Here is a 56,007-nt window from a genome sequence, read left to right on the forward strand (position 1 = left end):
GGCCTTCCGCCGAGCCCGCCACGCCGCCTCCTTATCGGAGCCGGCCTTGTGTCACACCGTCAGCGCCGCAGTGTCAGCAGACCCGGACGGTAGGGCCAGTGGCCGTACTCGCCGCCGGAGTTGGGGTTGCGTCCCTGGTAGAGGAACTGCAGGTTGCAGGGATCGACGGTGAAGGTCTGGTCGGCGCTGGTGCGGATCAGTTCGCCATGGCTGATGTCATTCGTCCAGGTGGCGCCGCTGTTGGCCTTTCCGGCGAAGGGATTGCTCTCGGTCGCGGCCTGGGGTGTCCATGAGCCGTTCAGACTGGTGGCCGTGAACGAGCGGAAGTAGCGGCCCTGCGAGCCCCTCGCCTCGACGATCATGAGGTAGCGGTTCTGGCCTTGCAGCTTGTAGACCTGCGGGGCTTCGAACAGGTTGTCCGCCGTGTCGCTCATGATCGTTGTGTAGTTCGAGCCGAAGCTGCTCGGGAAGTTCCCGATCGGCATGCTGGCCCGGTAGATCTTGCCGTTGTCACCGGCGAAGAACAGGTACATGTTCTGGCCGTCAGCGATGAGCGTCTGGTCGATGGGTCCTGTTCCGGAGCCGGAGATGCTTCCGGAGAAGAGCACCTGCTGTGCTGACCAGCCGTTGGGGTTGGTGGGGTCGCTCGACGTCCGGTAGGAGAAAGCGCTCCCGCCGCCCCACTGGTAGGCGAGCACCCAGATGTTCTTCGGCGCGAAGTAGAAGAGTGTGGGTGCGACGGTGGAAGCCGACATGGTGTTCTGGCCGGCCGAGGCCATCTCCGGCCAGTTGGTGAACAGGCCGAAGTTCATCGAACCCCAGCCCGCTCCCGTTCCCGCGGCGCCGTGCGTCGTCGCATAGACGAGATGCTTGCCGTTGTACGGGGCGACGGTGAAGTCCTTGAGCGAGGCCCACCCGGCCTTGGGCTGCGCCAGCGCGCCGGTAGACGTCCAGCGGTAGGCCGACGGGAGATTGCACGAGCCGGGGGGATTGTCGCCGCCGACCTTGACGAGTTGCCACTGCTGGTTGGTGCCGCCCCAGTCGTCGTACTGGACGATGTTCGCGTTGTCGGCGGTGGCGGCGCCTTGTACTTCGAGGGCCTTGTTGCTGTGGCGCGAGATGAGCCGCACGTGGCCGTCCGAGCTGTCGGCCAGCCGCCACTGCTGGTTGGTGGCGTTCAGGTCGGCCCACTGGACGATCGAGCCGCCGTTCGCGGTGGACCAGTTGTGGATGTCCAGCACCTTGCCCGAGTGGCGGGACTTGATGCGGTAGTAGCCGCCCCCGGAATCGACGAACTGCCACTGCTGCTGGTTCTGATCGTTCCTGGTCCACTGGGTGATGCGGGCGCCGTCGTTGGTCGCCATGTTGTAGACATCGAGGGCCTTGCCGCTGTTGCGGTTGACCAGCACATACGAGGCGTTGGGGTCTACGGTCGCCGCGCGGGCGGGCTGGGCGCCGAGGAAAGTGGCCATGAGCAGCAAGGGCGCGAGAACGGCTAGTAGGCGTCTTGGACGGACCGGGGACGTCTGGCGAAACCACATCAGAGGGCACTCCTTCGGGGGGCGGGGTGAGCCCGGTGAACCGCAGAGCGGACTGCCAGGAGGCAGGGAAAGCTCGAAACATTTCGAGGAATTCCCGGAAGCTTCGACGCCACAAGCTAGGAATGCGGGGCCTGCTGGTCAAGGCCTGTCGCCGATCTGGCCGCAAACAGCGCCTCGCTCTCGAGCTCGACGAGCTGTCGCGCTGGCCGGCATCCCTGGAATGTGCGATGCGGTGGCCTGTCCGGCGCGCCGGGGTGCCAGAAAGTTTCGAGCCAGGATCCGAAAACTTCTTCTGCGGAGAGTATTGACGATGCATCGTCAATCCCTCAATCATCCGTGTCTGAGCACCGGTCCATAGTTCGAGATATCGAACTACCCCCGGCCTGAGCAATCTGTGTTGCACGGCAGATCCACGCACAGCTGAACGACAGATGCGCACCCAAAGCACCTGCGCCACCCCGTCACGCGCCGCGTCCTATGGCCGCGCTGCCCGGTGACTCCGTGCTGCCCGGTTTCGGCCCACCCCGTCCGTCTGCCGAGTGGGGACGGACGACGCATCCCCGTGCGCTTCAGTCCTTCCGTCATGTCTACTTTGGAGGCACAGTCATGGGCTCGCATGCCCTTCCCGGACCGGCCGTTCGCCGGAAGATCCGCAGCCTGGTGCTGGTGCTGGTCGTCGGCGTACTCGGTGCGGTCGCCGCACTGGTCGCGCCGCCGACCGCACACGCCGCCGAGAGCACGCTCGGCGCCGCGGCGGCGCAGAGCGGCCGCTACTTCGGTACCGCCATCGCCTCGGGCAGACTGGGCGACTCGGCGTACACGACGATCGCGGGCCGTGAGTTCAACTCGGTGACGGCCGAGAACGAGATGAAGATCGACGCCACCGAACCGCAGCGGGGCCAGTTCAACTTCACCGCCGCCGACCGCGTCTACAACTGGGCGGTGCAGAACGGCAAGCAGGTGCGCGGCCACACCCTGGCCTGGCACTCCCAGCAACCCGGCTGGATGCAGAGCCTCAGCGGCAGCAATCTGCGGCAGGCGATGATCGGCCACATCAACGGCGTGATGGCCCACTACAAAGGCAAGATCGCCCAGTGGGACGTCGTGAACGAGGCCTTTGCCGACGGCAGTTCGGGGGCCCGGCGCGACTCCAACCTGCAGCGCACCGGCAACGACTGGATCGAGGTCGCCTTCCGCACCGCACGCGCCGCCGACCCGGCAGCCAAGCTCTGCTACAACGACTACAACGTCGAGAACTGGACGTGGGCCAAAACCCAGGCCATGTACGCCATGGTCCGGGACTTCAAGCAGCGCGGCGTGCCGATCGACTGCGTCGGCTTCCAGTCGCACTTCAACAGCGGCAGCCCCTACAACAGCAACTTCCGCACCACCCTGCAGAGCTTCGCCGCCCTTGGCGTCGACGTGGCCATCACCGAACTCGACATCCAGGGCGCCCCGGCCACGACCTACGCCAACGTGACCAACGACTGCCTGGCCGTCCCGCGCTGCCTCGGCATCACCGTCTGGGGCGTGCGCGACACCGACTCCTGGCGACCGGGGGACACGCCGCTGCTGTTCAACGGCAACGGAAGCAAGAAGCCCGCCTACACCTCCGTCCTCAACGCACTCAACGGCGGCTCCACTACGCCCCCTTCGGATTCCGGAACGATCAAGAGCGTCGGTTCGGGCCGCTGCCTGGACGTGCCCGGCACCAGTACCACCGACGGCACCCAGCTCCACCTGTGGGACTGTCACAACGGCACCAACCAGCAGTGGACGTACACCGCCGCCGGCGAGCTCAGGGTCTACGGCAACAAGTGCCTGGACGCCGCCGGCACCGGCAACGGCACCAAAGTCCAGATCTACAGCTGCTGGGGCGGCGACAACCAGAAATGGCGTCTCAACTCCGACGGATCCATCGTCGGCGCCCAGTCCGGCCTCTGCCTCGACACCGTCTCAGGCGGCACCGCCAACGGCACCCTGATTCAGCTCTCCTCCTGCTCGAACGGCAGCAACCAGCGCTGGACCCGCACCTGATGGGACCTGCCACGAACGAAAGGGTGGATCGATGAAGACCTACGGTGCGGCTTCCCTCGCCCCTCCACGAAGGCATCGCTGGTGGTCCCGGGTCGCCGCCGTGGTGGCGGCGACCCTCGCGATCGGCATGCTCACCGCGGTGAATCCGGCGCCCGCCGAGGCGGCGACGGTGGACACCAATGCCTGGTATGCCCTGGTCAATCGCAACAGCGGCAAGGCGCTGGACGTCTCTGGCACGTCCACCGCCGACGGCGCACGGGTCAACCAGTGGACGCGCAACGACGGAGCCAACCAGCAGTGGCAGTTCGTGGACTCCGGCGGCGGCTTCTACCGACTCAAGGCCCGGCATTCGGGCAAGGTTCTCGACGTGGCCGGCGCCTCGACCGCAGACGGTGCCGCGATCCAGCAGTGGGCCGACGGCAACGGCGCCAACCAGCAGTTCCGCCTGGCCGACTCCGACGCGGGCCACGTCCGGCTGATCAACCGCACCAGCGGCAAGGCGGTGGAGGTACAGGGCGCCTCCACCGCCGACGGTGGCAACGTCGTCCAGTACTCCGACTGGGGCGGCGCCAACCAGCAATGGCAGATGATCAAGCTGTCGTCCGGTGGCGGCGGATGCGGCAGCCCTCCGACCCTGGCGAGCGGTACGCACACGATGCAGAGCGGAGGCAAGAGCCGCAGCTTCATCCTCAGGGTTCCCGCCAACTACGACTACAGCCGCCCCTACCGGCTGATCTTCGCGTTCCACTGGCGGGGCGGAACGGCCGGCGACGTCGCCTCGGGCGGCACGAGTGGGAACGCCTGGTCCTATTACGGCCAACAGGAACAGTCGAACAACGGCGCGATCCTCGTCGCCCCCCAGGGCCTCGGCAACGGCTGGGCCAATTCGGGCGGTGAGGACATCGCCTTCGTCGACGACATGATCCGGCGGATCGAGGGCGGCCTCTGTGTCAACCCGGCACAGCGTTTCGCCACGGGATTCAGCTGGGGCGGCGGTATGAGCTACGCACTCGCATGCGCCCGGGCGAACGTCTTCAGGGCCGTCGCGGTCATCTCCGGCGCTCAGATCAGCGGATGCAGCGGCGGTAACCAGCCCATCGCCTACCTCGGGATCCACGGCATCAGCGACAACGTCCTCAGCATCGCGCAAGGACGGTCCCTGCGCGACAAGTTCGTCGCCAACAACGGCTGCACTGCGCAAAGCCCGCGCGAGCCCGCGCCGGGCAGCCGAACGCACATCACCACCACCTACTCGGGCTGCCGTGCCGGGTACCCGGTCCAATGGGCCGCCTTCGACGGAGGCCACATACCCGGTCCGGTCGACGGCTCCCCCGGCGAAAGCGGCGTCACCACCTGGACCAAAGCAGAGATCTGGAGGTTCTTCGCACAGTTCCAATGACACGCCCGCACCATGGGGTGGAGCCAGGATGACCCTGGCTCCACCCCGTCGACGCCTGCCTCGTTGAACTCCCGGCCACAGCCCGCCGATCACGGTCCGCCGGGGACGAGGGCCTTGTGCTGCGGGCGAGGCGGTCAGCTCGCCGCGTAGTTCCGCAAGAACAGCGCCTCCGCCACCGACAGCCGCTCCAGTTCTCCGGGGGACACGCTCTCGTTCACCGCGTGGATCTGGGCCTCCGGCTCGCTCAGCCCGATGAGCAGGATCTCCGCGCGCGGGTAGAGGGCGGCGAGGGTGTTGCACAGCGGGATGGAGCCGCCCTGGCCCGCGTACTGCATCTCCTGGCCCGGGTACGCCACGGCCATGGCGCTGGCCATGGCCTGGTAGGCGGGGCTGGTGGTGTCGGCGCGGAAGGGCTGGCCCTCGCCGATGTGCTCGGTGCTCACCCGCGCGCCCCACGGCGTGTGCGCCTCCAGATGCGCCTGGAGCAGCTTGGTCGCCGCGCCCGCGTCCACGCCCGGCGGCACCCGCAGGCTGATCAGCGCGCGGGCGCTCGCCTGCACGGACGGGGTGGCGCCGACGACGGGCGGGCAGTCGATGCCGAGGACCGTGACGGCCGGGCGCGACCAGATGCGGTCGGCGACCGTGCCGGCCCCGATCAGCTCGACGCCGTCCAGCACCTTGGCGTCCTGCCGGAACTGCTCCTCGTCGTACTGCAAGCCTTCCCAGGCCGAGTCCGAGGCGAGCCCGTCGACGGTCGTCGAACCGTCCTCGGCGCGCAGCGAGTCCAGGACGCGGATCAGGGCGGCGAGCGCGTCGGGCGCGGCACCGCCGAACTGGCCCGAGTGCAGATTGCCCGCGAGCGTGTCGACGCTGACGCGGACGAGGGTCATACCGCGCAGCGTGGAGGTCACCGTCGGCAGGCCGACGCGGAAGTTGCCCGCGTCGCCGATGACGATGGTGTCGGCCTCCAGCAGCCCCGGGTGCTCCTCGGCGTACCGCTCCAGACCGCCCGTGCCCTGCTCCTCCGAGCCTTCGACGATCACCTTGACGTGGACGGGCACGCCGCCGTTCGCCTTCAGCGCCCGCAGAGCCAGCAGGTGCAGGATCACGCCGCCCTTGCAGTCGGCGGCGCCACGCCCGTACCAGCGTCCGTCCCGCTCGGTCAGCTCGAACGGCGGGGTCGTCCAGCCGGCCTCGTCCAGCGGCGGCTGCACGTCGTAGTGGGCGTAGAGCAGGACGGTCTTCGCACCCTCCGGGCCGGGGAGGCAGCCGTAGACCGACTGGGTGCCGTCGGGGGTGTCGAGCAGGGCCACGTCCTGGAATCCCTCGGCGGCGAGCGCGTCCGCGACCCAGCGGGCGGCGCCCTCGCTCTCGCTCCTCGGGAACTGGTCGAAGTCCGCCACCGACCGGAAGGCCACCAGTTCGGTGAGTTCCGCCTTCGCCCCCGGCATCAGCGAGGCGACGGTCTCGGCGACCGGATTCGACGACATGGGCACGCTCCTTGTGGGTGCGACGTTGAAGAGTTGAGTGCTGTAGATCCTCCCACAGCGGGCTGTGACCAGGTCCGCCGTAGGATGCGGGAGACAGCAGGGCAGGCGGCTTGATCGGGAGCAGTAGACCATCGTGAGCAGCGAGAACTCTTCGGCGGACGACGCGCGGCAGGTGTGGGACGTCGTCGTGGTGGGTGCGGGACCCGCGGGAGCTTCGGCCGCGTACGCGGCGGCGGTCGCCGGGAGACGCGTGCTGTTGCTGGAGAAGGCGGAGTTGCCGCGGTACAAGACGTGCGGCGGCGGCATCATCGGCCCCTCGCGCGACGCCCTCCCGCCCGGCTTCGAGCTGCCGCTCAAGGACCGGGTGCACGCGGTGACGTTCTCGCACAACGGCCGCTTCACGCGGACCCGCCGGTCCAAGCAGATGCTGTTCGGGCTGATCAACCGGCCCGAGTTCGACCAGCAGCTCGTCGAGCACGCGCAGAAGGCGGGCGCCGAGCTGCGTACGGGCGTCACCGTCCAGCGGGTCGAGCAGCACGGCTCGGAGGTGCCGGACCGGCGCACGGTCGCCGTCGTCCTGCAGGGCGGCGAGGTCCTGCTCGCGCGGTCCGTGGTCGGGGCGGACGGCAGCGCCAGCCGCATAGGGGCGCATGTCGGGGTCAAGGTCGACCAGGTGGATCTCGGGCTGGAGGCGGAGATCCCGGTGCCGGAGACCGTCGCCGAGGACTGGAAGGGACGGGTGCTCATCGACTGGGGCCCGATTCCCGGCAGTTACGGCTGGGTCTTCCCCAAGGGGGACAGCCTGACGGTCGGGGTGATCTCGGCCAGGGGTGAAGGCGCCGCGACGAAGCGGTACTTGGAGGACTTCATCGGCCGGCTGGGCCTCGCCGGCTTCGAACCGAGCATCTCCTCGGGGCACTTGACCCGTTGCCGGGCCGACGACTCGCCGCTGTCGCGCGGCCGGGTGCTGGTCTGCGGTGACGCGGCGGGGCTGCTGGAGCCGTGGACCCGCGAGGGCATCTCCTTCGCGCTGCGGTCCGGCCGGCTCGCGGGGGAGTGGGCGGTGCGGATCGCCGAGGCGCACGACGCCGTGGACACGCGCCGGCAGGCCCTCAACTACGCGTTCGCGGTCAAGGCCGGGCTCGGTGTGGAGATGAGCGTCGGCAAGCGGCTGCTGACGGCGTTCGAGCGTCGCCCCGGTCTGTTCCACGGTGCGCTGATGGGCTTCCGCCCGGCCTGGAAGGGTTTCAAGGACATCACGCGGGGCGCCACGTCGCTGGGCGAGATCGTCCGCACCCATCCCATGGCCCAGCGGGCGCTGACGGCGGTGGACCGCCGTCCCACGTCGGACGGCGAGGTCAGCTCGTCACCGTGATCTCGAAGACCGGGTGGTCGGGGGCGATCCGGCGCAGCTCGTCGTCCGGCGAGTCCGGGCCCACTCCGTTGAAGAAGACCCCGACCTCCGCCTTCCAGCGCTTGAGGTAGGCGCGCAGGATCGGGGTCTTGTCGTCGTCGGCCACCTCGGTCGCGGAGAACGTGTCCACGTGCTTGCCGAGGTGCAGCTCGCCGCCGCCGGCCGCGCGCATGTTGTGCGTCCACTGGACATGGCCGCGCGGCGCCACCAGGTACTGCCGGCCGTCGAGGGTCATCAGGTTGACCGGGGTGGTGCGCCACTGGCCGCTCTTGCGGCCGCGGACGGCGAGGACGCGGGAGCCCCAGACGCTGATGCCGCGGCGGGTCATCCAGGCCACGAGGCGGTTGATGACGTTGACGGTGACCCAGCCGGGCTTCTGGACGTGTGTGGACATGGGGTCCCCCTGGTCTCTGTGTGATGGAGCGGTGCTCTCGTCGTTGTCGGCGAGGGAGCGGCGCTCTCTTTTGTGAGCACTGCTCTCTCTCGCTGGGTTCAGTCTGCCCGAGGTCGGCACTCCAGAGCAAGAGCACTGCTCTCGTTTGTGTGCACTGCTCTGCTTTCATGGCACACTTGCCCGCATGAGCACCGCACACGGCGCCCGTGCCCGGGCCAGGATCGAAGTCACCGCGGCCATCAAGGACGAGGCCCGCAGACAGCTAGCGGCCGAGGGCGCCGCCAGGCTCTCCCTGCGCGCCGTGGCCCGTGAGCTCGGCATGGTCTCCTCCGCGCTGTACCGCTATTTCCCCAGCCGTGACGACCTGCTCACCGCACTCATCATCGACGCCTACGACTCCCTCGGCGAGCGGGCCGAGGCGGCCCATGAGCCGACGGCCGACCCCTTCCTCCGATGGATCGCGGTCTGCGAGGCGGTGCGGGGCTGGGCGCTGGACCACCCCCACGAGTACGCGCTGATCTACGGATCGCCCGTGCCCGGCTACACCGCCCCCGACACCACCGTCCCGGCCGCCGCCCGCGTCGGCCTCCTGCTCATCGGCATCGCACGCGACGCCCACCGTGGCTCAGGCCTCTCCGGACCCTCACTGCCGTCCGAGCTGCGCCCGGAGGCCGAACGGATCGCCGCCGATCTCGCGCCCGACCTCCCCCCGGAGGCGGCGGCAGCTCTCGTCGCGGCCTGGGCCCAGCTGTACGGCCTGGTCGGCTTCGAGCTGTTCGGCCAGTTCCACCGGGTGGTCGAGGACCGGGCGCCGTTCTTCCGCCACGCGGTGGGGCAACTCGCCCGGGGAGTGGGGCTGGTGCCCGGACCTACCGAGGGCGCAGCGCCAGGCCGCTGATGTCGGTGGTGGGCGGGGTGCCCTCGCTCAGGAGCAGCGTGGTGATCCGGTCCGCCGGACCGGAGGCGAAGTGCACATGCGCTCCGGGCAGCGGCACGACGGCCGGCCCGGCCGTCGGGACACCCGTGAGCCGGCTCAGCCAGGCGGCGGACGCGGCGGGGTCCGGGGTCTCGACCACGAATCCCGCGAGGTCGTGGTCGCCGCGGTTGCCTCCGCCGCCCCGGTACGTGTCCAGGATGACCTGGCGGTCGGGCGTGTAGCTGATGAAGAACGGCGCCCAGCGCGGGGCGTCCGCGATGAACGCCTCCCGGAAGGAGACGGGCGAGCCCTCCCGGGCGAACGTCACCACCTCGACCTCATGACCGTCGCCGCGAAGACGGTCCGTGGTCGCGGCGATGTCGGTGACGTTGATCGCGAAGTTGAGCGCACCGCCGCCGGCCGCGAGGAGCTCGTCGACGAACGGCATCATCGGCGTCATGGCCTTGCCGTACGGCGATCCGTCGAACACGGCTCGGTCGACGATGCCGAGGATCTCGACGTAGCGCACGTCCAGGCGCCACGCACCGTTCTGAAAACCCAGATACGGCGCATTGGTGTGCCCGGGAAGCCCGGCGGCCGCGTAGGCGGCGACAGCGGACTCCACGTCGGGCACGCAGTGCAGGAGGTGGTCGAACTCCGGTAACTCCGACGACGCCATCTCGCATCCTCTCCAAGGAGGTAAGGGGAGCCTGTCAACGGGCGACGGTGTACTTCCCGGGAAGTACGCGTGATCACCACGCCTGGGTGACGCCGCTCCGGGCGGGCGGAGTCTAGCGTGGCCGGTATGGACGAGCAGCGCGCGCGGGGCGGCCCGCCGCAGTGGTGGCGCCACGGGCCGCCGTGGTGGGACCGGTGGGGGGAGGGGGAGCGTGCGCCCCGGTGGCCCTGGCGGTCCACCGTCGCGGTCACGGTCTTCGTGCTGGTCGGTTCGACCTTCGCCGCGCACGGCCAGGAGGGCGAGCGGGCGGCGCTCGACCCGTTCGCGCGTGTGCTGCTGGTGGTGGCCGGGGGGCTGCTGCTGTGGCGGAAGCGGTATCCGGTGGCCGTGGTCTTCGGCACCGCGGGCGCCGCCTTGCTCTACCTGGGGGCCGGGTATCCGTACGGGCCGGTGCTCCTCACCGTCGCACTGGCGTGCTTCAGCGCGATCGTCGCCGGGCACCGCTGGGCGGCGTGGGCCGCGATGGGAACGCTCTGGGCCGGGCACGTCCTGGTGGCGCACTGGCTCTACCAGTGGCTGCCGCCGTCGGGGGACTCCGCCGCTTCCTGGGGCGAGGAGATCGTCGTCGCCACCTGGGTGGTCGCGATCGCGGCGGTGTCCGAGCTGTTCCGGGTCCGGCGCGAGCAGTGGGTCCGGGAACGGGCCGAGCGTGCCGAGGCCGCGCGACGGCGGGCCGACGAGGAGCGGCTGCGGATCGCGCAGGAGCTGCACGACGTCCTCGCGCACAGCATCTCCGTGATCAATGTGCAGGCGGGCGTCGGCCTCGCGCTCCTCGACTCCGATCCCGAGCAGGCCCGTACGGCGCTCACCACGATCAAGGACCAGAGCAAGGAGGCGCTCGGCGAGGTGCGTCAGGTGCTCGACACCCTGCGTGCGCCCGGTGCCGCGCCCCGTGCCCCGGCGCCCGGGCTCGACCGGCTGTCCGAGCTGGTGGAGCAGGCGGCGAGCGCGGGTCTCACGGTCGAGGTGGAAGGAGAGCCGCCGCGCCTCCCGCCCGGCACGGACCTCGCCGCCTTCCGGATCGTCCAGGAGGCCCTGACCAACGTCGTACGGCACTCGGGTTCGCGGCACGCGCGCGTGCGCCTCGCGCACGACGCGGACGTGCTGCGGTTGCGGGTCGACGACGACGGGCCCGCGACCGGCGCCGACGCGGGCGGCGGCGGCAACGGGCTGGTCGGTATGCGGGAGCGGGCCGCCGCGCTGGGTGGCACCATCGAGGCGGGGCCCCGCCCGGACGGAGGTTTCCGGGTGCTCGCCGTACTGCCGCTGACGGCGTCCGCCGGCACCTGAGCCGACCGCGGACCGGACGACGACGCAAGGAGGACCGGTGATTCGCGTACTGCTCGCCGACGACCAGTCACTGGTCCGGGCAGGGTTCCGGGCGCTGCTCGACGCACAGCCGGACATCGAGGTGGCCGCGGAGGCCGCCGACGGCGAGGAGGCCGTGCGCCGGATCCGCGAACTGCGGCCCGACGTCGTCCTGATGGACATCCGCATGCCCGCGCTCGACGGCCTGGCCGCGACCCGGAAGGTCACCGAGGACGCGGGACTGAAGGACGTCAAGGTGGTCATGCTCACCACCTTCGAGCTCGACGAGTACGTCTTCGAGGCGATCCGCTCGGGTGCCTCGGGCTTCCTGGTCAAGGACACCGAGCCGGACGAACTCCTGCGCGCGGTAAGGGCGGTGGTCGCGGGCGACGCACTGCTCTCGCCGGGGGTGACGCGCCGGCTGATCGCCGAGTTCGCGGCCCGCTCCAAGGAACCCGCGGCGGCCGACGCCCTGGCCGGGCTCACCGAGCGGGAGCGGGAGGTGATGGCCCTGGTCGGCATGGGCCTGTCCAACGAGGAGATCGCCCGCCGGCTGGTCGTCAGCCCGCTCACGGCGAAGACCCACGTCAGCCGCACCATGGTGAAGCTCGGCGCCCGCGACCGGGCCCAACTGGTCGTGCTCGCCTACGAGTCGGGGCTGGTGCGGCCGGGCTGGCTGGGCTGAGCCCCCGACCGGAACCGGAGCAGCACACTGACGACCCGGACGGCGAAGAGCACGGGCGCGAGCACCAGCCCGGTGCGCACCAGAAGGGTTTCCACAGTGTCCGGAAGCGCGAAGAGCAGTGCGGGACCGGCCACGGCCCCGAAGACGACCGCCGCCGCGAAGGCCGCGCTGCACAGCGCGTACCCGATCTCGACGGTGATCGCGTCGCGTTCGGCTTGGGAGCGCCGTCCCCCGTGACTCGTCATACGGCGAGTCAAACAGGGGGGCGCCCGGCGGGCAAGGCAGGTCTGCGTCTACCGGCCGACAGCGAGTCGGCCACCCGCGAGCGCCGGGCACACCCTGACCTCCTATTCGGTGCGCAGGGCCGTGGCGGTGCGGGCCCTGGCGGCCCAGCCTGCGGGCAGGAGCGCGCCCAGGGTGGCGATGAGCAGGCCACCGAGGGCGAGCGGGAGCAGTTCGGTCCCGCTGTAGACGGCGAGGACGGATTCGGGGAGGCGGAGCCCCACGCTGTCGCCCATCGCGGGAAGGACCCAGCCGTGCAGGGTGACGCCGAGCGGCACGCCCAGAGCGCCCGCGACCAGCCCGGTCACGACGACCGAGGTGAGGACCATCGCGACGGTCTGGCGAGGGGTCATGCCGAGCGCCTTGTGGACACCGATCTCCCGGACCCGCTCGCGGGTGTCGAGCAGCACGCCGTTGAGCACGCCGAGCGCGGCGACGGCGACGAGCATCAGCGTGAGGATCATGGACAGCGCGTTGAGGGTGACGACCATGTCGCTGCCGGCGTCGAGCCCGCCGGCCTGAGCGGTGGCCCCCAGCGGTGCCAGGTCCTTGTTCAACGCGTCGACGTAGCCGGTGACGGAGGTGCCCGACGCGACCGCGATGTGATGGCTCGTCTCCGTCAGGTCGGGACGCGCGGCGCCGAGAGTCGAGGCGTCGGTGAAGACCTGCATGCCGTCGTTGCGGGGGTCGAGGACCTCGCCGACGATCCGGACCGTGACCGGCTCGGCCAGGCCGTTCAGGGTGACGGTGTCGCCGACGCGGGTGCCGGTGGCGGCCAGGAAGGGGGTCGGGACCACGGCCTCGCCGGGCCTGTCGATCCAGCGGCCCGAGACCATCGTGTAGCCGCCCCAGGAGGCGTCACCGGTGAAGGCGATCACGTCGACGGTGCCGGTCAGGCCGGACACGGTCGCCCGTACCGTCGCGGCCCTGTAGTATTCCCCGGTCCCGGCGGAGGCCTTGACGGCCGCGGCGACCGCGGCGACCGCGGCGGGATCGGGCTCGGGCTGCCTCTCGGCGTCAGGGCCCTGGGGTCCGAAGTCCGGCAGGGGCGCGGGCACGACGACATCGGCGGCGTCGTGGGCCTTGGCCTTCATCACCTGGCCCAGCGAAGCGCCCATGCCCACGGTGAACGTGACGGCGACGGCGCCGAACAGGATCGCCGTGCCCATGGCCAGCGCGCGGGCGGGCCGCGCGAAGGGCCGGGCCAGGCCCAGGGCGACCGGCTGCGGCAACGGCAGCCGTCCGGCCAGGCGGGCCGCCCACCGGCCGCGCCCCGCCGAAGCGGTACGCCCGACGGCGAGCGCGTCGACCGTACGCAGCCGGCCGGCCCGCCAGGCACTCGCCCACGCGGTCGCCGCCACCAGGCCGAGCACCCCGGCGATCACCGCCAGGTCGACCCCTGGCGCGATGGCCAGGGACGAGGTGCCGTAGACCTCCTCGGTCTCGGCCAGTACGGGGACGGCGAGCAGATGGCCGGCGAGAACACCGAGGGCCGTGCCGGCGGCGGCCGGGATCAGCGCCTGGCCCACGTAGGCCCGCACGACCTGGGCCGGGGTGAAGCCGACGGCCTTGAGGATGCCGATGCGGCGCGTTCCCGTGCCGACGGCCGACGCGACGATGTTGCCGACGATGAGCACCGACATGACCAGGCCCAAGGCCCCGAACGCGATGAGGAACGGGACGTAGAGGGCGGTGTCACGCTCGGCGTTCTTCTTGACGGTGAGCCAGGACTGTTCGCCGACGGCCGCTTCCGGCGGCAGGCCCTGGGTCACGGCCTTGCCCCCCGCGGTGATCCGCGCGGCGGCGTCCGCGTCGGCGAAGCGGTACAGCATCTGGTAGCCGCCGCTGCCGGGCGCGGTGAGCGCGGGCATCTGGGACGGGACCACCCAGGCGTCGGCGGTCTGTGTCACCGAGCGGGCCACACCGACCACCGTCAGGGCCGGATCGCCGGGCAGATCGGGGAAGGCGACCTTCATGCCCATGGTCGGGATGAGCGAGGCATGGGCGGACAGCACGATCTCGCCGGAGCGGGTGGGCCACCGTCCGTCGAGCAGCGCCACCTCGTCCACGTCCCGGCCGGGATCGCCCCGGCCGACCACGGTCATCGGCCACCCGGGGCCCGCCCCGTCCGACCGCGGGGTGACCGTCGCCGTACGGAACGGCCCGGCCGCACCGGACACCGCTTCGGCGTCCTTGGACTTCGCCAGCTGTCCGGCACTCACCTTGCCCGCGTCGAACTCCACGGACAGATGCGCGCCGTGCTGCTCGGCGAAGGCGTCGTCGAAGGGCGCGCCGGACACCACCAGCAGCGTTCCGCCGAGGACGGAGGCGGCCACCGCCATCATCGTGGCGAGCCCGATCACCAGCGTCTGCACCCGGCGTCGTGCCACCCCCGAGCGCACCACCCTGCCGAGCGCGCTCATCGGACGGCATCCGGAGCGACGGCCGCCGAGGCAACGGCCTGCGACCGTACGTCTTCGGTGATCCGGCCGTCGGCGATGCGGACCGCACGGTTCGTGCAGGACCGGGCCAGAGCCAGGTCGTGGGTGACCACGACGATGGTCTGGCCCTCGGCGTTGAGGGCGGTGAGCAGCCTGCTGACGTCCTGTCCGGCGGCCGTGTCCAGGGCCCCGGTCGGCTCGTCGGCCAGGAGCAGCGCCGGCCGGTTCATCAACGCCCGGGCCACCGCGACGCGTTGCCGCTCGCCGCCGGACAGCCGCCCCGGGTAGGCGCGGGCGTGCCGGTCGATGCCCAGCAGTTCCAGGAGTTCCGCCGTCCGGCGGTCCGCCTCGCCACGTGCCATACCCGCGATGCGCGCGGGCAGGGCGACATTGTCGGTGACGGTCAGATCGTCGAGCAGATTGAAGAACTGGAAGATCATGCCGATCCTCGACCGCCGGTAGAGCGCCGATCGGGCTTCGCCCAACCGGTCCACCCGCACCCCGTCCACGGTGACGGTCCCCGTATCGGGCCGGTCCAGGCCCGCGATCAGATTGAGCAGCGTGGACTTGCCGCTGCCGGAAGGGCCGAGGACCGCGACGGCCTCGCCGGGCCGCACGGTCAGCGACGCCTCGTGCAGAGCGGGCGGACCGTCGTCGTATCGGCGGCTCACCCCGCGCAGTTCGATCACCGGCATGGTCATGAAGGCTCCTCCGTAGGGCAGTTGACTGCGTGAACGCTAGGAGCGGATCCGTCCCGCACGCGTCGCCCGCACGAACCCATTGCGGTACCGCGTTCGGTTGCGCTCCGGACGCGTCATCCCTGCGATGTAGGCGGGTGATGTATCCGGTGCGACGGGAATGACCACCGGGAGGGACTCGGAGGGCCCCGCGCGGCGGCGAGAATGAACCGGTGACGGACGGACGTACGACGCTGGAGCGGCTGCGGGGAGCGGCCCGACGGACGGTCCGCGACGCCGGGCATCCGAGCGGTCCACCGCTGCGGCCCACCCGGCGCACCCGGCGGTTCGACGCGCTGGTGGCACTGGCACTCGGAATCGCCACCGTCTACTACGGCATCGACAACGCGAACGTCGTCGTGGTGCGTGAGATCGCGCCCGGCGTGGAGATCGTCATGCCGCGCCCGTCCGGACCCGGCGGCCTGGCCTTCATGGTGACCCTCGCGGTGATCGCCTCGGGTGCCCTGGCGCTGCGCCGCCGCTACCCGCTCGCCGTGCTGTGCGTCGTGACGGCCGCGACACTGGCGACACCGCAGAGCGTCATGCGGCTGACCTTCTACGCGTTCGTCATCGCCGTCTACAGCGCCGCCGTGTACAGCCCGTACCGGGTGGCGACCCTGGCGGCGCTGCCGGTGTCGGTGGTCCTGGTCGGCACCTCGGGGAACTCGGTGACACCGATCGTCCCCAACCACTACATCGCCCTGCTGATCCTGGTCCCGATGGCCGTGGCCGCCGTCGGCCTGCGTACCTGGAAACTCCGGACCGACGAGGGCCGCACCCGGCTCCTGGCCCTGGAACGCGAACAGGCCGACGCGCTGCGCCGGGCCGTCGAGCACGAGCGGGCCAGGATCGCCCGCGAACTCCACGACGTCGTCACGCACAACGTCAGCGTGATGATCATCCAGGCGGGCGCCGCCCGCAAGATCATGAAAACCTCCCCCGAGCAGGCCGCCGAGGCACTGCTCGCCGTCGAGGCGGGCGGGCGTGCGGCCATGACCGAGCTGCGCCATGTCATGGGACTGCTCACCATGGCCGACGAGGCCGAAGTGGCGGACGGAGGCGCGGACCTGGCCGACACGGGGGCGGAGCTGGCTCCGCAGCCCGGGCTGGACCAGCTCGACACGCTGGTCGGACGGGTCCGGGACACCGGACTGCCCGTCGACCTGACCGTGACCGGCCCGCCTCGCCCCCTCCCGCCCGGCCTCGAACTCGCCGCCTACCGCGTGGTCCAGGAAGCCCTGACCAACACCGTGAAGCACGCGTCCGGCGCCAAGGCCGCCGTGACCGTCGAATTCGGCCCGCAGCGGCTCCGGGTGGAAGTCACCGACACCGGCGGGCACCCGGGCGCGAGCGCGCCCACCGGAAACGGCCGGGGCCTGATCGGCCTGCGCGAGCGCCTCGCCGTCTACGACGGAACCCTGAACACCGGCCGGCGCCTGACCGGCGGCTACCGTGTGGAGGCCCTGATCCCCTTGGAGACACCGTGACCGAGCCGCCGCGTGTGCTCCTCGCCGACGACCAGAACCTGGTCCGCACCGGATTCCGGTTGATCCTCGGCGCCGACGGCATCGACGTGGTCGCCGAGGCGACCAACGGAACCGAAGCGGTCGAAGCGGTCCGCCGCACCCGGCCCGACGTGGTCCTGATGGATGTCCGGATGCCCGAGATGGACGGCCTGGAGGCCACCCGCCGCATCCTCACCGGAGGCAGCCCCGAGGCACCGCGCGTCATCATCCTGACCACCTTCGACCTCGACCGGTACGTCTACGCGGCACTGTCCGCCGGGGCCAGCGGCTTCCTCCTCAAGGACGTCACCCCCGAGCAACTGACCGCGGCCGTCCGCACGGTCCGCACCGGAGACGCTCTCCTCGCGCCCGCCATCACCCGCCGCCTCGTGGAGCGTTTCGCCGGAGGCGAACATCGATACGGTGCGGGAGGCGAACATCGGTACGGCTCCCAGTACAGCGGCGAGACCACCGCCCTCCACCGCGATCTCGCCTCGCTCACCCCGCGCGAACTGGAGGTCCTCGGCCTGCTGGCCCGAGGGCTGAGCAATGCCGAACTGGCAGCCCGCCTCCACCTGGCCGAGGCCACCGTCAAGACGCATGTCGCCCGCATCCTCGCCAAACTCGGACTCCGTGACCGGGTCCAGGCCGTCATCGTCGCCTACGAGACAGGGCTGGTCAGCGCCGGCGCATACGAGGCCGCTCACCAGCCCACCGAGCAGGGGTAGAACGAAGCCGAGATCATCGGCGTCACCGATGAGCAGCTGTCCACCGTCCCCACGGACGATCTAGTCCCGCACGGCGACGCGCTCCGCCTCCCTGGGTTCGGACTTGGCGACCACGACGGACGGCTGGTCCCGGCGGGTCCGCAGGCCGGTGAGGGTGATCAGCAGGCCGGCGAGGGCGATGAGGGTCACGACCACGAGGCCGGGCCGGTAGCTGTCGAGGACGGCCTGCGGGGTGGCGGCGCCCTGCTCCGGGCTGTTCGCGGTCACCACCGCCGTCACCACCGCGAGGAAGATCGCGCCGCCCACCTGGACCGAGGTGTTGAGCAGCCCGGAGACCATGCCCTGCTCGTGCTCGTCGACGCCGTTGGTGGCCTGGACGTTGAAGGAGGGGAAGGTCAGCGCGAAGCCCGAGCCGACCAGCAGCATCGTCGGCAGGATCACCGACGCGTACACCGGGTTCAGGTCGATGCGCAGGAACAGGACGTAGCCGGCCACCATCAGGGCGAAGCCGAGCACCATCAGCCGGGCCGTGCCGAACCGGTCGATGACGGCGCCCACCTTCGTCGCGGACAGCGCCACCAGCGCGCCGGCCGGGAGGAACGCCAGGGCCGTGTGCAGCGCCGACCACCCGAGCAGCTGCTGCATGTACAGCGTGACCAGGAACTGGAAGCCGATGTAGCTGCCGACGAACGTGAACGCGCCGAGCTGTGCCCGCACTTGTGGCCCCGAGCGCAGCACTCCGAGCCGGATCAGCGGGCTGGGGCTGCGCCGTTCGACGGCGACGAAGGCCACGAGCAGTACGGCCACGGCGACGAAGGACAGGACGGTCCGGGCAGCCGCCCAGCCCACCTCGGGCGCCTCGACGACGGTGAAGACGAGCAGCAGCATCGAGGCGGTGCCGAGGACGGCGCCGGGGATGTCGTAGCCGCCCTGGCCGCGCTCGCGTTCACTGCGCGGCAGCAGCCTCAGGCCCACGAGCAGGGCGATCAGCGCGATCGGGGCGGGCAGGAGCATGGTGAGCCGCCAACTGGCCTCCGTGAGCAGGCCGGAGAAGACGAGGCCCATCGAGTAGCCGGTGGCGCCGCAGGTGGTGTAGATGGCCAACGCCCGGTTGCGCAGGGGGCCTTCGGGGAACGTCGTGGTGATGATCGACAGGCCGGCCGGGGCCGTGAAGGCCGCGCTCAGGCCCTTGATGAAACGGCTGGCGATGAGCAGCGGCCCGGAGTCGACGAGACCGCCGAGCAGCGAGGCCAGCGCGAAGACGCCCAGCGCCACCAGGAAGACCTGGCGCCGGCCCAGCAGGTCGGCGGCCCGTCCGCCGAGGAGCAGCAGACCGCCGTAGCCGAGGATGTAGCCGCTGACGATCCATTGCAGTGCCGAGGTCGACAGGCCGAGGTCGGCGCCGATGGACGGCAGCGCGACGCCGACCATGGACACGTCCAGTGCGTCCAGGAACATCGCGGCGCAGAGCACCAGCAGGGTGCCCCAGAGGCGCGGAGTCCACCGTCCGTCGGACGTGGGGGTGGTGAGCGGAGAGGTCATGCCCGAGACACTACATGCGCATGCATGAGATGCAAGCGCATTTAATTCGGGTGCAACGAACTCGGCTCTCTGTTACGGTGCGGCCCATGGCGGCGACCCAGGCCGAGCAGGCGCTCGTGGAACAGTGGCGGGACCTTCTGGCGCTGCACGCGCGAACACAGTGTGAACTCGACCGTGCTCTGCACGGCCACGGCCTGTGCGCCAGCGACTTCGAGGTGCTCGACGTCCTCGCCGGGTGCCGGACGCCGAAGGGCACTCCGTCCTACCGCGTGCAGGAGATCTCCGAGCGGGTCCATCTGAGCCAGAGCGCGCTGTCGCGGCTCATCGCCCGGCTGGAGAAGGACGGGCTCGTGGAGCGCTGTATGTGCTCCGAGGACCGGCGGGGTGTGCAGGTCGCGCTCACGGCGAAGGGGCGCGCGCTGCACGGCGAGGTACTGCCCGTGCAGCGCGAGGTGCTGGCGCGGATGCTGACGGAGGACTGAGCCACCCGGGGCGCGGAGCGGTCAGACGCCGGACGCCTCCCGCCACAGTGTGGCCAGCTCCTGGTCGCCCGTGACGTTCGGCAGCGGGATCCGGTTCCACAGGGCCAGGTACAACTGCTCCGCCGGGCCGGACAGTTCGCACTCCGCCTCGCCGGTCGCACCGCGCGTGGTCACGGGCGGCTCCGCGGACAGCCGTACGGTCCACACCGCGCCGGTGTCCTCCGTACGCACCCGCAGGACGCGGGGCTCGGGGGTGCGCACCCGGCTCCTGGAGCGGGCGTGGAAGCCGCGCAGCAGTTCGTCGATGCCGTCGGTCGCGAAGTCCGGGGCGACGGCCGTCGGGGCGCCCCCGCGTGCGGACTCGGCGTCGATCCGGTGCACGGCCGTCTCGTGCGCCTGCCGCCGGGTCCAGAAGGCCAGCGGGGACGGCGCGGGCAGGAAGGCCCAGCACTCCACGTCGGGCGAGGCGTCGGCCAGGGTGTCGACGAGGTGGCGGTGGCTGTCGCGGTACCAGGCCACGAGCTCCGCGCCGTCGAGGTCCGGGGCCTCATCCAGCGGACGGCGCTCGGCGAGCCCCTCGGCGACGTACGACGCGGCCCAGCGGTGCACCGCGCCCGTGTGCCGCACCAGGTCGCGGACCTGCCACTTCGGGCAGGTCGGCACCTTCGCCTCCGCCCCGGCCTCCTCGGCGGCGGCGGCCAGCAGCAGGCCCTCTGACTCCAGTGCGTGCAGGAACTCGGCGGTCTCCATGACGCCGAGTCTGCCGCATGGAGCGCGCTTCAGGCCCGGGAATCTGTGTGATGCGCAAGCAACGACAGCCCCCCTCAGCCTCCGGGCGCCCGTCGCGTCGCCGCCCCCACGAGCGCCCCGACCGCCGCCGCCACCGCCGCGAGCACCGCCACGCTGGTCAGGGCGGCCGGCAGGGTGAACCAGTCCGCCATGAAGCCGATCGCGGGCGGCCCGAGGAGCATGCCGCCGTAGCCGAGGGTGGAGGCCGTGGCGACGCCGCTGGGGCCGGCGAGCGCGCCCGCGCGTTCCACGGCCACCGGGAAGAGGTTCGCCAGGCCGAGGCCCGTGACCGCGTAGCCGAGCAGGGCCGCCCACAGGGAGGGGGCGAGCGAGCCGAGCAGCATTCCGGCCGCCGCGGTGGCGCCGCCCACGACGACGGTCCGGGTCCGCCCCAGACGTTCCAGGAGCGTGGTGCCGGTCAGCCGCCCCACCGTCATGGCGAGCGCGAAGCAGGAGTAGCCGACGGCCGCGGCGCCCGGCGAGGCGTCCAGGTCCTGTTCGAGATGCAGGGCGCCCCAGTCGGCCAGCGCCCCCTCGCCGTACGCGGTGCATCCCGCGATCACACCGAAGACGATCACCAGCCCCCGGGTACGGCCGTCCAGCCGACGCGGGGCGCCCTGAGCAGGGCGTTCCCGCTCCGGCGGCGTCGGCGGCTCGTGCCGCAGGAGCGTCGGTCCCGCCAAGGCCGTCACCAGCAGTCCGACGACGGTGAGCAGCAGCAGATGCCGGGTGGGGGAGAGAACCCCCGCGACCAGCCCGCCCAGACCCGCGCCGACCATGCCGCCGAGGCTGAACGCGGCGTGGAAGCTCGGCATGATCGGCCGCCCCAACGCGGCCACCAGCTCGACGGCCGCGCTGTTGAAGGCGACGTTGATCCCGCCGTACGCGGCGCCGAAGAACAGCAGCACGAGGCCGAGCGCGAGGACCGAGTGGGTCAGCGGGGGCAGGGCCACACTGAGGGAGAGCAGGACGGCGCAGACGACGGTGACCTGGTGGTTCCCGTAGCGGCGGCACAGGCGGCCGGTGAGGGTCATGGTGATGACGGCACCGGCCGAGACGCCCAGGAGGGCGAGGCCCAGGGCGCTGGCGGAGGCGTTCGTCTGTTCCTTGATGGCGGGGATGCGCACGACCCAGCCGGCGAAGACGAAGCCGTCGAGGGCGAAGAAGACGGTGATCGCTGTGCGGAGTCGGGTGAGGGGGCTGCCGTTGCCCGGCACGGCAGTGTGCGTTCGGGGTTTGTTTATTTCCGGCACAAACTCAGGCTAGGTGGGTGCGGGGGCGACGACAAGGTGCGACTCTGGGACGAGAGGCATCCGCCCAGAGGGAAGCCGAGGCAACTCGGGAGGACGCATGGGACGTGACGTGCCGGCCCTGGTGTTCACGCGGGAGGACCGCCGTCGCTACCGGCAGAAGATGCACACCGACCTCGAGGTGCTGGCACGGATGCTCCGCGAGTCGGGCTTCGAGAGCGAGCGGCCCCGGGTCGGGCTGGAGATCGAGCTCAACCTGGTGGACGACGAGGGACTGCCCGCGATGCGGAACACCGACGTGCTCCAGGCGATCGCAGACCCCGCCTGGTCGAGCGAGCTGGGCCGCTTCAACCTGGAGATCAACATCCCGCCCCGGGAGCTGACCACCGGCGGCCCCGGAGACTGGGAGCGGGAGATCCGGGACGCCCTCAACCACGCCGAGGACCGCGCCGCGGCCGTCGGCGCCCACCTGATCATGGTCGGCATTCTGCCGACGCTGGGCGAGTCGCATGTGAGCGAGGCCGCCCTGTCCGGCGACCCCCGGTACCAGTTGCTCAACGAGCAGATCTTCGCGGCGCGCGGCGAGGACCTGCGGATCACGGTCGACGGTGTCGAGCGCCTGGCGACGTACGCCGACACCATCACCCCCGAGGCCGCCTGCACCAGCACCCAGTTCCACCTCCAGGTCGCCCCGAAGGAGTTCCCGCACTACTGGAACGCGGCCCAGGCCATCGCGGGCGTGCAGATCGCCCTCGCGGCCAACTCGCCCTATCTGTTCGGAAAGGAGCTGTGGCGGGAGACCCGTATCCCCCTGTTCGAGCAGGCCACCGACACCCGGCCAGAGGAGATCAAGGCCCAGGGCGTGCGGCCCCGGGTGTGGTTCGGGGAACGGTGGATCACCAGCGTCTTCGATCTCTTCGAGGAGAACGTGCGCTACTTCCCGGCCCTCCTGCCGCTGTGCGACGACGAGGACCCGCAGCAGGCACTCGACCGGGGCGGCGTTCCGCAACTGGGCGAACTGACCCTGCACAACGGCACGATCTACCGCTGGAACCGCCCGATCTACGCCGTCACCGACAGCGGTCCGCATCTGCGCATCGAGAACCGGGTGCTGCCCGCGGGTCCCACCGTCGCCGACACCATCGCCAACGGCGCCTTCTACTACGGACTGACCCGCGCCCTGGTCGACGAGGACCGGCCGGTGTGGACGCGGATGTCCTTCTCGGTCGCCGAGGAGAACCTGCACACCGCGGCCCGCGACGGCATCGACGCCCGACTGTACTGGCCCGGAGTGGGCGAAGTGCCGGTCACGGAACTGGTGTTGCGGCGTCTGCTGCCGCTCGCCCACCGGGGCCTGGAACTGGCCGGCATGGACGACGCGTGGCGCGAACCTCTGCTCGGCATCATCGAGCAGCGCTGTGTCACCGACCGCAACGGCGCCCTCTGGCAGGCCGAGACGGTCCACCATCTGGAGAAGGCCGGCATCTCCGACCGCCGTGAGGCACTGCGGCAGATGACCAGGACGTACATGGACTACATGCACATGAACGCGCCCGCGCACACCTGGCCCGTGGACTGACCTCCGCGGCATCGCGCGGTCACGCCCGGCCGGGAGTGATCTGGCCCTTCCAGTCCCCGGCGGCCGTCCATGGCACCGGATCGGGCGCCTGCGCCGATGTCGTCAGCTCGATCCGCCGTCCCTCGGCCGACGAACGCAGCAGGGCCGTCATCGTGTCCAGGACGTGCAGGGCGAGTTCGCCGTTCGCACGCGGTGCCCGCTGCCCGTCGGCGGCGATGAAGTCGAGCAGTCCGACGCCGCGTGCGCCGTCCTCGTAGCCCGCCGACGCGGGCAGGGCGCGCCAGCGGGTGTCGCCGAGCGCGTGCAGCCGGACCTCGCCGTCGAAGCGGTTCGGATCGGGCACCGAGAGGGTCCCGGTCTCGCCGTGGACCTCGATGGGCGCGGCCGTGGTGGCCACCCCGTCGAAGCTCGTCGTGATCGTCGTCAGCGCCCCGCCCGCGTGTTCCAGCACTCCGGAGACATGACTGTCCACCTCGACCGGGATCCGCTCGCCCGTGCGCGGCCCGGAACCGATGATCCGCTCGGCGCGCAGCCGGCCGGCCGCGCCGATCACGGTACGCACCGGGCCCAGCAGGTGGACCAGGGACGCGAGGTAGTAGGGCCCCATGTCCAGCAGGGGGCCGCCGCCCTCGGTGTAGTAGAAGTCGGGGTGGGGATGCCAGCGTTCGTGGCCCGGGGTGACCATCACGGCCGAGGCGAACTGGGGACGTCCGATGCTCCCCGCCTCGACGGCTGCCCGTGCCGTCTGCACCCCGGTGCCCAGGACGGTGTCCGGCGCGCACCCCACACCGACGCCCGCCTTCGCGGCGGCCTCCACGACGGCACGGGCGTCGGCGAGCGTCGCCGCCAGCGGCTTCTCCCCGTAGACGTGCTTCCCGTGACCGATGGCGCCCAGGGCGATCCCGGCGTGGGCGGCCGGGGTGGTGAGGTTCAGTACCGTGTCCACGTCCGGGCTGCTCAGCAGCTCCTCGACCGTCAGCGCCTCGGCCCCGGGCAGTTCGGCGGCGACGGCGGCCGACCGGGAGGCGTCGAGGTCGGCGACCGCGGTGACGTGCACGGCGGGATGCCCGGCGAGCGTGTCGAGGTACGCGCGGGAGATGACGCCGAGTCCTACGACGCCGATGCGGTGCGCGTCGCCCACAGCATGCCCCTCTCGATGATGGTGCGGACGTCGGGGTGCTCCAGCACGTCGAGGCTGTGCCCCGGTGTCGTCACCAGGACGCGCCCGGCACCCCACCGGCGGGTCCACACCGCCGGCGAGGTGACCGGCCGGTGCCAGGGCTGCCACGGCCGGGCCGGATGCGTGGTGGTGGCGAGGACGTCGATGAGGTCGTCGTGGAGCACCCAGTACTGCTCGGTGTCCAGTTCGAAGTCCTCGATGCCCGCCGTGACGGGGTGGGCGCGGCCTTCCTCGGTGAGGGTGATGGTGTGCGGCAGGAAGTTGTCCTCCGCCCCGCCCCGGCGCTCGCACGGTTCCTTGCCCGGGTGGGTGGCGAACTGGCCGCCGACCAGGTGGAGATAGTCGGCCGAGGCGCGGAACGAGTCGGCGATGCCGCCGTGCCAGCCGGTGAAACCGGTGCCGGCCACGACCGCCTCACTCAGTCCGGCCACCTGCTCGCGGGTGATCTCCGACATCGTCACGCACTGCACGACGAGGTCGGTGGCCGCCATCTCGGCGGTGTCGGCGTAGACGTCGGTCGACTCCTCGACCCGGACGGCGTATCCGTTGTCCCGGAGGAAGGGAAGGAACAGCTCCGTCGCCTTGACCGGCTCGTGGCCTTCCCAACCGCCTCGGACAACCAGGGCTCTTTTCTGCGTCATCGTGATCTCACTATGCGCGGGGCGCCCGGGCTTCGAAAAGGGGGCCGGACCTCACGAAACTTTCGCGGCCGAGGCCCGGGCGCCGACCGTCCAGCAGGCCGCGGTGAAGCGGACTTCCGCGCCGTGCACGAAGGGGTCGAAGGCGGCGCGGACCGTCTCGACGACCCGTGCGCGCGTCTCCTCGTCCACCTCGGGCAGGGCCATGCCGAGAGGCCCGAGCCGGGTGAAGTAGCGGACCAGCTCCTTCTCGGGCAGGGTGCAGACGACGTCGACCGGCCGGATGTCGATCTCTTCCCAGCCGCTCTCGGTGAGGATGCGACGGACCTTGTCCGGGTCCGCGAAGGCGAACTGTCCCGGCTCGTCGGGCCGTCGCACGGGCAGGTCCGGCAGCAGGGGTGAGGCGGCGCGCTGGGCCGTCGTCATGTACGGGTTCTCGGCGGGGTCCCGCCAGACGATCAACCGGAGCGCGGCGTCGTCCCGGGCGGCGCTCCGCAGATTGGCGAAGGCCCGTACGGGGTCGTCGAAGAACATGACGCCGAAACGCGAGATGACGGCGTCGAAGGTGCCGGGCTCGAAAGCGTGTTCCTGCGCGTCGGCGCGCACGAAGGAGGCCGGTGCGCCCTCCCGCTCGGCGCGTGCCCGGGCGGTGTCGACCAACGGCCCGGAGATGTCGACGCCGACGCAGTGCCCCGCCGGTCCGAGTCGTCGCGCCACGGCCAGGGTGGTGCCGCCCGTCCCGCAGCCGATGTCCAGCACGTGCTCCGCGCCCTCGGCGGACACGGCGTCGACGAGCAGGTCCTCCAAGGGCCTGAACATCCCGTCCAGCACCGGCTGGAGATCCACCCAGGCGTGACCGGCGCGTCCGTTCCAGCGGGCGGTCTGTTCGTCGTCGTTTCTGCGCTCGGCGTCCATGCTCGTCGGCTCTCCTTCTGCTTGCCTTCGTCTTGCCCGCGTCGGGTCGAGATGACAGCGTTCTACTTCAAGCCGACTTGAGGTCAAGGGAATGACGGACCTGGACATCGCCGAAGTGGCCCAGCGCGCCGGGGTGCCCGCCTCGACACTGCGGTTCTACGAGGAGAAGGGGCTGATCGCCCCGACCGGCCGGCGAGGGCTGCGCCGGCAGTACGATCCCGGCGTACTGGAGCGGCTGGCGCTGATCGCGCTGGGGCGGAAGGCCGGGTTCTCGCTCGACGAGATCGCGCACATGTTCGCGCCGGACGGACCGCCACGGATCGACCGGCGCATGCTGGCGGACAAGGCGGAGGAACTGGACCGCAGGATCCGCGAACTGGGCGTGCTCCGCGACTCCCTGCGACACGCCGCCGCCTGCCCCGCGCCGAGCCACATGGAGTGCCCCACCTTCCGCGGCCTCCTCGACGCGGCGGCGTCGGGCGGCGTCCCCACGCCGAGGAGGCGGATGCCCGGCGGCTAGGGCCCCGGCGCTACGCGGTGTCGCCGTGCGGGCCGACCGGCGCCCGCTCCGGCGTCGTGGTCACCGTCTCCACCCCGCGCGCCCGCAGCTCCGCGAGGACGGCCGGGTCGGCCGTCTCGTCCGTGACCAGCGTCCAGCCCTCGCACAGGGCCGTCCAGGCGTGGAAGGGGCGGCGGCCGAGCTTGGCCGCGTGGGCGAGGACGTAGACGTGGTCGGCGCGGCGGGCCATCAGCTCCTTGAGGCGGGTCTGGCGCAGATCCGCCTCGCAGATGCCGAGTTCGGGGGAGATGCCGTCCGTGCCGAGGAACACCCGGTCGAACGTCATACGCTCAAGGGCGGCTTCCGTGAGCGGTCCGACGAAGCCCTGGCTGAGCGGGCGCAGGGTGCCGCCGAGGCACTCGACATGCACCGTCTCGACATCGGACAGCGCCTGCAGGGCCGTGAGTCCGGTGGTCGCCACGGTGAGGTCCTCGGCCGTGCGCAGCTCGTGGGCGAGCGCGCCGACCGTGGACCCGGCATCGAGCAGCAGCGTCTCACCGGGCCGCACCTGGGCCGCCGCCCAGCGGGCGATGGCCTGCTTGGCCTCGAAGGCCTCACCCACGCGCTGCCGCAGGGACGCCTCGGGGTGCGCGGCCAGCGCCATGGCCCCGCCGTAGGTGCGGGCCAGCCGCCCGTCGGTGGTGAGTTTGGCCAGGTCGCGGCGGATGGTCGAGGCCGTCACGCCGAACAGCTGCGACAGCTCCTCCACGCTCGCCAGGCCGGTGGTGGTGGCGAGGTGGACGATGCGGTCGCGGCGTGCCTTGGATCCGGTCACAGACATAGGTTCTTCAGGTCCTCAATAGTCCTGGGCCGTCCTGGGTCGCACACGTGCCTGCCGCGCACCGCGGTCAGCGGGCGGCCGGAGCGGTCGACATCTCGGCGGCCTGGCGCAGAGCCTCCACCATGCTACCGGGCTCGGCCCGGCCGGTTCCGGCGATGTCGAAGGCCGTGCCGTGGTCGACGGAGGTACGGATCACCGGCAGTCCGACGGTGAGGTTGACCCCGGCCTCGATGCCGAGGACCTTGACGGGGCCGTGCCCCTGGTCGTGGTACATCGCGACGATGAGGTCGTAGTCGCCGCGCGAGGCCAGGTAGAACGCCGTGTCCGCGGGCAGCGGGCCGCGCGCGTCGATGCCGTCGGCGCGTACCGTCTCCAGCGCCGGGACGATCTTCGTCTCCTCCTCGCCGTAGCCGAACAGGCCGTTCTCGCCCGCGTGCGGGTTGATGCCGCAGACACCGATCACCGGGTCGGGGGTCCCGGCGCGCACCATCGCCTCGTGGCCGCGGCGCACCGTGCGCTCCACCAGGCCGGGCTCGATGCGGTTCACGGCGTCGATCAGCCCGATGTGGGTGGTGACGTGGATGACCTTCACCCGGGGAGTCGACAGCATCATCGACACCTCCTCGACGCCCGTGAGATGGGCGAGGAGTTCGGTGTGGCCGGGGTAGAGGTGACCGGCGGCGTGCAGGGCCTCCTTGTTGAGCGGGGCGGTGCAGATGCCGTCCACCTCGCCGCGCAGGGCGAGTTCGGCGGCGACCCGGACGTAGTGGTAGGCGGCGTCGCCCGCGACTGCGGACAGCTCGCCCCAGGGCAGGTCGGCGGGGAGCAGCCCGAGGTCGATCACGTTGACCCGGCCGGGCGTGAACTCGGCCTGGGCGGGATGCTCGACCGGCACGATCTCGCAGTTGATGCCGAGGATGCCGGCCGCCTGCCGCAGGCGCTCGGCGTCGCCCACGACGACGGGGCGGCAGTCGCGCAGGGTGTCGGGGTGCAGCAGCGCCGGGACGATGACCTCGGGCCCGATGCCCGCGCCGTCGCCCATGGTCACCGCGATGACCGGGAGCGGCCCGGAAGCCGCGGAGGTCTGGCCGGCGGTGGCGGCGGAGGAGGGGGCTGCGTTCACGGGGCTACTCCTGTGGGGTCGGTCGGAACGTGGCGTACGGATGCGGGGCGCAGGGCCCGGACGATGCGCCGCAGGGAGTCGGCCCCGCCGTAGCTGCCGGGCCGGGTGACGACCGAGCGGCCGTCGGGTGTGCGGGAGAGGACCGCACCGTGGTGGATCTGGCCCACCGGGCGCAGGTCGGTGACGCGCAGGACGTCCAGGACGCGGCGCGCGGTCTCGCCGCCGGTGAGGACCAGGTCGCAGTCGCGCGCCGCGTCGGCGACGGTGTCGGCGAGCACGGCGACGAGACGGCGCGCGACGGAGGGGTCGGCCGCTCCGGTGACGCGGACGACCGTGACGGCGGCGACGGGAGGCGCGAGCCGCCGAGGGGAACGCAGGAGTTCCTGGGCGCAAAGGGAGACCTCGTGCGCTCCGTCCGCGAGGAGGTGCGCGACCTGTTCGCGCGCGGACGGCTCGGCCGTGCCTACGACGATCAGCAGCGGCCGGACGGCGTCCCCGGCGTCGAGCGTGTTCTCCCCCTGGGTGCCCAGGAGCCGTCCCAGGGCGCCCGCGAGTCCGCCGGTGCCCAACAGCCTTATCCCGGGACCCAGTTCGAGGGCCGCCGCGGCGATCGCGTCGAGGTCGGTCCCGGACTCCGCGTCGCACACCGGATGCCGTCCCTGCGCGAAACACGCACGCAGCGCCTCCCGTAGCGCGCCGGGCGCACCGCGTACGTCCGTGAGCGGCACGGGAGCTGACGGCAGGTCACCGAGCGCGGCGGCGACCGAGGGCGGGGCGGGCCGCGCCTCGGCACGCCAGGCGTCCGCCTCGTGCAGCGGCACCCCGTCGAGGTGGACGACCCCGCCCCGGACCGTGCGCCGGGCCGCCGGCAGCGCGGTCGCGATCACCACGCCCCGAGCGTCCCGCGCGTAGGCGGCCGCCTCGGCGGCGAGGTTGCCCCTGAGCAGCGAGTCGACCTTCTTGAAGAGCACCGTGCGGTCGGGCACCGCGTGCGTGACGTCCCGGACCGCCCGCGCCGCCTCGGCGCCGGGCAGCTGCCGCGAGTCGAGGTCGAGCACCAGGGACTCGCCGGGCAGGGACGCCACCGGTCCGGGAACCGGCCCCAGCAGGATCCGGGCGGGCGAGCGCAGCGCCACCGCGGTCTCGGCGGCTCCGGACAGATCATCGGCGAGAGCGAGTACGGGCCGGTGGGCGGCCTGGACGGGGCCGCCGGAGCCGGCAGCGGAGAGGGACACGGGTACCTCCTCGGGCGGCCCGGTCGGGCTGCCTCGGGAACCGATGATGACATGAGTTGCGCGAAATGCGCGAGACCTCTTGCGCACTTCGCGCAGTCGTGCCACCTTTTTCGGCGCGACACCTGTTCGTATCCCGCCGGCCCGGCCCCCCCCGACCGGGCCGCAGCGAGAGCCGCACGAACACCACGAGCCGGTCGCCCCCGGAACGCGAGAAGGTCGACGATGACCCCAAGCCCCTATGACGCACCCCCGGACCAGAGCCCCCAGTGGCAGCCCCTCGGCCGCCCCGTCCGCCGCCGCACCCTGCTGCGCCTCGGCGCGCTCGGCGGCACGGGTCTCGCCCTCGGTCCCCTCTCCGCCTGCGCAGGACCCACCGGAGCCCCCGGCCCCGGCACCCTCACCCTCGGCCTGAACCGCTCCCTGGTGAGCCTCGACAACAAGCTGAACCAGTTCGACGCCGCCGTCACCGTGCAGCGCGCGGTCCGCCAGGCCCTCACGAGCATCGGCCCCGCCATGCGCGTCCAGCTCGTCCTCGCCGACCGGTTCGCGATGACCGGGCCGACCACCTGGAGCGTGCGGCTGCGCGAGGGCGTGCGCTACTCCGACGGCAGCCCCGTCACCGTCGAGGACGTCGCCACCGCCCTGGAGATGTACGGCAAGGTCAACGGCTCCTTCCTCCTCGGCCTCTTCCCGGAGCTGCCCACCGTCGAGAAGACCGGCGAGCGCACCTTCGAACTGCACACCGAGCGGCCGGTGCCCGTGCTCGACCGCCTCATGGCCAACATCCACATCACCCCGGCCGCCGCCAACCGCCCCGAGGAACTCCAGAGCGGCGTCGGCTCAGGACCGTACAAGGTGATCGAGGCCAACAGCGGCGCCGGTGAGTACACCCTCGCCCGCAACCCCCGCTACTGGGGCCGCCCGGCCCACGTCGAAACCGTCCGGGTGCGCTTCGTGCCCGAGGAGTCCAGCCGGGTCATCGCCCTGCGCAGCGGCGAGCTGGACGTCGTGGACACCCTCACCCCGGACTCGGCCGAGCAGCTCACCGGCCTGCCCGGCGTCACCGTCGAGGAGACCTCCGGCGTCCGCATCTGCCAGCTCTTCTACAACTTCCGCAAGCGCGACGACCACCCCCTGGCCGACGCCCGCGTACGCCGCGCCCTCACCTACGCCATCGACGGCGAGGCACTGGCCAAGGACGTCCTCACCGGCTCCGCCGAAGCCGCCGAAGGAGTCGTCCCGCTCGCCCTCGAGGGCGCGGTACGCACCGGCGCCTACACCTACGACCCGGGCAAGGCCAAGGCGCAGCTGAAGCGGCTGGGCGCCGAGGGCCTGCGCATCCGCGTCATCTGGGAGTCGGGCGAGTTCGCCGCCGACAGCTCCGTCATGGAAGCCGTCGCCGACATGTTCCGCGACATCGGCGTCCGCGCCTCCCTGCTCCAGTTCGAACCGGGCGGCGACATCCTGAAGTGGCGGCAGGGCCGCGGCGGCGACTGGGACGTCATCGGCAACGGCTTCCCCGGCACCACCGGCCAGGCCCTCACCTCCCTCCAGGGCATGTACGGCGGCACCCCCGAGCGGGAACGCACCCGCGACACCTACATGGGCTACGTCATCCCGGACATCCAGCGCCGCCTGGAGGACGCCGCCACCGAGACCGACGCCGCCACCCGCGACCGCAAACTGGCCGCCGCGCAGCACGCCGTCTGGAACACCTGGCCCAGCCTGTGGGCCTTCGCCCCCAAGACACTGCTCGCCCGCCGCGAGCGCGTGCACGACCTGGGCCTGCTCCAGCTCAACTCCTACGATCTGTCCGCCGTACGGCTGGAGGGCTGAGCCGTGGCCACCTACCTCGCCCGCCGCATCGGCCAGAGCCTGCTGGCCGTCTTCCTCACCCTCACCACGGTCTTCCTGCTGCTGCGCCTGGCCCCCGGCGACCCGGCCGCCGCCTACGCAGCGCCCAGCGCCACGGCCGCCGACCTCGCCCGCATCCGCGCCCAGTTCGGCCTCGACGAACCGCTCGTCGTCCAGTACGGGATCTTCCTGCGGGACCTGTGCACCGGAAACCTCGGCACCAGCTACTCCTTCCACTCCTCCGCGTTCCAGGTGGTCATGGACCGGCTGCCGTACACCATCACCCTCGCGGTCTCCGCCATCGCGGTCACCACCGTCGTCGCCGTACCGCTCGGCGTGTGGATGGCCCGACGCGCCGACACCAAGCGGGAGCTGGGCGCCAACGTCCTGACGATCACCGGGCAGTCGATGCCGGACTTCTGGACCGGCGTGATGCTGCTGACCGTCTTCGCGGTGCTGCTCCCGGTGCTGCCCGCCTCCGGATTCACCTCCTGGAGCGGCCTGATCCTGCCCACGGTGACCGTGGCCGTCCTCCAGCTCGCCCTGATCTCACGCCTGGTCCGCCGCGAGATGACCACCGCGCTCGCCGCCCCCTACACCACGGTCGCCCGCTCCCGCGGCGTCTCCGAACGCACCCTGACCTGGCAGTACGGCCTGCGCAACTCCGCCGTGCCGCTCGTCACCGCCCTCGGCACCCGCTTCGCGGCCCTGCTCAACGGTGTCGTGGTCGTCGAGGTCGTCTTCGGCTGGCCGGGCGTCGGCTCGCTCGTCGTCCGGGCGCTGGAGACCCGCGACTACCCGCTCATCCAGGCCACCGTCCTCGTGACGGCCACCCTCGCGATCCTCGTGCAGCTCCTCGTCGACCTCGCCTACCCGCTGTTCGATCCGCGCGTACGACTCGGAAAGGCGGCCTGACCATGGCCGGTGTCATCTCCACCCCGGTCGCCGGTACCGAGCGGCCCAGCGCCGTCGGCGCCCGCGACCTCGCCCGGGCCACCGCGACCCGCCAGCGGCGCGGCTCACGCTTCAAGATCTGGGCCGGGTCCGTGTGCACGGCCCTCGTGGTCCTGCCCGTCGCCCTGGCCGGCCTGCTGCCCCTGCCGGAGGCCAACGCCCAGGACCTCTCGGAGCGCAGGCTGCCGCCGCTCAGCGCGGGGCATCTGCTCGGCACCGACCAGCTCGGCCGCGACCTGCTGTCGCGCATCCTGCACGGCGGCCAGGTCTCCCTGTCGGTCGGCGTCCTCGCGGTCCTGGTGTCCGGTCTTATCGGCATCGTCGCCGGGGCGGCCGCGGGCTTCTTCGGCGGCTGGGTCGACGCACTCGTCTCCCGCTTCCTGGAGGCCCAGCTCGCCCTGCCCCTGCTGATGATGCTGCTGCTCGTCGTCGCCCTCTTCGGGCCCTCCGTCACCGTCATCACCTGCGTGATCGCCGTCGCCCAGTGGCCCGAGGTGGCGCGGCTGACCCGCTCCCTCGTCCTGGTCGAGCGTGAGAAACCGTACGTCGCCGCCGCCCGGGTGCTGGGCCTGCGCGGCTGGCAGATCCTCACCCGGCACGTCGTGCCCAACGTCGTACGGCCGGTGAGCCTCGTCGTCCTGCTGCTGCTCGCCCAGGCCGTCCTGCTGGAGAGCGCGCTGAGCTTCCTCGGCGCCGGACCGCAGCGGCCCTTCGCCACCTGGGGCCGGATCATCTCCGACGGCCAGGCCTACATCACCACCTCGTGGTGGCTGGTCACCCTGCCCGGCCTGGTCATCGCCCTCCTCGTGGTCGGCGTCAACCTGCTGGGCGACGGACTGCGGGACCGCACCCGCCGCCGGAAGGGAGCGGGAGCATGAGCACCGGGACACCCCTGCTGGACGTCCGTGACCTCCAGATCGAACTCATCACCGCGCACGGCGTCGTCCGCGCCGTCGACGGCGTGACCTTCACCGTCGGCCGCGGCGAGACCGTGACCCTCATCGGCGAGTCAGGTTCCGGCAAGTCGACCACCGCGATGGGCGTACTGCGCCTGCTGCCGGAGGGCCTCGCCGTGCTGTCCGGCAGCGTCCGCGTCGGCGGCCGGGACGTCGTCGCCGACCCCGGCGCGGCATGCGCGGTACGCGGCCGGACGGTGTCCCTGATCCCACAGGACCCGATGACCGCCCTCAGCCCCGTCCACACCATCGGCCGGCAGCTCGGCGAGGCGATCCGCCTGCGCCACCCCGAACTGTCCAGGGCCCAGGCCCGCGAGAAGGGCATCGAGCTGCTCGCCCAGGTGCGCATCACACGCCCCGAGACCCGCTGGAAGTCCTACCCGCACCAGTTCTCCGGCGGCATGCTGCAACGCATCCTCATCGCCATCGCCCTGGCCGGCGATCCGGAACTGCTGGTCGCCGACGAACCCACCTCCGCCCTCGACGCGACCGTGCAGGCCAGCGTCCTGGACCTGCTGATGGAACTCCAGGAACGCACCGGCATCGGCATACTGATGATCACGCACGACCTGGGCGTGGCCCGGCTGGTCTCCGACCGCATCCACGTCATGAAGGACGGCCGCTTCGTCGAGTCCGGACCGGCCGAACGCATCGTCGACAAACCCGCCGAGCCCTACACCCGAGCCCTCCTCGCCGCCGTGCCCCGCCTCGGCGCCTGGGACGAGGACGAGACCTCCGTGCGAGGAGCCACCCCATGACCCTGCTCTGCGTAGAGGACCTGGTCGTCGAATACCCGACCCCGAGCGGCCCCTTCCGTGCCGTCGACCAGGTCGGCTTCCAGCTCGACAAGGGCGGCTCGCTCGCGGTCGTCGGCGAGTCCGGCTGCGGCAAGTCGACCCTCGCCCGCGCCCTGGTCCGGCTGCTCACCCCACGGTCCGGCCGAATCGTCCTCGACGGCACGGACATCGCCACCCTCCCGGAGCGGAGACTGCGACCGCTGCGGCGCCGCGTCCAGATGGTCTTCCAGGACCCGTACGGCTCCCTCGACCCCCATCTGACCGCCCAGCAGATCGTGGCCGAGCCGCTGCGCCTCGGCGGTGTGTCCGACCGCGGCGAACGGTCCCGCCGCGCCGCCGAGCTGCTCGACCAGGTCGGCCTGCCCCCGTCCGCCCTGGAACGCCGCCCGGCCGACTTCTCCGGCGGCCAGCGGCAGCGCATCGGCATCGCCCGCGCCCTCGCATCCCGGCCCGACCTGCTGGTCTGCGACGAGGCGACCTCAGCGCTCGACGTCTCCGTGCAGGCCCAGGTGCTCGCGCTCCTGCGGGAGTTGCAGGAGGAGACCGGCATCGCCTACCTCGTCATCGCGCACAACCTGGGCGTGGTGCGCGAGATGAGCACGGACGTCGTGGTGATGCGGGCCGGCCGTGTGGTCGAGGCCGGGCGGACCGAGACCGTCCTCGCCGCCCCGGCCGACCCCTACACCCGCGCCCTGCGCCGCGCAGCCCTCGACCCGACCGCCATCCACGGCGTGAAACCCCGCCGCGTACTGGAAGGAAGCTCCTCGTGACCACCGGCCTGACCCTCCCGAACACCACCGTTCCGCTCTCGCGGCTGGTGCTCGGCACGATGACCTTCGGCGACACCGTCGACCGCTCGACGGCCGCGTCGATGCTGGATGCCGCGCTGGATGCGGGTATCACGGGCGTGGACACCGCGAACGGTTATGCGGGTGGTGAGAGTGAGCGGTTGCTGGGGGAGTTGTTGCCGGGGCGCCGGGAGCGGATCGTGCTGGCGACCAAGGCGGGTATCCCGCATCCGGACCAGGGTGATCACGCGCCGCTGTCGCCGGCCGGGCTGCGGGCCGCGCTGGAGGGCAGTCTGAAGCGGCTCGGCACCGATCGTGTCGATCTGTTCTATCTGCATCAGCCCGACCGTGCGACGCCCCTGGCCGAAACCCTGGCGACCGTGGCCGAGTTCGTCGCCGAGGGCAAGGTCGGCGCGCTGGGCGTGTCCAACTTCGCGGCCTGGCAGATCTCTGAGCTCGGTCGGGTGGCGCAGGAGGTGGGGGCTCCGCGTCCGGTGGTCGCGCAGCAGCTGCACAACCTCCTGGCGCGGCGTATCGAGGAGGAGTACGTCGAGTACGCGGCCGTCTGCGGGCTTGCCACGATGGTCTACAACCCGCTCGGCGGTGGTCTGCTGACCGGCCGGCACTCCTTCGAGCAGGCCCCGGACAGTGGCCGTTTCGGTGATTCGAGGCTGGCCGTCATGTACCGGCAGCGGTACTGGAACGAGGACCTGTTCCGCGCGGTGGCCGACCTCACCCGTATCGCCTCCGAGGCGGGCCTGGCACTGACCGACCTCGCCCTGCGCTGGCTGCTGGAGCGGCCCTCCACCGACGCCCTGCTGCTCGGCGGCTCGAAGACCGGGCACCTGCTCGCCAACATCGCCGCCGCCGCGAGTGGTCCGCTGCCCGCCGATGTCACCGCGGCCTGCGACGAGGTCGGCGCCCGCCTGCGCGGCCCGATGCCCGCCTACAACCGCTGAACCCCACCCCACCCTGACGGAGACCCTTCATGGCAACCGGCCGCACCCCAGCCGAGTTCACCACCGCCCTGCGCGCGCGCGAGCAGCTGATCGGCTACTGGTCCCTGCTCGACTCGTCCATCGCCGCCGAACGCCTGGCCCGCCTCGGCTACGACTACCTCGCCTTCGACGCCCAGCACGGCCTCTTCGGCTACCAGGGCATGCTCCACAACCTCCTGGCCACCGACACCAAAGGCTCCACCGCCGTCGGCATCGTACGCGTGGAGGCCAACGACCCCACCTACATCGGCAAGGCCCTCGACGCGGGCGCGACCGGCGTCATCGTCCCGCTGATCGACACCCCGCAGGACGCCGCCGACGCCGTCGCCGCCGTGCGCTACCCCCCACTCGGCCGCCGCTCCTACGGACCGATGCGCGCCCAGCTCCGTATCGGACCCAACCCGGCCGACACCCACGCCCAGACCGCCGTCCTCGCCATGATCGAGACCGCCGACGGCCTCGCCAACGTCGAAGCCATCTGCGCCACGGACGGTCTCGACGGCATCTACGTCGGCCCGTCCGACCTGCGCCTGGCCATCGGTGGAGCGACGTCCACCGACCCGTCCGTGCAGGAGGAGTTCGAGCAGGCCCTGACCCGCATCAGGAAGGCCGCCGAGGCGGCGGGCATCGCGGCAGGCATCCACAACGCCGACGGCGCGAGCGCCGCCCGCCGCCTCACCGAAGGCTGGACCTACGTCTCCATCGCAGCCGACGTCGTCCACCTCCAGCAGATCGCCGCGTCCCACCTCGACGCCGCGCGTCAGGAGGGAGAGTCCCGATGACCACCCCCGACGGCACCCTGCGCCCCCATCCCACCCAGTTGGGCCGCGCCGAGACCCATCTGGCCGCCCCCGCCGTGCAGAACCACGCCGCCAACCTCACCGTCCTGCCCAGCGGCGACCTCGGCTGCGTCTGGTTCGGCGGCACCCAGGAAGGTGTCGCCGACATCTCGGTGTGGTTCTCCCGCCTCGCCCAGGGCGCCGACACCTGGTCCCTCCCCGTGCGTCTCTCCGCCGACGACACCCGCTCCGAGCAGAACCCGCTCCTGTTCCCCGCTCCCTCGGGCGAACTCTGGCTCCTGCACACCGCACAGCGCGCGGGCCACCAGGACACGGCCGAGGTCCGGCTGCGCGTCAGCCACGACGAGGGCGCCACCTGGGGTCCGGCCCGCGTCCTGTTCGCGGCCACCGAGCAGGGCGGCGTCTTCGTACGCCAGCCCGTCGTCCAAGTGCCGCACGGCGAGCGGCTGTTGCTCCCCGTGTTCCGCTGTGTCGCCACCCCCGGCACCTCCTGGTCGGGGGACCGGGACACCAGCTCCGTCATGATCAGCGACGACGGCGGACGCACCTGGCGCGAAAGCCCCGTCCCGGGCAGCACCGGCCTCGTCCACATGAACATCCGCCCGCTGCCCGACGGTTCACTCCTGGCCCTCTTCCGCAGCCGTCGCGCGGACGCCGTGCACAGCAGCGTGTCGTCCGACGGCGGCGAGACCTGGAGCGCACCGCGCCCCCTGGACCTGCCGAACAACAACTCCTCGATCCAGTACACCGTGCTGGCCGACGGCAGGCTCGCCCTGGTCTACAACCACAGCAGCGCGGCCGACGCCGTCGCGCGCAGGGTCTCGCTGTACGACGAGATCGACGACGGGGGAGTGGCAGGGACCCCTGCGGAAACCGCCCCCACGGGCGACGCGTTCTGGGGCGCACCCCGTGCCCCGCTCTCGCTGGCCCTCTCCCCGGACGACGGACGCACATGGCCGCTGCGCCACGACCTCGAGACCGGCGACGGGCACTGCCTGACCAACAACTCCCGCGACGGCCTCAACCGCGAGCTGTCCTACCCCTCCCTCGCCCAGACACCGGACGGCACTCTCCACGTCGCCTACACCCACCACCGGCGCACCATCAAACACATCCGTCTGGACGGTGACTGGCTCAAGCGGGAGTTCCCGGCCTGATCACCGAGGGGCGGACCCTGACCCCGTCCCGCGATTTGGATCAGCCCTTCCCCTGCGCTGCATCAGCGCTGTACGGGCGCTAACCGGCCGCCCGCGACAGTGGCATCACCGGCTCCCACCAGGGGAGCGGCGACCATAGGGGACAGCTACATGGGTACCGCCGGAACACCACAGCGCAGGGCCATACTCACCGGTGGGCTGGCCGCCACCACCGCGGCTCTGCTCACCGCCTGTTCGTCGAAGACGGACTCCACGGCCAAGGGGACGGCCGCGGCCGCGGGTGCGAGCACGTCTCCCTCTCCCGCGGCCGCCGCCCGGCCGGACTCGCCGTGGGCGGCGTTCTCCCGTCTGATGGACGGCAACAAGCGCTGGGTGGACGGCAGCCTCCAGCACCCCGACCGCGACCCGAAGCGCCGCGAGTTCGTCGCCGAGGAGCAGAAGCCCTACGGCGTGATCCTGTCGTGCATCGACTCCCGGGTGCCGCCGGAGCTGCTCTTCGACACCGGTCTCGGCGACCTCTTCGTGATGCGCACCGGCGGACAGGTCGTGGGGCCGGTCGTCGTCGGTTCCGTGGAGTACGGGCCGATGACGTCCGGCACCCCGCTCATCGTGGTCCTCGGCCACCAGCGCTGCGGTGCCGTCAAGGCGGCGTACGAGGCGCTGCGCGACGGCAAGGGACTGCCCGGCAACCTGCAGGCGATCGCCGACGCCCTGGAGCCCGCGTACGAGGAGACGGCCAAGGGCAAGCACGCCGACCCGGTCGACGCCATGACCCGTATCCACATCAATCAGACCGCCGCCGGCCTGCGTTCCAACAAGGACCTCGCCCCGATGGTGAAGAAGGGCGACCTGGCTGTCGTCAGCGCCTACTACTCGCTCGACACCGGCCGGGTGGACGTCCTCACGGGCGCGCCCTCCGCCTGATGAGGAGCCTGAAGCGGCGACAACGGAGGCCGGGCGGGAAAAACGTTCCACGCCCGGTCACGTTATACTTGCGGCGCTCATGGAGGCCGCCGTCGTGCCTGGTCGCACGGCCGCAACAGCGAGGGGGTGGACGCCGTTCCGGCACGCCCCGCCCGCATCCAGGACGTCGCGGCCGCCGCCGGCGTCTCGGTGTCCACGGTGTCCAACGTGCTCAACCGGCCCGAGCGGGTCACCGAACGGACCGCCGAGCGCGTCCGCGTCGCGGTCGCCGCGCTCGACTACGTCCCCCACCCGGGAGCGGCGGGCCTGCGCACCGGCCACTCCTCCGCCATCGGGCTCGTGCTGCCCGACGTGACCAACTCCTTCTACGCGCGCATCGCACGCGGTGCGGCCGACGCGGCCTACGACCACGGCTACTCCCTCGTCCTCTGCCACAGCGGCGACGCCCCGGAACGCGAGCAGGGCTACTTCAGCATGCTCGTCGAACAGCGGGCCGTCGGCGTGGTCGTCGTGCCGCTCAGCGCCGACCCGGGGCGGCTGGCCCGGCTGCGTGAGCGGGGCATCCCGCTGGTCCTGGCCGACCGCGCGATGCCCGACCGGGAGGGCTGCTCGGCCTCCGTCGACGACATCGCCGGCGGCCGCATCGCCGTACAGCACCTGCTCGACAGCGGGGCGCGCGACATCCTCGTCGTCAACGGCGAACGCGGCATACGCCAGTGCGCCGACCGGTACCAGGGCGCCCGGCAGGCCGTCCGCAGCCGGCGCGAGGCACGGCTGGACCAGGTCGTCGCCGAGCGGATGACCGTCGCGTACGGCACACAGATCGCGCGCGAACTCGAGCACCTGCCCGACGGGGTCTTCTGCACCAACGACTTCCTCGCGGCCGGCCTGTGCCGGGGACTGACCGAGCGGGGCGTGCGCATTCCGGAGGACGTGCAGGTGGTCGGCTACGGTGATCTCGATGTCGCGACCTTCGGGGCGACGACCCTGACGACGGTCCGGCAGCCGGTCGAGGACCTCGGCCGGGCGGCCGTGGAGATGCTGCTCGACGAGATCGAGGCCCGCGCGGACCACCTCCACGAGACCCGCGTCTTCGCCCCCGGCCTCGTCCTGCGCGACTCCACCCGGCCGCCCGCCGGCGACTAGACGTCGGACGGCACCCATAGCGTCACCGGACCCAGCAGCCCCGACGACAGCTGGGAGTCGAACGCCCAGGCGGTGGGCGTGGCCTCCGCGAGATAGGGCGCCAGCGTGCCCCGGACGGTCACTTCCACCCGGACGGTACGCCCGGCGGCACCGCGCAACGGGAATCGGTACGGGGCGCAGAACGCCTCACCGGCGAACTCCCCGTCGACCGACACCTCCACACTGCCCCGCACCCGCCCGAGATCCAGCACGGGATCGGCCCCCGGCGGCACCTGAAGGGCACGGGCGTACATCACGCCCCCGCTCCAACTGCCCAGCCCCAGCTCACGCCAGTCGCCGAGCGGCAGCGGCGCCGGTACGGTCCGCACGCGCACCGGCCCCCGCCAGGGGGAGCCGCCCCGCAGGACCGCCGTCGGCTCGGTGACCACCTCGACCGGCGTGGGTGCCGACAGCGGTTGGCGGAGCGCCAGCCGAGGTCCGTCCAGGGGCGATTCCGGTCCGTCCCCGACTCGCACGGTCGCGTGGAGCGCCAACGGCAGGTCGAGGGACACCGTGCCGGCCGGCACGGTGAACCGGAAGCGCTGCGGGGCCGCGTGGACGTCGTCCGTGGACCGTGACGGCCATACGGTGCCGGGGAGCACTGGCCGGCCGGTGAGCCACCCGGTGTCCGGCAGGGGGTGCGGCCGCACCACGGCGTGGCAGTGCCGCAGCTCGCCCCGCCTGCGGTCGTCCTCGACGGTCCGCCCCCGCCACCCGCCCGTGTCGGCCTCCCAGCCGGCGCCGCTGACCAGGGACGTCACCCCGTCACCGGACCGCACCACCAGGTCGACGAAGACCGCGTCCCGGGCATCGGCACTGTCGGACACGACCTCCAGGGTGTGCTCGCCCGCCCCGAGCGCCGGTTCGTGGCGGAAGAACTGCGGTACGGCGCCCCAGTCCGCCGCGTAGTACTCCACCTTCTCCTGCCGCGCCACGACGTCCCCGTCGAGCAGCACGGTGACCGCCGAGGCGGCACCCACCACGAGCACCGCCCGCGCACCCTCGCCCGGGACCCGCAGCCGTGCGCGGTACGTCACCCGGCCGTCCGGCCGCACACCGTCCGGCGGGCGCATGAACCGAGGACGCGGCCCGAGCCCACCCGGCGCGGACAGACAGAAGAAGCTGCCCAGCGGCGTGCCGTCCTCGGCCGAGATCGTCGAGGGACGGCTCTGGGCGTCGGACAGTTCGTACTCGAGCACGTTGCGGGCGCGGGCCACCGTGATCCGCGCGGACGCCACATACCCTGCGCCGCCCGGGTCCAGCAACTCGCCGTTCCACCACACCCGTTTACGGGCCTCCGCGCCGACCTGCAGTTCGGCGGGCCCCCGGTGGTCCGTCTCCACGATCGTCCGGACCCGGGCCGCCGTCGCGCCGACCGGCACGGGCACGCGGACGAACTCCTCGTTCACCAGCCCCTTGATGCCCAGCAGCCCGCCCGGCTCAGGGATGCCCCGGCTCGACGAGTACACGGCGACGTCCCAGCCCGCGTCCGGCGGTACGAGGGGCAACCCGCCCGTCAGGACTCGTTCGACGCGTTCGGCGTCCAGCGGCTCGGGCACCTCGCCGAGGGGCACCGGGGGCAGGACACGGACCCGGTTGCCGAATGTGGCCCGAGCCCGCTCCCACTCCCCGCCCTCGCTCCACTCCATGCTCCAGATCTGCGGCTCGTCCACGGACGAGCCGGGGGGCAGTGCCAGATCGCCCCAGGTGTTGTCCAGGGTGGGGACCAGCCGGCCGTGCCAGCCGGCCGACAGGTCGAGGACCCGGCCGGGCGCCTCACGTTCCGGCGGTGTCGGTGCCGCGCGGCCTTCACGCCAGACGACGAGGGCCGCCGGGGCGCCGTCCAACGGCACCTCGATGGTCGAGACGGCGCCGTCGGCGGAGTCGGTCACGGTGACGCGCGCGGGACGGCGGGAGCCGGTCGCCGGGTTCCAGAGCTCGGCCTCGGCGACCTCGGCCCTGACGGTGACCGACGAGGTGCCGACGGCAAGGCCCGCCGGGGAGGCGCCGGGCCGCAGCGGATGCGCGCCGATCTCCGGGAAGGCCGCCGTGACCAGCGCCACCGCCTCGTTCCCCTGCCTCCTGACGAGCAGCGGCACCTCACCGGTGGCGTACCCGGCCGCGTCGGACACCGCCGCCGCACCGGCCTCCGGGTCGGGCACCCGCTCCAGCCGTGGATGGGCCAGCAGGGCCGCCACCACCGCGTCGTCACCGGACCGGCCCGCTGCGGTCCCGGGCGGCCGTCCCACGACCACGACCCGCCCTCCCGCGTCGAGCAGTTCGGCCAGCCGCCGCGCCGTCTCCTGCTCCAGCACGCTCGCCGAGGGCAGCAGCACCGCGCGGTACGCCAGGTCCCTGATGCGCAGGGCTCCGTCGGTGGCCTTGGCGCGCTGGACCGAGTCGTCGTCGACGATGTCGAAGGAGATCCCGTGCCGGTCCAGGCTGCCGACGTGCGGGGCGAGCCAGTTGTTCGTGCCGCACAGGTCCAGGTAGTGGCGCTGCGTCTCGTCGGCGTCGGCATGACCGTCGCCCAGCCTGCCGTCGCCGAAGTGCTGGACCTGCGCGTCCAGCGGGATGAGGGCCTGCATGGTCGCGGTCGGATGCAGGACCGCCACGTCGGCCGCGTAGCCGCCCCAGGACATGATCGAGCAGATCCGGGCCACGGCCCGGGAGAACGCCGGGTACTGCTTCCAGTAGGGCTGGCGCCAGTCGGTGGACGGCGGCGCCCACTCGAACCAGCCGCCCGCCGTGCCGAAATAACTGGCGTGCGGGTTGTACAGGTTGGCGCCGCTGCGCAGGAACGGCAGCAACCAGTGGTAGGTGTCCTCCAGCGTGCCGCCCCAGCCGGAGGAGTGGAACGCCTCGATCCACACCCGTTCGTGGCCGTAGAGGTGGGCCAGGGAGGAGTGCACCTTGGCGTCACCGTGGTGGTCGCTGCCGGCGGCGCTGTACCAGCGGTGGGTCCGGAAGTAGTCGGTGTAGATCTGCGTCGACTGCGCCGGGTAGCCCGCGCGGGCCGGGTGGCTCTGGTCGCTGCCGAGCAGCAGGCCGCGCTCGCGGTGCCAGTCGGAGAGCGGCCGGAACAGGGCCTCCTCGGTGAGTTCCGCGCGGACCGCGTAGTAGTCGGCGCGGATCTCTCCCTCCGGCACGGTGGCGTTCGTCCCGAACAGGGCCGGCAGGTGGTCGAGCAGGTCGTAGCCGCGTCGGGCGCGGAACTCGTCGGCGAAGCGGTGGCTCCACGCGTTCGTGCCCGGCAGTTCGTCCTGGAAGCTGCCCGCGATGACGTTGCCGAGGTAGTCGGGGACACGGCGGTCGTACTCGTGGTGGACGGTGTCCATCAACAGGCCCACGGCGTGCGGGTCGAGGTAGTCGAACGCCGTGGGGACGGTGGTGACGAGCCGTACCTCGGTTCCGTCGGCGGCGGGGATACCGGTAGTGCCGCCCGGGCCGTCCGTGGCCAGATCGAGGCGCCGGCCCTGCGGGGTGTAGGCGGCCAGCGGGGTCTCGGCATCACCGACGGCGACCGTGCCCCGGGCGACGGTGAGGTCGTGACAGCGCAACGCGCGGCCGGCCGCCTCGGGATGACGCTGTGTCACATCGCCCTGCACATTGGCGCCGGAGAACCCGATCTGGTCGTAGAACCACAGGCGCGTGCCCAGTTCCGCGGCGATCTCGCAGGCGTCGGTGAAGCGCGCCCACCACTCCTCGCCGAACCACGCCGGATCGTCGGCCCGGGCACCGAACGTCGGGCCGGCCGGGGCCAGGTTGATCACGACGAGGTTGTGGACACCGCCCTGCGCGAACGCCCGCAACTGCCACGCGAGGCGCTCCCGGGTGACCTTCGCACCCGACCACCACCACAGGGGAGTGGGGCCGAAGTCGCGGGGCGGGTCGTCGAACAGACGCCGGAGCGCGGGGGAGAGCACGGAAGCGGTCCTTCCCCTGAAACGTTTTTAGGCCACCTTCACCGTAGGGGGCCTGGGGCGATCACGCCATATCCCGGAACGGTGGCGCGGCAGCCGACGTCATCTCACCCATGTGCGCGCGACATCTTGTTGCAACGTTTTTCTCGCCCTATATTCGCTGCGACCAGGCCCCCGGAAACGCGATGTCACCAGACGACGGAGTCGCATCATGGCCGGTACCCGCCCCATCCCGAAACAGCTCTGGAAGGCCGCCGCCCTGTCGGGCATGGCCTCCTATCTCGATGCCGGGCTGATCGTCAGCATCTCCGTCAACCTGGCCGTCTACCGCGACAGTTACGACATGGGCGTGTGGATGGCCGGTGCGATCAGCGCGATCGTCACCGGCTGCATCGCCGTCGGGTCCCTGGTCGGCGGACGGCTCGCCGACCTCTTCGGCCGCCGCCGCGTCTACAACTGGGACATCTTCTGCTTCGCCCTCGGCGCGATCGTCATCACGCTGGCCCCGGACGACATCACGCTGCTGATCGGCGTCCTCGTCGCGGGGCTCGCGGCCGGCGCCGACCTGCCGACGTCCCTGGCCGTGGTCTCGGACGCCGCGCCCTCCTGGGCCCGGGGCAGGCTCGTCGCCTTCACCCAGGTCATGTGGATGCTGGGCATCGCCGTCGCCATCGCCCTCGGCTTCGCCCTGTCCACCTCGGGCATGACCGGGGCCCGGCTCATCACCGGCCAGCTGGCCGTCGCCGCACTCGTCACCTGGGCCTTCCGCTCCCGTCTGAAGCTGGCCGACGAGCCGTCGGAGACCGAAACGGACGCGGCCCCGCAGGGTGTCTCCCTGAAGAACGTCTGGACACGCGCCGCTCTGCTGCCGATGACCGCGACCTTCGTCTTCTATGTCACCTGGGGCCTCGGGGCCAACACCTTCGGCCAGTTCGGCACCTATCTGCTCGTCACCGTCAGCGACGCCTCACAGAGCCTGGCCACCGGGATCAACCTGGCCTTCATCCCGATCGGGGTGCTGCTGACCTTCGCGTTCGTCCGCGTCGCCGACAGCCCCTGGCGCGACCGGCTGTTCCACGTGGCCGCGGTCGTGCAGATCCTCGCCTTCGTCATCGCGTCGCTGACCGCGGGCGCGCTCGTCGGCATGCTCGTCTTCTTCGTCCTCTACCAGCTCTCCAACCCCTTCGCCGGGGAGGCGAACTACAAGGTGTGGTCGCAGCTCACGCTGCCCGCCGACACCCGGGGCACCACCCAGGGCCTGACCTACGCCCTGTCGCGGGGAGTCTTCGCGGTCGCCGCGTTCTTCACCCCCGCCCTGGCCGACTACAGCCCGGCCGTCCTGCTCTGGACGATCACCGCCTGTATGACGGTGGCGGCGTTCGCGGGCGTGTTCATCATCCGCGTCCTGGTGCCGCGTTCCTCCCCCGCCGTGCCCGACAGGGCGAGCCTGCGCATCCCCAGCACCTGAGCAGCAGACCCGACAAGGAGCACCGACCATGGCAACGACCGCCGACCGCGGGGCCGTACAAACCGCCGCCCTGCACGACCTGCTCCCGCCGGTCACCCGGCGCCGCACCCGGATCGGACTGGTCGCCGGCGGACTGGGCACCTACTGGCCGCAGTTCCCCGGGCTCCTCCCGCAGCTGAAGGAGTCGGCCGCCCATGTCGCCGAACGCTTCCGGGGGATGGACGCGGAGGTGACCGACGCCGGATTCGTCTCCGACGCGCAGGAGGGCGCGCGGGCCGCCGAGCTGTTGCGCCGGGCCGACTGCGATCTGATCGTGCTGTTCCTGACGACGTATCTGACGTCGTCGATGGTGCTGCCGATCGCGCAGCGCTCGCACACACCCGTCCTGGTCATCGACCTCCAGCCGAGCCAGAGGATGAACCACGCGACCTTCGACACCGGTGACTGGCTGGCCTACTGCGCCCAGTGCTCCGTCCCCGAGGTAGGCAATGTCTTCCGGCGCTCCGGCATCCCCTTCCGGTCGGTCTCGGGATGGCTGCGCCAGGAGTCCGCCTGGCGGCGCATCGAGCAGTGGATCCGGGCCGCCCACATCCGCGCCGCGCTCCGGCACGCCCGGCACGGCCTCATGGGGCACGTGTACCCCGGCATGCTCGACGTGCAGACCGATCCGACGCTGCTGGCCACGACGTTCGGCTCGCACGTGGAGGTCCTGGAGTTCGACGACCTGCGGCACCGGGTGGAGCGCGTGACCGAGGCGGAGACCCGGGAGCGCATCGCACTCGCCCGGCAGGTCTTCACCCTCGACGACAGCGTGGTGGACGAGGACTTCGCCTGGGGCGCGACCGTATCGGTCGCACTGGACCGCCTCGTCGAGGACTTCGGGCTCGACACCCTCGCCTACTACCACCGCGGCCTCGACGGCGAACTGCACGAGCGGCTCGGCGCCGGCATGATCCTGGGCGCCTCCCTGCTCACCGCCCGGGGCGTGCCCGCGGCCGGCGAGTACGAACTGCGCACCAGTGTCGCCCAGCTCGCCTCCCAGAGCGTCGGCGCCGGCGGCTCCTTCACCGAGATCCAGGCCCTCGACTTCGAGGACGGCGTCGTGGAGATGGGCCACGACGGACCCGCCCACCTCGCCGTCAGCGCCCGCGAGCCCCTGCTGCGCGGACTCGGCGTCTATCACGGCAAGCGCGGCTGGGGCGTGAGCGTCGAGTTCGACGTCCGGCACGGGCCCGTCACCCTGCTCGGGCTGGGCCAGGACGCCGATGGCAGCCTGTCCTTCGTCACCTCCGAGGGCACCGTCGTCCCCGGACCGCTGCTGGAGATCGGCAACACCACCAGCCGTGTCGACTTCGGCCGCGATCCGGGCGAATGGGTGGACGCGTGGAGCGCCACGGGCGTCGGCCACCACTGGTCCCTCGCGGTCGGCCACCACGCGGCCGACTTCCGGGCGGCGGCGAGTCTGCTGGGGATCGAACACCGGGGCGTCTGACGGGGAGATGGGTGTCGTCCCCACCCGGAGATGGGTGCGGGCACCGATGGTGACGCCACCGGTGTGCGTGTGAGGCTGGCAGCATCGCCGAGGCTTTCGTGCCGGTTGTCATGGCCGCGGCCTCGGTATGCGCCGAGAGGCGGACAACGCTGCCCGTTCAGAGCCCCCCTCGAAGGAGGAGCCCCTATCCATCCCCGCAAGGTGAAACGATCCGCCCACCGCGCTCCCACGAAGGCGGTGACCCGTGGGACACGCTGACAGCCTCCTCGCCATGGGCGGTGCCTTCCTGGCCGCCGCCTTCCTCGCCCGCCTCGGCGGCAGGATCGGACTCCCGACGATCCCGCTGTTCATGCTCGCGGGCATCCTGCTCGGCCCGCACACCCCGGGCCTGGTCATCGTCGAGGACGCACACGACTTCGAGATGCTCTCCGCGCTCGGACTGGTGCTGCTGCTGTTCTACCTGGGCCTTGAGTTCCACCTCGACGACCTCAAGAGCGGCGGCCGGCGCCTGCTGACCGCGGGTGGGATCTATCTGCTGCTCAACGTCGGCGCGGGTCTGGCCTTCGGGTTCGCCCTGGGCTGGGGCGTCCGGGAGGCGCTGGTGCTCGCCGGTGTCCTCGGCATCTCCTCGTCCGCCATCGTCACCAAGATCCTCATCGACCTGGGCCGCATCGGCCGCCCGGAGACCCGTCTCATCCTGGGCGTCATCGTGGTCGAGGACATCTTCCTCGCGCTGTACCTCGCCGCGCTCCAGCCGGTCATCAGCGGCGCCCAGGGCGTCGGGGACATGGTCCTCCAGGGCGGCAAGGCCTTCGGTTTCCTGCTGGTCCTGGCCGCCGCGGCCCGCTACGGCACGAAACTGGCCGGGCGTCTGATCGCGACCCGTGACAGCGAACTGCTCGTCATCACCTTCCTGGGCGCGGCCGTTCTCGTGGCGGGAGTCGCCGAGGTCCTCGGAGTCGCCGACGCCATCGGCGCGTTCATGGTCGGCCTGATCCTGGCCGGCACCTCCTCCGGCCCGCGCATCCGGGAACTGGTGCATCCGCTGCGCGACGCCTTCGCGGCGATCTTCTTCTTCGCCTTCGGACTCTCCATCGACCCCGGCGACATCCTGTCCGTCGTCGGCCCGGTCGCCGCGGCGGCCGCGCTGACCGTCGTCATGAACATCATCGCCGGGCTCCTCGTCGCCCGCGTGTACGGCTACGGCGCCGAGCCCGCCGCCGAGATCGCCACCACCCTCGTGGCCCGCGGGGAGTTCGCGCTGATCCTGGCCGCCATGGCCGCCAGCGCCGGACTCGACAACCGCCTCGCCCCGTTCATCGCCGGATACGTCCTCGTCCTCGCGGTCCTCGGCCCCATCGCCGCCGGCCGTTCCTCCCTGCTCGCCCGCGCGCTCCGGTCCGCCCAGGACCTGATGCCGGGCCGCGGGGAACCGTCGTACGGCGACGTCGGCTCAGGCGCGGCGGACGGCACCAGGACCCGACCCGAGGCCGACAGCGCGCTGTCCGAGCCTCGGCCTGCCGAGACGGCCGAGCGCTAGGCGGGGTCCGCACGGTCCCGCCTGCCCCATGGCGCCTGGCACGCGCTTCCGCCCGACCGGTCGAACGAAGGGACTGTCCGGACCCGGCCTGGCTACAGCCGGTCCCAGGCGCTCTACGGCTCGATCAGCCCCACGCGGATGGCGTAGCGCGTCAGCTCCAGCCGGTCCTTCAGGCCGAGCTTCTGGAGCAGGTTGGCGCGGTGGCGCTCCACCGTCTTGGGGCTGATGACCAGCAGCTCGGCGATCTGCTGCGAGGTGTGGCCCTCGGCGACGAGCTTGAGGATCTCCTCCTCACGGTCCGTGATGGCCCGGGAGGGCGGTGCGCCGCCCTCCCGGACACGGTCGAGGTAGTCGCGGACCAGCGCGTCGACGGCGCCGGGATACAGGAAGGGCTCGCCCCGCATGGTGGCCCGGCACGCCTCGACCAGATCGCGGTCCGCCACGGACTTGAGCACATAGCCCGAGGCACCGGCACCGAGCGCCTCGAAGAAGAACTGCTCGTTGTCGTACATGGTCAGAATGAGGATCCGCGTCTCAGGACAGGTCCGGGACAGCTCCCGGGCCGCCTGGAGCCCCGTCAGCCGGGGCATGGCGATGTCGAGGACGGCCAGATCGGGCCGGTGCTCACGGGCCCGGGCGACGGCCTCGGCCCCGTCGTCCGCCTCGGCGACCACGGTGAGATCGGGTTCGGCGTCCAGGATCAGCCGGACACCCCGCCGCACCAGGGCGTGGTCGTCGGCGAGCAGGATGCGCGTGGGGGAGTCGGTCATGGTCGGCCGTTCCGGTCGGGGTCGCGTACGGGCACGGGGACGGTCAGGCGCACTTCGGTGCCCTTGTCCGGGCCGGGGCCCAGGCTGAGGTCGGCGCCGACGAGCAGGGCACGTTCCCGCATGCCGCGGATGCCGGCTCCCTCCGGCGCGTCGCCGGTGCCCCGTCCGTCGTCACGGACGCACAGCCGTACGCCCGTGGCGGTCCGCCGCAGCGCGATCTCGGCGTGCCGGGCATCCGCGTGCCGGGCCACATTGGTGAGCCCCTCCTGCGCCACCCGGTAGAGGACGAGCTCGGCCTCCGGGCCGAGCGGCGGCAGATCCGCGTCCAGGCGGTGCCGTACGGACAGGCAGGGCCCGCCGAAGTCCGTGGCGAGGGACTTCAGCGCACTCGCCAGACCGAGTTCGTCCAGCACACCGGGGCGCAGCCGGCGGGCGATACGACGGATCTCGTCCAGACCGGCCCGGGTGGTCTCCTGCACCTGGCGCAGCTCCTCCAGCAGATCGGGCGGGGCGTGACCGGCCACCCGCTTGAGTTCGAGCAGCACGGCCGTGAGGGTCTGACCGACCTCGTCGTGCAGCTCCTGGGCGATACGGCGCCGCTCGGCCTCCTGGGCGGACAGGACCCGGGCGCTGCTCGTGGCCCGCTCGTCCTCCAGCCGGTCGAGCATGGTGTTGAAGGTCGTGATCAGCTCGGCGACCTCCGCCTGGCCGCCGACCGCCGGACGCCGTCCCGGACGCAGCAGGTCGGTCGTCGTCATGGCCCGCGTCAGGCGCTGGAGCGGGGTGAGCCCGACCCGCAGCAGCAAGGCGTTGGCGACGAGCATCGCGGCCAGCCCCACCGTCAGCACCGCGGCCTCCGTGAGCAGCACCGGCGTGGAGACGGTCACGGGCCCCAGCAGCAGCGCGGTCGCCGCGATCAGCACGAGGGCGTTCAGCAGGAAGATCCGCCAGAACAAGGGCACCGCGTACCGCCTCCACCGACCTGTCAGCCTCCGTCATCCCTCCAGCGTGTGCGCTGCCCGGCGCCGCCGCCATCCGTGCCACCACCCATCCTCGAGGCGAACACCGGCCTCCCGGCACGGCGTTCGTACAGTGCGGCCACCGGGAAGGATGAGGGTGGGGCCTGATGGCGGAGGCCGCTGGAGGGGGGAGAAGCTGAAGCCCTGGTGAGACCGGCCGCACCGTGCGTCGGCGGACCGTCTCCCTCCGCACCGTCACGTGGCCCGACACCCCAGGATTCGCCATGGCCTCGGCCGTGCCCTGTCTCGAAGCGCTGTCGGGTTCCGGGAAGGAGAAGCCGTGCCCCAGTCCGGAGACGAACGTCTCGTCGACCTCGAAGCGCGACTCGAGCGGGAGGACCCCAGGTTCGCCCGGGCCCTGCGGTCCGGCCGTCCGGCCCCGCCCCGGGAGTACCGGCGTACCGGAGCCTGGTGGGGACTGGCACTGGGCGTGGCCGTGCTGGGCTCCGGCATCGCCCTGGCCCAGGGGCTGCTCATCGCGGCCGGGCTGGTCATGGTCGGCATGTCGGCCCAGCTGGTGGATCCGGACCCGAGCCGCCTGGGACGTCAGGACCCGAGGAGGCGGTGACGCCACGCCGAGCGGTGTGGCCGCCCCGCCCACGCGTGAGACGGCGGCAGGGCGCTACGCCCCGGCCCACTTCCGCAGCAGCGCCTCCCGCTCCTCGCGCGGCGGAGTGCCCTCGGCCGCGTGCTCACGGCCCCACGCCAGAAGGTCGCCGATCTCGGCGCCGCCGTCGGTGAGCCGCTGGAGGAGGGTGGTGGAGAGGTCGTACTCGGAGGGCAGGTAGATCCCGCCGGTGACGGCCGTGAGCACATCGACCAGGACGCTCTCCTCGGCCGTCGCCACCTCCACCTCGAAGGCGGGCGGCAGCTGGCCGTCCCCCGTGACCATGACGGACGCGGCGTCGAATGCCATGGACGCCAGCCTCCGCACCCCGGACCGTACGGCCACGTGGTGCGTCTCGATCCGGACCACCTCGTCCCAGGTCCAGAACCTGCCCTGACCGGCCCCGGGCGCCTCGACGCCGTCCTCGGACAGCCGTACACCGGAGGCCGCTCCCGTGGGCTCGGCCCCCACGTACACCGAGTCCTCGCCGATCCAGAACAGGCCGACCATGGCCATGAGCGCCTCCCGTGACGGTCCGGGGGAGAGCGGTCCTCGCCCCCGTTTCGCCGTAGGAGACGGGTGCGGCGCGGTGGAGGTTGCGATCTTTCCGGTCACCGTCCGATGCCGCCGTCGGAGTGCGGCCGTAACCCATGTGAACGCCCTGGATGGTGGGACGGCCCGGCATGACTGACGGTGGTTCACGTCGAGGCCGGGTCTCCTGAGCTGGCGAGGCGTCAGCTGCCCGGCCCGCGACGGAAGGACGATCGATGCGCTCTGCCCGCATTCTGCTCGCGACGGCGACCGCCACGGCGGCCCTCGCGATCGCCGCACCCACCGCCGGTGCCGAAGCCATGGGTGACCGGGACCACGACAACACTTCCTACAGCAAGGAGCACCACAAGGAGGACAAACACCACGAGCCGCGCGGCGGTGTCCACACGGGTGGCGGAGCGCTGGCCGCGGTGAACGCCGACGACGACTGGGACAACCCCAAGCACGACCCGGACACCTACAAGGACGGCGAGCGCGGCGAGGACCCCTGGGGTGACAAGCACGACGACCCCTACGGGGACAAGCGTGACAAGGACTGGGACAAGCACGACGAGCACGGCAAGGACTGGGACAAGCACGAAAAGGACTGGGGCGACAAGCACGACGAGAACGGCAGGCACGACGAGCACGACAAGCCGCGCGGCGGCGTCCACACCGGTGGCGGCGCACTGGCCGCTCCGGGTGTCACCGCCGGTGGTCTCGCCGTGCTGGCGGTGGCCGGCAGCGGCCTGTACGCGCTGCGACGCCAGCGGGCCTCGCGGGGCACGGCATGACCGATGCCTGACCACATAGCCGCCGTGGCCGCCGCACGTGCCCCTCGCGTCGCGGCGGCCCGGCTCGTCGTCCCCGCGTGTCGTGCCCGCTGCCCCGCCCGATGCGCCGCCGTGCCCGAATGAGGTGGTCCCCGATGGCAGCCAGCTCCCCCACCCCCGTCGACCCAGGCCCCGATCCGCAGAAGTCGAAGCGCCGATTCCGCACAGTCGTGACGGCCTTCTGGGCGGTGGCCGCCCTGGTCCTGACCCTGTGCCTGGTCGGTGGCGGCGACGAGTCGTCCGACACCTCGGGCCCGCCGCACGCCCCACCGGCCGTCTCGGTTGCCGCGCCTTCCGCCCCCGCGGAACGGGCCGGCTCCTCCAAGACCCGCCCGCGGCTGCCCCGGTCCCGGCCGGTCCGCCTCCTCATCCCCAAGATCGCGGTCGACGCGCCCTTCACCGCCCTCGCCATCGACCGTTCGGGTCAGCTCGCACCCCCGCCGCCCGACGAGACCAATCTCGTCGGCTGGTACGCCAAGGGCCACTCGCCCGGCGAGACCGGCACCGCGATCATCGCCGGCCACGTGGACACCGCGACGTCCCTGGCCGTGTTCGCCCGGCTCAGCGAACTGCGCAAGGGGGACCGGTTCCATGTGACGCGAGCCGACGGCCGCCGGGCCACCTTCGTCGTCGACGGAGCGGAGTCCTTCGAGAAGGACGAGTTCCCCGACGAGCGCGTGTACGGCGACACACGGGATGCCCAGGTCCGGCTCATCACCTGCTCGGGTACGTACGACCGCAAGGCCCGGGACTACACCGAGAACCTGGTCGTGTTCGCCCACCTCGTCTGACTTCCGGTTCTGCGGCCTGACTTGGTGTTTTACAGTTGCTGCCACGATTTCAGGCGACTGTGGGACCTGTGAGGTATACGCGAACCATGACGACCGAAACGTTTGAGTTCCAGGTAGAGGCACGTCAGCTGCTCCAGCTGATGATCCACTCGGTCTACTCGAACAAGGATGTCTTCCTGCGGGAACTCGTCTCCAACGCCTCCGACGCGCTCGACAAGCTGCGTCTGGAGAAGCTGCGGGACGACTCGCTCGACGCCGACGTGTCGGATCTGCACATCCGGATCGATGTCGACAAGGAGGCCCGCACCCTCACGGTGCGGGACAACGGCATCGGGATGTCGTACGACGAGGTCGGGCAGCTCATCGGCACCATCGCCAACTCGGGCACCGCCACCTTCCTCCAGGAACTGAAGGAGGCCAAGGACGCGGCCGGGGCCGAGGGGCTCATCGGCCAGTTCGGTGTCGGCTTCTACTCCGGCTTCATGGCGGCGGACGAGGTGACGCTGGTGAGCCGGCGGGCCGGGGAGAGCCAGGGGACCCGCTGGACGTCGCGCGGTGAGGCCACGTACACGCTGGAGAAGGTCGACGACGCGCCCCAGGGCACGTCCGTCACGCTCCACCTCAAGCCCGCCGACCCCGAGAACCAGCTGCACGACTACACCTCGCCGTGGCAGATCAAGGAGATCGTCAAGCGGTACTCGGACTTCATCACCTGGCCGATCCGGATGGTCCCGGAGGCGGGCGACGGCGACAGCGCGCCCGAGCCCGAGACGCTGAACTCCATGAAGGCCCTGTGGGCGCGCTCGCGCGACGAGGTGTCCGACGACGAGTACCACGAGCTGTACAAGCACATCAGCCATGACTGGCGCGAGCCGCTGGAGACGATCCGGCTCCAGGCGGAGGGCACGTTCGAGTACCAGGCCCTGCTCTTCGTCCCCGAGCACGCCCCGCACGACCTGTTCACGCGGGACTTCAAGCGCGGCATCCAGCTCTATGTGAAGCGCGTCTTCATCATGGACGACTGCGAGGCGCTGCTGCCGCCGTACCTGCGCTTCGTCAAGGGCGTCGTCGACGCGGCGGACCTCTCGCTCAACGTCTCCCGCGAGATCCTCCAGCAGGACCGGCACATCCGGATGATGCAGCGCCGGCTGACCAAGAAGGTCCTGTCCACGGTCAAGGACTTCATGACCAAGGACGCCGACCGCTACGCCACGTTCTGGCGCGAGTTCGGCACCGTCCTCAAGGAGGGCCTGGTCACCGACTCCGAGAACCGCGACGCCATCCTCGCCCTCTGCTCGTTCGCGACCACGCACGCCGACGACGAGCCGACCACCCTGGCGCGGTACGCGGAGCGGATGAAGGACGGCCAGGACGACATCTACTACCTCACCGGCGAGTCCCGGCAGAGCATCGAGAACTCCCCGCACATGGAGGCGTTCCGCGACAAGGGCATCGAGGTCTTGCTGCTCACCGACGCCGTCGACGAGGTGTGGGTGGACGCCGTCGGCGAGTACGAGGGCAAGCGGCTGCGGTCCGTCGCCAAGGGTGAGATCGACCTGGACGCCCAGGGGGACGAGAAGGCCGACGAGGAGCGGGAGAAGCAGGCCGAGGACTACGCCGGGCTGCTCGGCTGGATGCGGGAGCAGCTGGGCGAGGACATCAAGGAGGTGCGCCTGTCGGCGCGGCTCACCGTCTCTCCCGCCTGTGTCGTCTCGGACGCGCACGATCTGACCCCGGCCCTGGAGAACATGTACCGGGCGATGGGCCAGGAGGTGCCGCGCGCCCAGCGGATCCTCGAGCTCAACCCCGGCCACCAGCTGGTGAAGGGCCTGAACCAGGCGTACAAGGAGCGCGAGGACCGCTCGGGTCTCGTCGAGTCCGCCGAGCTGCTGCACACGCTGGCGGTGCTCGCCGAGGGCGGCCAGCCCAAGGACCCGGCCCGTTTCGTCAAGCTGGTGGCGGACCGCCTGGAGCGCACGCTGTAGCCCCGGGACGGATCACGGGACGGATCAGGGGTGGTCCGGGGCCCCCGCCGCTCGCGCCCCGGGCGGGGTCGTGCCCGTGCCGCCCGGCGGGACGACCTCGCCCGGGACCACCCGCGGCGCGGTGCCCGATCCGGCCTCCTCGTCCTTCGCGGCGCGTGCCTCGGCCTTGAGGATGCGCGCCGACTTGCCGGCCGAGCGGGCGAGTTCGGGGAGCTTCTTCGCTCCGATCACGGCTATGACGACGATGAGGAGGATCGCGAGCTCGCTCAGTCCGAACATGGTGTCCTGTCCTTTCCCGCCCGGGCCGGGCACGGCGCGAGCGTATCGGGCGGGGAGGCCGGCGTCATCGCCGCCTCGGGTCGCGGGGCCAGCTGCCCGCGCAGGTGGGGCAGCACGCCGAGGTCGAGCAGCGCCTGCCGCCAGGCCATCCGGGCCTGCTCCACATGCCCGGCCGTCGGTGCGCCGCGCCGGCCCAGGGCCGTGCGCAGCAGCGCGGCCAGGGCGACGAGGCCGGTCACGGCCGCGACGAGCGCCAGGGTCCAGCCGGCCGCCAGGAGCGATCCGGGCAACGGCCCCGGGGCGTCGGCCACTTGGAGCAGGCCGCCGAGCAGGAGCAGCACCCCGGCGGAGGTGGCCGCCACGAGCGGCGTGAGCACCGCGAGGGCGGGCAGCAGACTGCCGGTGTCGCGCGAGCCCCGCGCCTCGTGCCGGGCCGCCCCGCGTACGGCGAGATAGGCGCGGTACGGCTCGCCGGCCGCCGCCGCGATGTCGTCGGCGTGGGCCAGGGTGTGGGCGCGCAGGTGCGCGGCTGTCCGGCCGGTCGGGTCGGCGCCGAGCGCACCACGGACGTCCGCGGTGCTCAGGGCCAGGTGCAGTACGGCTTCGAAATCCGCGCGGTCCTCGGGGCGGAGGCGGGACGGTTCGGCCACGTGGTCTCCCGGTCGGT

Annotated in this window: 50 protein-coding genes; 28 read left to right on the forward strand and 22 right to left on the reverse strand. The window is 71.9% G+C overall.

Going from position 1 to position 56,007, the window contains the following annotated elements:
• Positions 1–59: 59 nt before the first annotated feature.
• Positions 60–1,541 carry a non-reducing end alpha-L-arabinofuranosidase family hydrolase gene (locus ACFT4A_RS36795; RefSeq protein WP_382839427.1) on the reverse strand — a complete coding sequence of 494 codons (1,482 nt, stop codon included), beginning with the start codon at positions 1,539–1,541 and terminating at the stop codon, positions 60–62.
• Positions 1,542–2,147: 606 nt separating this feature from the next.
• Between ACFT4A_RS36795 and ACFT4A_RS36800 the strand changes: the two genes are divergently transcribed.
• A complete protein-coding gene (locus ACFT4A_RS36800; RefSeq protein WP_382839428.1) occupies positions 2,148–3,578 on the forward strand; it encodes an endo-1,4-beta-xylanase in 1,431 nt (476 codons plus the stop codon).
• A 100-nt stretch (positions 3,579–3,678) separates the two neighbouring features.
• The gene (locus ACFT4A_RS36805; RefSeq protein ID WP_382839531.1) at positions 3,679–4,977 is read left to right on the forward strand and encodes an RICIN domain-containing protein; all 1,299 of its coding nucleotides are present in this window, start codon (positions 3,679–3,681) and stop codon (positions 4,975–4,977) included.
• A 134-nt stretch (positions 4,978–5,111) separates the two neighbouring features.
• On the opposite strand, the gene ACFT4A_RS36810 is transcribed toward ACFT4A_RS36805, so the two are convergent.
• A complete protein-coding gene (locus tag ACFT4A_RS36810) occupies positions 5,112–6,467 on the reverse strand; it encodes a dipeptidase (RefSeq protein WP_382839430.1) in 1,356 nt (451 codons plus the stop codon).
• A 133-nt stretch (positions 6,468–6,600) separates the two neighbouring features.
• Here ACFT4A_RS36810 and ACFT4A_RS36815 point away from each other — a divergent pair, with 133 nt between their 5' ends.
• Positions 6,601–7,842 carry a geranylgeranyl reductase family protein gene (locus ACFT4A_RS36815; RefSeq protein ID WP_382839432.1) on the forward strand — a complete coding sequence of 414 codons (1,242 nt, stop codon included), beginning with the start codon at positions 6,601–6,603 and terminating at the stop codon, positions 7,840–7,842.
• Here ACFT4A_RS36815 and ACFT4A_RS36820 read toward each other — a convergent pair.
• Positions 7,826–8,275 (reverse strand): nitroreductase family deazaflavin-dependent oxidoreductase, encoded by a 450-nt coding sequence (locus ACFT4A_RS36820; protein WP_382839434.1) that lies wholly within the window; start codon positions 8,273–8,275, stop codon positions 7,826–7,828. The genes ACFT4A_RS36815 and ACFT4A_RS36820 overlap by 17 nt on opposite strands.
• Positions 8,276–8,459: 184 nt before the next feature.
• Here ACFT4A_RS36820 and ACFT4A_RS36825 point away from each other — a divergent pair, with 184 nt between their 5' ends.
• Complete coding sequence (locus ACFT4A_RS36825; protein ID WP_382839436.1) at positions 8,460–9,173, forward strand: TetR/AcrR family transcriptional regulator; 714 nt, start codon at positions 8,460–8,462, stop codon at positions 9,171–9,173.
• Here ACFT4A_RS36825 and ACFT4A_RS36830 read toward each other — a convergent pair.
• Positions 9,145–9,870, reverse strand: coding sequence for a VOC family protein (locus ACFT4A_RS36830; RefSeq protein WP_382839438.1), 726 nt, complete (start codon positions 9,868–9,870; stop codon positions 9,145–9,147). The genes ACFT4A_RS36825 and ACFT4A_RS36830 overlap by 29 nt on opposite strands.
• A 126-nt stretch (positions 9,871–9,996) precedes the next feature.
• On the opposite strand from ACFT4A_RS36830, the gene ACFT4A_RS36835 reads away from it, so the two are divergent.
• Together ACFT4A_RS36835 and ACFT4A_RS36840 are read left to right on the forward strand one after the other, a co-directional pair.
• Positions 9,997–11,220 carry a sensor histidine kinase gene (locus tag ACFT4A_RS36835; RefSeq protein ID WP_382839440.1) on the forward strand — a complete coding sequence of 408 codons (1,224 nt, stop codon included), beginning with the start codon at positions 9,997–9,999 and terminating at the stop codon, positions 11,218–11,220.
• A gap of 37 nt (positions 11,221–11,257) precedes the next feature.
• Complete coding sequence (locus tag ACFT4A_RS36840) at positions 11,258–11,923, forward strand: response regulator (protein WP_382839441.1); 666 nt, start codon at positions 11,258–11,260, stop codon at positions 11,921–11,923.
• Here the strand turns inward: ACFT4A_RS36840 and ACFT4A_RS36845 are convergent.
• The 3 genes from ACFT4A_RS36845 to ACFT4A_RS36855 all read right to left on the reverse strand — a co-directional run bounded on the left by ACFT4A_RS36845 (position 11,884) and on the right by ACFT4A_RS36855 (position 15,347).
• Positions 11,884–12,168 carry a DUF6332 family protein gene (locus tag ACFT4A_RS36845; RefSeq protein WP_382839443.1) on the reverse strand — a complete coding sequence of 95 codons (285 nt, stop codon included), beginning with the start codon at positions 12,166–12,168 and terminating at the stop codon, positions 11,884–11,886. The genes ACFT4A_RS36840 and ACFT4A_RS36845 overlap by 40 nt on opposite strands.
• Before the next feature lie 102 nt (positions 12,169–12,270).
• Positions 12,271–14,628: an ABC transporter permease gene (locus tag ACFT4A_RS36850; RefSeq protein ID WP_382839445.1), complete on the reverse strand. Its 2,358-nt coding sequence runs from the start codon at positions 14,626–14,628 to the stop codon at positions 12,271–12,273.
• Entirely contained in the window at positions 14,625–15,347 is a 723-nt protein-coding gene (locus tag ACFT4A_RS36855) for an ABC transporter ATP-binding protein (protein ID WP_382839447.1), read from the reverse strand. Before ACFT4A_RS36855 ends, ACFT4A_RS36850 begins: the two co-directional genes overlap by 4 nt.
• 209 nt (positions 15,348–15,556) lie before the next feature.
• Between ACFT4A_RS36855 and ACFT4A_RS36860 the strand changes: the two genes are divergently transcribed.
• Positions 15,557–16,870: a sensor histidine kinase gene (locus tag ACFT4A_RS36860; protein WP_382839449.1), complete on the forward strand. Its 1,314-nt coding sequence runs from the start codon at positions 15,557–15,559 to the stop codon at positions 16,868–16,870.
• Positions 16,867–17,616: a response regulator gene (locus ACFT4A_RS36865; RefSeq protein WP_382839451.1), complete on the forward strand. Its 750-nt coding sequence runs from the start codon at positions 16,867–16,869 to the stop codon at positions 17,614–17,616. Before ACFT4A_RS36860 ends, ACFT4A_RS36865 begins: the two co-directional genes overlap by 4 nt.
• 60 nt (positions 17,617–17,676) lie before the next feature.
• Here ACFT4A_RS36865 and ACFT4A_RS36870 read toward each other — a convergent pair whose 3' ends face one another.
• On the reverse strand, positions 17,677–19,158 hold the full coding sequence (locus ACFT4A_RS36870; protein WP_382839453.1) for an MFS transporter: 1,482 nt from the start codon (positions 19,156–19,158) through the stop codon (positions 17,677–17,679).
• 86 nt (positions 19,159–19,244) lie between these two features.
• On the opposite strand from ACFT4A_RS36870, the gene ACFT4A_RS36875 reads away from it, so the two are divergent.
• Positions 19,245–19,640 (forward strand): MarR family winged helix-turn-helix transcriptional regulator, encoded by a 396-nt coding sequence (locus ACFT4A_RS36875; protein ID WP_382839455.1) that lies wholly within the window; start codon positions 19,245–19,247, stop codon positions 19,638–19,640.
• A gap of 21 nt (positions 19,641–19,661) precedes the next feature.
• Here the strand turns inward: ACFT4A_RS36875 and ACFT4A_RS36880 are convergent, their stop codons facing one another.
• Both ACFT4A_RS36880 and ACFT4A_RS36885 read right to left on the reverse strand, forming a co-directional pair.
• The gene (locus ACFT4A_RS36880; protein WP_382839457.1) at positions 19,662–20,390 is read right to left on the reverse strand and encodes a maleylpyruvate isomerase family mycothiol-dependent enzyme; all 729 of its coding nucleotides are present in this window, start codon (positions 20,388–20,390) and stop codon (positions 19,662–19,664) included.
• Between the two features lie 74 nt (positions 20,391–20,464).
• Complete coding sequence (locus tag ACFT4A_RS36885) at positions 20,465–21,646, reverse strand: MFS transporter (RefSeq protein WP_382839459.1); 1,182 nt, start codon at positions 21,644–21,646, stop codon at positions 20,465–20,467.
• Between the two features lie 133 nt (positions 21,647–21,779).
• Between ACFT4A_RS36885 and ACFT4A_RS36890 the strand changes: the two genes are divergently transcribed.
• Positions 21,780–23,258, forward strand: a complete 1,479-nt coding sequence (locus ACFT4A_RS36890) for a glutamate--cysteine ligase (RefSeq protein WP_382839461.1) — start codon at positions 21,780–21,782, stop codon at positions 23,256–23,258.
• A gap of 19 nt (positions 23,259–23,277) precedes the next feature.
• Here the strand turns inward: ACFT4A_RS36890 and ACFT4A_RS36895 are convergent, their stop codons facing one another.
• The 3 genes from ACFT4A_RS36895 to ACFT4A_RS36905 are packed head-to-tail and all read right to left on the reverse strand — an operon-like array spanning position 23,278 to position 25,991.
• The gene (locus ACFT4A_RS36895) at positions 23,278–24,399 is read right to left on the reverse strand and encodes a Gfo/Idh/MocA family protein (protein WP_382839463.1); all 1,122 of its coding nucleotides are present in this window, start codon (positions 24,397–24,399) and stop codon (positions 23,278–23,280) included.
• Positions 24,369–25,079, reverse strand: a complete 711-nt coding sequence (locus tag ACFT4A_RS36900) for a ThuA domain-containing protein (RefSeq protein ID WP_382839465.1) — start codon at positions 25,077–25,079, stop codon at positions 24,369–24,371. The genes ACFT4A_RS36895 and ACFT4A_RS36900 overlap by 31 nt, the downstream gene beginning before the upstream one ends.
• A gap of 51 nt (positions 25,080–25,130) precedes the next feature.
• The gene (locus tag ACFT4A_RS36905; RefSeq protein ID WP_382839467.1) at positions 25,131–25,991 is read right to left on the reverse strand and encodes a class I SAM-dependent methyltransferase; all 861 of its coding nucleotides are present in this window, start codon (positions 25,989–25,991) and stop codon (positions 25,131–25,133) included.
• A 91-nt stretch (positions 25,992–26,082) separates the two neighbouring features.
• Between ACFT4A_RS36905 and ACFT4A_RS36910 the strand changes: the two genes are divergently transcribed.
• On the forward strand, positions 26,083–26,511 hold the full coding sequence (locus ACFT4A_RS36910) for a helix-turn-helix domain-containing protein (RefSeq protein WP_382839469.1): 429 nt from the start codon (positions 26,083–26,085) through the stop codon (positions 26,509–26,511).
• 10 nt (positions 26,512–26,521) lie between these two features.
• On the opposite strand, the gene ACFT4A_RS36915 is transcribed toward ACFT4A_RS36910, so the two are convergent.
• The 3 genes from ACFT4A_RS36915 to ACFT4A_RS36925 all read right to left on the reverse strand — a co-directional run bounded on the left by ACFT4A_RS36915 (position 26,522) and on the right by ACFT4A_RS36925 (position 29,689).
• Positions 26,522–27,331 (reverse strand): DeoR/GlpR family DNA-binding transcription regulator, encoded by an 810-nt coding sequence (locus ACFT4A_RS36915; RefSeq protein WP_382839471.1) that lies wholly within the window; start codon positions 27,329–27,331, stop codon positions 26,522–26,524.
• A 67-nt stretch (positions 27,332–27,398) separates the two neighbouring features.
• Entirely contained in the window at positions 27,399–28,454 is a 1,056-nt protein-coding gene (gene pdxA, locus ACFT4A_RS36920; RefSeq protein ID WP_382839474.1) for a 4-hydroxythreonine-4-phosphate dehydrogenase PdxA, read from the reverse strand.
• Complete coding sequence (locus ACFT4A_RS36925; protein WP_382839476.1) at positions 28,451–29,689, reverse strand: four-carbon acid sugar kinase family protein; 1,239 nt, start codon at positions 29,687–29,689, stop codon at positions 28,451–28,453. The genes pdxA and ACFT4A_RS36925 overlap by 4 nt, the downstream gene beginning before the upstream one ends.
• 222 nt (positions 29,690–29,911) lie before the next feature.
• On the opposite strand from ACFT4A_RS36925, the gene ACFT4A_RS36930 reads away from it, so the two are divergent.
• The 10 genes from ACFT4A_RS36930 to ACFT4A_RS36975 all read left to right on the forward strand — a co-directional run bounded on the left by ACFT4A_RS36930 (position 29,912) and on the right by ACFT4A_RS36975 (position 40,063).
• The gene (locus ACFT4A_RS36930; protein ID WP_382839478.1) at positions 29,912–31,525 is read left to right on the forward strand and encodes an ABC transporter substrate-binding protein; all 1,614 of its coding nucleotides are present in this window, start codon (positions 29,912–29,914) and stop codon (positions 31,523–31,525) included.
• Positions 31,526–31,528: 3 nt separating this feature from the next.
• Positions 31,529–32,458, forward strand: a complete 930-nt coding sequence (locus ACFT4A_RS36935; protein WP_382579837.1) for an ABC transporter permease — start codon at positions 31,529–31,531, stop codon at positions 32,456–32,458.
• Between the two features lie 2 nt (positions 32,459–32,460).
• A complete protein-coding gene (locus tag ACFT4A_RS36940; RefSeq protein WP_215123280.1) occupies positions 32,461–33,375 on the forward strand; it encodes an ABC transporter permease in 915 nt (304 codons plus the stop codon).
• On the forward strand, positions 33,372–34,211 hold the full coding sequence (locus tag ACFT4A_RS36945; RefSeq protein ID WP_382839481.1) for an ABC transporter ATP-binding protein: 840 nt from the start codon (positions 33,372–33,374) through the stop codon (positions 34,209–34,211). Before ACFT4A_RS36940 ends, ACFT4A_RS36945 begins: the two co-directional genes overlap by 4 nt.
• Entirely contained in the window at positions 34,208–35,020 is an 813-nt protein-coding gene (locus ACFT4A_RS36950) for an ATP-binding cassette domain-containing protein (RefSeq protein ID WP_382839483.1), read from the forward strand. The genes ACFT4A_RS36945 and ACFT4A_RS36950 overlap by 4 nt, the downstream gene beginning before the upstream one ends.
• A complete protein-coding gene (locus tag ACFT4A_RS36955; protein ID WP_382839485.1) occupies positions 35,017–35,997 on the forward strand; it encodes an aldo/keto reductase in 981 nt (326 codons plus the stop codon). Before ACFT4A_RS36950 ends, ACFT4A_RS36955 begins: the two co-directional genes overlap by 4 nt.
• A 29-nt stretch (positions 35,998–36,026) precedes the next feature.
• Positions 36,027–36,818 (forward strand): HpcH/HpaI aldolase/citrate lyase family protein, encoded by a 792-nt coding sequence (locus ACFT4A_RS36960; RefSeq protein ID WP_382839488.1) that lies wholly within the window; start codon positions 36,027–36,029, stop codon positions 36,816–36,818.
• Positions 36,815–37,993 carry an exo-alpha-sialidase gene (locus tag ACFT4A_RS36965; protein WP_382839491.1) on the forward strand — a complete coding sequence of 393 codons (1,179 nt, stop codon included), beginning with the start codon at positions 36,815–36,817 and terminating at the stop codon, positions 37,991–37,993. The genes ACFT4A_RS36960 and ACFT4A_RS36965 overlap by 4 nt, the downstream gene beginning before the upstream one ends.
• A gap of 150 nt (positions 37,994–38,143) precedes the next feature.
• Complete coding sequence (locus ACFT4A_RS36970; RefSeq protein ID WP_382839493.1) at positions 38,144–38,917, forward strand: carbonic anhydrase; 774 nt, start codon at positions 38,144–38,146, stop codon at positions 38,915–38,917.
• Between the two features lie 126 nt (positions 38,918–39,043).
• A complete protein-coding gene (locus ACFT4A_RS36975) occupies positions 39,044–40,063 on the forward strand; it encodes a LacI family DNA-binding transcriptional regulator (RefSeq protein ID WP_382839495.1) in 1,020 nt (339 codons plus the stop codon).
• Here ACFT4A_RS36975 and ACFT4A_RS36980 read toward each other — a convergent pair.
• Positions 40,060–44,028 carry a glycosyl hydrolase gene (locus ACFT4A_RS36980; RefSeq protein ID WP_382839498.1) on the reverse strand — a complete coding sequence of 1,323 codons (3,969 nt, stop codon included), beginning with the start codon at positions 44,026–44,028 and terminating at the stop codon, positions 40,060–40,062. The two genes, ACFT4A_RS36975 and ACFT4A_RS36980, sit on opposite strands and share 4 nt — an antisense overlap.
• A 208-nt stretch (positions 44,029–44,236) precedes the next feature.
• Between ACFT4A_RS36980 and ACFT4A_RS36985 the strand changes: the two genes are divergently transcribed.
• The 3 genes from ACFT4A_RS36985 to ACFT4A_RS36995 all read left to right on the forward strand — a co-directional run bounded on the left by ACFT4A_RS36985 (position 44,237) and on the right by ACFT4A_RS36995 (position 48,525).
• Positions 44,237–45,493, forward strand: a complete 1,257-nt coding sequence (locus tag ACFT4A_RS36985; protein WP_382839501.1) for an MFS transporter — start codon at positions 44,237–44,239, stop codon at positions 45,491–45,493.
• Between the two features lie 28 nt (positions 45,494–45,521).
• Entirely contained in the window at positions 45,522–46,985 is a 1,464-nt protein-coding gene (locus ACFT4A_RS36990; RefSeq protein ID WP_382839503.1) for an arabinose isomerase, read from the forward strand.
• 244 nt (positions 46,986–47,229) lie between these two features.
• Complete coding sequence (locus tag ACFT4A_RS36995) at positions 47,230–48,525, forward strand: cation:proton antiporter (RefSeq protein ID WP_382839506.1); 1,296 nt, start codon at positions 47,230–47,232, stop codon at positions 48,523–48,525.
• 113 nt (positions 48,526–48,638) lie between these two features.
• Here ACFT4A_RS36995 and ACFT4A_RS37000 read toward each other — a convergent pair whose 3' ends face one another.
• Entirely contained in the window at positions 48,639–49,295 is a 657-nt protein-coding gene (locus tag ACFT4A_RS37000; protein WP_382839509.1) for a response regulator, read from the reverse strand.
• Entirely contained in the window at positions 49,292–50,257 is a 966-nt protein-coding gene (locus tag ACFT4A_RS37005; RefSeq protein WP_382839512.1) for a HAMP domain-containing sensor histidine kinase, read from the reverse strand. Before ACFT4A_RS37005 ends, ACFT4A_RS37000 begins: the two co-directional genes overlap by 4 nt.
• A 337-nt stretch (positions 50,258–50,594) precedes the next feature.
• Between ACFT4A_RS37005 and ACFT4A_RS37010 the strand changes: the two genes are divergently transcribed.
• The gene (locus ACFT4A_RS37010) at positions 50,595–50,882 is read left to right on the forward strand and encodes a DUF3040 domain-containing protein (RefSeq protein WP_382839514.1); all 288 of its coding nucleotides are present in this window, start codon (positions 50,595–50,597) and stop codon (positions 50,880–50,882) included.
• A 54-nt stretch (positions 50,883–50,936) separates the two neighbouring features.
• Here the strand turns inward: ACFT4A_RS37010 and ACFT4A_RS37015 are convergent, their stop codons facing one another.
• The gene (locus ACFT4A_RS37015) at positions 50,937–51,437 is read right to left on the reverse strand and encodes a hypothetical protein (RefSeq protein ID WP_382839516.1); all 501 of its coding nucleotides are present in this window, start codon (positions 51,435–51,437) and stop codon (positions 50,937–50,939) included.
• Positions 51,438–51,688: 251 nt separating this feature from the next.
• Here ACFT4A_RS37015 and ACFT4A_RS37020 point away from each other — a divergent pair, with 251 nt between their 5' ends.
• From ACFT4A_RS37020 to htpG, 3 genes are all read left to right on the forward strand, one after another.
• The gene (locus ACFT4A_RS37020; protein ID WP_382839519.1) at positions 51,689–52,246 is read left to right on the forward strand and encodes a hypothetical protein; all 558 of its coding nucleotides are present in this window, start codon (positions 51,689–51,691) and stop codon (positions 52,244–52,246) included.
• Positions 52,247–52,380: 134 nt separating this feature from the next.
• The gene (locus ACFT4A_RS37025; RefSeq protein ID WP_382839522.1) at positions 52,381–53,076 is read left to right on the forward strand and encodes a class F sortase; all 696 of its coding nucleotides are present in this window, start codon (positions 52,381–52,383) and stop codon (positions 53,074–53,076) included.
• 86 nt (positions 53,077–53,162) lie between these two features.
• Positions 53,163–55,061: a molecular chaperone HtpG gene (gene htpG, locus ACFT4A_RS37030; protein WP_382839525.1), complete on the forward strand. Its 1,899-nt coding sequence runs from the start codon at positions 53,163–53,165 to the stop codon at positions 55,059–55,061.
• Positions 55,062–55,085: 24 nt separating this feature from the next.
• On the opposite strand, the gene ACFT4A_RS37035 is transcribed toward htpG, so the two are convergent.
• Both ACFT4A_RS37035 and ACFT4A_RS37040 read right to left on the reverse strand, forming a co-directional pair.
• Positions 55,086–55,340, reverse strand: coding sequence for a twin-arginine translocase TatA/TatE family subunit (locus ACFT4A_RS37035; RefSeq protein ID WP_382839526.1), 255 nt, complete (start codon positions 55,338–55,340; stop codon positions 55,086–55,088).
• The coding region (locus ACFT4A_RS37040) for a hypothetical protein (protein WP_382839529.1) at positions 55,328–56,007 on the reverse strand (680 nt) is incomplete at its 5' end. The genes ACFT4A_RS37035 and ACFT4A_RS37040, both read right to left, overlap by 13 nt.

Source organism: Streptomyces sp. NPDC057099, from assembly GCF_042671245.1.
GTDB lineage: Bacteria > Actinomycetota > Actinomycetes > Streptomycetales > Streptomycetaceae > Streptomyces > Streptomyces purpurascens.

Excerpts from the sequence above, each read along its gene's own strand:
- ACFT4A_RS36880 (WP_382839457.1), bottom strand. The coding sequence starts at position 20,390 with ATGGAGACCGCCGAGTTCCTGCACGCACTGGAGTCAGAGGGCCTGCTG.
- ACFT4A_RS36855 (WP_382839447.1), bottom strand. The coding sequence starts at position 15,347 with ATGACCATGCCGGTGATCGAACTGCGCGGGGTGAGCCGCCGATACGAC.
- ACFT4A_RS36930 (WP_382839478.1), top strand. The coding sequence starts at position 29,912 with ATGACCCCAAGCCCCTATGACGCACCCCCGGACCAGAGCCCCCAGTGG.
- ACFT4A_RS36890 (WP_382839461.1), top strand. The coding sequence starts at position 21,780 with ATGGGACGTGACGTGCCGGCCCTGGTGTTCACGCGGGAGGACCGCCGT.
- ACFT4A_RS36870 (WP_382839453.1), bottom strand. The coding sequence starts at position 19,158 with ATGACCTCTCCGCTCACCACCCCCACGTCCGACGGACGGTGGACTCCG.
- ACFT4A_RS36990 (WP_382839503.1), top strand. The coding sequence starts at position 45,522 with ATGGCAACGACCGCCGACCGCGGGGCCGTACAAACCGCCGCCCTGCAC.
- ACFT4A_RS37025 (WP_382839522.1), top strand. The coding sequence starts at position 52,381 with ATGGCAGCCAGCTCCCCCACCCCCGTCGACCCAGGCCCCGATCCGCAG.
- ACFT4A_RS37020 (WP_382839519.1), top strand. The coding sequence starts at position 51,689 with ATGCGCTCTGCCCGCATTCTGCTCGCGACGGCGACCGCCACGGCGGCC.
- ACFT4A_RS36910 (WP_382839469.1), top strand. The coding sequence starts at position 26,083 with ATGACGGACCTGGACATCGCCGAAGTGGCCCAGCGCGCCGGGGTGCCC.
- ACFT4A_RS36945 (WP_382839481.1), top strand. The coding sequence starts at position 33,372 with ATGAGCACCGGGACACCCCTGCTGGACGTCCGTGACCTCCAGATCGAA.
- ACFT4A_RS36800 (WP_382839428.1), top strand. The coding sequence starts at position 2,148 with ATGGGCTCGCATGCCCTTCCCGGACCGGCCGTTCGCCGGAAGATCCGC.
- ACFT4A_RS36875 (WP_382839455.1), top strand. The coding sequence starts at position 19,245 with ATGGCGGCGACCCAGGCCGAGCAGGCGCTCGTGGAACAGTGGCGGGAC.
- ACFT4A_RS36940 (WP_215123280.1), top strand. The coding sequence starts at position 32,461 with ATGGCCGGTGTCATCTCCACCCCGGTCGCCGGTACCGAGCGGCCCAGC.
- ACFT4A_RS36835 (WP_382839440.1), top strand. The coding sequence starts at position 9,997 with ATGGACGAGCAGCGCGCGCGGGGCGGCCCGCCGCAGTGGTGGCGCCAC.
- ACFT4A_RS36850 (WP_382839445.1), bottom strand. The coding sequence starts at position 14,628 with ATGAGCGCGCTCGGCAGGGTGGTGCGCTCGGGGGTGGCACGACGCCGG.
- ACFT4A_RS36960 (WP_382839488.1), top strand. The coding sequence starts at position 36,027 with ATGGCAACCGGCCGCACCCCAGCCGAGTTCACCACCGCCCTGCGCGCG.
- ACFT4A_RS36810 (WP_382839430.1), bottom strand. The coding sequence starts at position 6,467 with ATGTCGTCGAATCCGGTCGCCGAGACCGTCGCCTCGCTGATGCCGGGG.
- ACFT4A_RS36905 (WP_382839467.1), bottom strand. The coding sequence starts at position 25,991 with ATGGACGCCGAGCGCAGAAACGACGACGAACAGACCGCCCGCTGGAAC.
- ACFT4A_RS36820 (WP_382839434.1), bottom strand. The coding sequence starts at position 8,275 with ATGTCCACACACGTCCAGAAGCCCGGCTGGGTCACCGTCAACGTCATC.
- ACFT4A_RS36970 (WP_382839493.1), top strand. The coding sequence starts at position 38,144 with ATGGGTACCGCCGGAACACCACAGCGCAGGGCCATACTCACCGGTGGG.
- ACFT4A_RS36830 (WP_382839438.1), bottom strand. The coding sequence starts at position 9,870 with ATGGCGTCGTCGGAGTTACCGGAGTTCGACCACCTCCTGCACTGCGTG.
- ACFT4A_RS36825 (WP_382839436.1), top strand. The coding sequence starts at position 8,460 with ATGAGCACCGCACACGGCGCCCGTGCCCGGGCCAGGATCGAAGTCACC.
- ACFT4A_RS37035 (WP_382839526.1), bottom strand. The coding sequence starts at position 55,340 with ATGTTCGGACTGAGCGAGCTCGCGATCCTCCTCATCGTCGTCATAGCC.
- ACFT4A_RS36985 (WP_382839501.1), top strand. The coding sequence starts at position 44,237 with ATGGCCGGTACCCGCCCCATCCCGAAACAGCTCTGGAAGGCCGCCGCC.
- ACFT4A_RS36950 (WP_382839483.1), top strand. The coding sequence starts at position 34,208 with ATGACCCTGCTCTGCGTAGAGGACCTGGTCGTCGAATACCCGACCCCG.
- ACFT4A_RS37000 (WP_382839509.1), bottom strand. The coding sequence starts at position 49,295 with ATGACCGACTCCCCCACGCGCATCCTGCTCGCCGACGACCACGCCCTG.
- ACFT4A_RS37015 (WP_382839516.1), bottom strand. The coding sequence starts at position 51,437 with ATGGCCATGGTCGGCCTGTTCTGGATCGGCGAGGACTCGGTGTACGTG.
- ACFT4A_RS36845 (WP_382839443.1), bottom strand. The coding sequence starts at position 12,168 with ATGACGAGTCACGGGGGACGGCGCTCCCAAGCCGAACGCGACGCGATC.
- ACFT4A_RS36915 (WP_382839471.1), bottom strand. The coding sequence starts at position 27,331 with ATGTCTGTGACCGGATCCAAGGCACGCCGCGACCGCATCGTCCACCTC.
- ACFT4A_RS36900 (WP_382839465.1), bottom strand. The coding sequence starts at position 25,079 with ATGACGCAGAAAAGAGCCCTGGTTGTCCGAGGCGGTTGGGAAGGCCAC.
- ACFT4A_RS36965 (WP_382839491.1), top strand. The coding sequence starts at position 36,815 with ATGACCACCCCCGACGGCACCCTGCGCCCCCATCCCACCCAGTTGGGC.
- htpG (WP_382839525.1), top strand. The coding sequence starts at position 53,163 with ATGACGACCGAAACGTTTGAGTTCCAGGTAGAGGCACGTCAGCTGCTC.
- ACFT4A_RS36795 (WP_382839427.1), bottom strand. The coding sequence starts at position 1,541 with ATGTGGTTTCGCCAGACGTCCCCGGTCCGTCCAAGACGCCTACTAGCC.